Raw genomic sequence first — 49,756 nt, 5'->3', positions numbered from 1 at the left:
GCACCGGATTCCATGGCGGTTGGGACTGCATGCCGAAGCGGTGAAACCGTCGGTAGTGTCGCTGCGCGGTCTGTTCGCCTTGCTCGTCCCGTTTGCGCAGATGTGCGCGGTGGGCACGTTATGGGCGTATCTCGATCCGCTGGGGCAGGCGGCAGGTTTGACGGCCAGCAATGCGCAGACGCTGGTTTCTCTGGTGCTGCTGATGCAACTGGTTGGCGGTAGCTTTGCGTCGGCAGCGGTGCGCTGGTGGCGGGCCCCGACCACGCTGGCGATCGGTGTGTTGCTGTTCGTTGCGATTGGCCTGGCCATGCATGGCCTGCCGGTCGGACAGTTAGCCGCCTTTGCGGTGATTTGTGGCCTGTTCGGTTTTGGATGGCTATTCCTGATGCCGTTCCACGTGCGCCTCGCGTTCGACGTGGACCCGCTGGGCAGGGTGGCCTTGCTGGTGCCGGCGGCCCAGCTCCTGGGCAGCGCGTTCGGCCCGCTCACCGCGTCTTTCAGCGTCAACGGTGACCAGGTGACGCAGGTGCCTTTGGTGGCCAGCGGGTTTGCCGTGCTGGTGGGGCTGTCGCTGCTTGCGTTGCGCGTTCGCGTGCCGTCCGTCGCGCTGAGGTCTGGTGGGGCAAACCCGGAGTGATGGCTTCCGCACCAGCCATGGAAGGGTTGCGCAATCAGTGGCGCTGAGGCGCTATCTATCGTGCGTCATCCCCGCGAAAGCGCCTCCTGCCTTCGCAGGAAAGACGCGCCATGGGAGCCAGCCCCCTTTGAGGATGTGCCGCAGACACTTCGAGCAGCCATCTCTCAATAGAGCACGCGGCTGCGCAGCGTGCCGGGGATCGCGGCAAGCCGGTCTCTTAGCTGGGCGGACTGCTTTTCGTCGGCGGACACGTCGATCACCACATAACCCACTTCGCTGTCGGTTTGCAGGAACTGCGCATCGATGTTGATGTTGCCGGCCGAGAACAATTCATTGATGCGCGACAGCACACCTGGCACGTTGCGATGGATGTGCAGCAGGCGGCGGCTGCGCGGATGCTCGGGCAGCGAAACCTCGGGGAAGTTCACCGCCGACAGCGTGGAACCGTTGTCGCTGTAACGCACCAGCTTGCTTGCCACTTCGATGCCGATGTTGTCCTGCGCTTCCAGCGTGCTGCCACCGATGTGCGGGGTAAGGATCACGTTGTCCATGCCGACCAGCGGCGAGACGAAGGCGTCTTCGTTGCCCTTCGGCTCCACCGGGAACACATCCACGGCGGCACCGGACAGGTGGTCGCTGCGCAGCGATGCGGCCAATGCGTCGATGTCGACCACGGTGCCTCGCGAGGCATTGATGAGCACCGAACCCTTGCGCATGCGCGACAGTTCCCGCTCGCCGATCATCAGCTTCGTCGAAGGCGTTTCCGGCACGTGCAGCGTCACCACGTCGGCGCGCTCGAGCAGATCATCGAGGTCGGCGGCCGCGCGGGCGTTGCCCAGCGACAGCTTGGATTCGATGTCGTGGAAGATCACGCGCATGCCTAGGCTCTCGGCCAGCACGCCAACCTGGGTGCCGATGTGGCCGTAGCCCACGATGCCCAGCACCTTGTCGCGCGCCTCGAAACTGCCGCTCGCCGACTTGGTCCAGCCGCCGCGATGGCACAGCGCGTTCTTCTGCGGGATGCCGCGCAGCAGCATGATGGTTTCAGCGATAACCAATTCGGCCACGCTGCGGGTGTTGGAATAGGGCGCGTTGAACACCGGGACGCCTTGGAGGCGGGCGGCGGCCAGGTCCACCTGGTTGGTGCCGATGCAGAAGCAGCCGACGGCAATTAGCCGTTTAGCCTGCTGAAGCACGTCGTCGGAGAGGTGGGTGCGCGAGCGGATGCCCACGATATGGGCGTCGGCGATGCGTGCCTTCAACTGGGCTTCCGGCAACGCTTTCTCGTGGAATTCGATCTGGCTGTAGCCGGCGCGGTGGAAGCTTTCCACGGCGCTGCGGCTGACGCCTTCCAGCAGCAGCACCTTGATGTCTTGTTTCGGGAACGAAGTCTTCATGGCCATGGCAAGAGGATGAACCTCGCCACTATGCCAGACCTTGGGGCGGATTTGCGGCGTCGCAACACTGGACGTTGCGCTTCGGCGCTGGCAGGCTGGCGTTGATCCCAAGGACCTGTCCATGACCGACGCCCGTCTGGCCGAGCTGGCCGACCGCCTGCCCACGCTTCGCCTGCTTACCGACCCGGCCGACCTGGAGCATTACGGTCGTGATTGGACGCGTCGTTGGACGCCCAGACCGTTGGCCGTTGCCTTGCCAGCCTCGGTGGACGAAGTACAAGCCATCGTGCGGTGGGCCAATGCCTATGGCGTGGCCATTGTGCCTTCGGGTGGCCGTACAGGGCTGTCGGGCGGCGCCGTAGCGGCCAGTGGCGAGCTGGTGCTGAGCCTGGAGCGCATGAACCGCGTGATGGCATTTGACGCGGTGGATCGCACGCTCAGCGTGCAGGCAGGTGCAACCTTGCACGCGGTGCACGACGCCGCACGCGAACATGGGTTGCTCTATCCGGTGGATTTCGCGGCGCGCGGTTCCTGCTCCATCGGCGGCAACATCGCCACCAATGCCGGCGGCATCCGAGTGATCCGTTACGGCAATACGCGTGAATGGATCGCCGGGCTCACCGTGGTGGCCGGCAATGGCGAGCTGCTCCAGCTCAACCGCGGACTGATCAAGAACTCCAGCGGCTATGACGTGCGGCAGCTCATGATCGGTTCGGAAGGCACGCTCGGCGTGGTGGTCGAAGCAACCTTGCGGCTCACCGACCCGCCGCCGCCTTCGCAGGTCATGTTGCTGGCGTTGCCATCAATGGACGCATTGATGGCAGTGTTTGCCCTGTTTCGCTCGCGGCTTTCGTTGCAGGCCTTTGAGTTCTTTACGGATGTCGCGCTTAAGCATGTTTTGGTGCATGGCGCCCAGCGCGCGGTCGATGGTGATCATCCCTATTACGTCGTTACCGAGTTCGATGCAGACGAGGCGGCGCAGGATGCCGCGCTCGCGGCGTTCGAGCAGGGCATGGCGCGCGGCTGGATCATCGATGGTGTGATGGCGCAGAGCGAGGCGCAGGCGGCGGCGCTGTGGCAGCTGCGCGAAGGCATTACCGAAAGCCTGGCGCCGCATCGCCCCTACAAGAACGACATCTCGCTGCGCATCAGCGCGCTGCCGTTGTTCCTGCATGAAATCCAGGCGCTGCTGGGACGCGAGTACCCGCATTTCGACGTGGTGTGGTTCGGCCACATCGGCGATGGCAACCTGCACATCAATGTGCTGCGTCCCGACGGTCTCTCCGATGCGGATTTCATTTCCCAGTGCGAGCACGTCACCAAGCTGCTGGCCGATACGTTGCAGCGCCACGGCGGCAGCATCTCGGCCGAACACGGCATCGGCCTGGTGAAGCTCGCGTATCTCGGCAGTACGCGCAGCGAAGCCGAAATCGCACTGATGCGTGGCATCCGCCAGGTGTTCGATCCCAAGGGCATCCTCAATCCGGGCAAGCTGTTCACCTGAGCCTGCTCACCGCGACGCGTGCGAAGCCCGCAGTGTCTTGATGCGCTGCGCGGCCAGCGGAACCCGGGCATCGAGCTGGATCGCATGCTGGTAATGCGAGACCGCCTGCTCCGGTAGATCGGCCAGTTCGTCGATCATGCCGAGACGCAGCCATGCTTCGGCATCGTGCGGAAACAGCGCGACGTGCAGCTTGGCCACCGACAGTGCCAGCGGCACATTGCCGTCATCCATCAGCGTGCTTTCCCATGCCGACAGCTGAGGTTCGCCGAGGGTCAGGCCGCGGCGGTGGAAGTCCGCATAGATCTGTACGCTGTCATCGCCAGGATGCGCGGCCAGTGCGGTGGCGAAACGTTCCGGCGTTGCCGCCGGTTTGCCGGCATGCCTTGACGAAATGGAGAGCAACGCAGGCGGAACGCCGTTCCGCGCAGGCGACTGGTCGAGGAACTGACGGGCGGCGGTATCGGACTTCAACGTGGCGTCCAGGAACGCCAACGTGTATCGCGCCATCCAGCCGTAGCCCTCATGCACCTGCGCCAGCGTGACGCCGCGATGATCCGCCATGCTGCCAAGCCGCAGGTTGTCGCTGGCGAAATCATCGTGCGAAAGCGTATGCATGGTCACTTCGTAGACATCGGCCTGGTGCAGGCGCTGGACCAGGCTGTCGGGCAGCGCATCCTTGCCGGGAGCCATCGGGTCCTCGCGATCGGCGAAATAGAGCATCGGGACGGCGATACGTTCCGGCGTGACATATCCGGCCTGGCGCAATAGCGCGGGCTGGTAGCGCACGGAACCTTCCAGTTCAACCAGTGCGTGGATGCGGCTGTCGCGCGCGGCGGCGAACACGGCGGACACGCCGCCCCAGCTGTAGGACAGCAGTCCCAGGTGTGCCGTGTCTGCATTCGACAGCGTCTGCGCATAGCCGATGAGGAAGCCGATATCCGCGGCCTGCGCCTCGGTGTTCTCCAGGTTGTCCGCGTCGCGGCCGTCCGTCATGTAGCGCGTGCGCGCACCGAAGGAAGGGCTGGCGATCACCACGTAGCCGTGGCTGGCAAGGTACTCGCACAGGCGCTCGTTCTCCGCGGCTGCGGAGCTGTCACTGGCGGCATAGATGACGACCGGGAAGCGTTGCGCGGCCGGCGTTGCCTCGCGTCTTGCGCTGACCGTGGTCTGCACGGCCTGTGATAGCTGCCGCGGCGAGGCGCCAAGCAACGTGTATTCGCGCAGCAACGTGTTCGATGCAGCGACTGCAGAGGCGGGCGCATCGTCGAAATGATCGGCGCGGTGGGCCAGCTGCAGATAGTCGTCATAGACCATTGCCGTGCCATCGGCCTTGGCCGGATACCAGGTCAGGGTCTGGATGGGACGGCCCTGGGGCGTGGCGCCCGCATCGCCATAGCTGCGCGATGTGTCGTACTGCTCGACGACGCGAAAGCCCACGGGCCAAGGGCCATCGGCAGGTGCAAAAGGCAACGTATCGTCGGCGTGGGCAACGCCGGCCACCAGGCAGCACAGCACACAAAGCCAACGACGCATGAGATCCCTTCGCGGTTGCCGGACTACCGCCAGTGTATCGGCCGGATACCCGCAAGGATGGCGCTAAGGTGGATCTAAGATCCTGCGTTCATGCTGCGGTGAATCTGCCATCCATGAGCCGCGATCATGTCCTTCGCCCTGCGCCGCCTCTTGAGCCTCGCCCTGTTTGCCTGTCTTGCGCCCTGCGTGGGCGCCTCGCCAGCGCCCAGTGACTATCGCGTGACGGCGCACCTCGCGCTGGGTGGCGAGGGAGGCTGGGATTACCTCAGCTTCGATGCGGCCCGTCGCCATCTGTTCGTGAGCCGGGGTGATCGCGTCGAGGTCGTGGACGTGGACCGGGGCAAGCGCATCGCCACCATACCCGGCACGCAGGGCGTGCACGGCATCGCGCTGGATGAAGCGTTGCATCGTGGATACACCAGTAACGGCCAGGATGCGTCAGTGACGGTGTTCGACCTCGATTCGCTGAAGGTGCTCGACACCCTTCACGGCACTGGCGAGAAGCCGGATGCGATCGTCTACGATCCCGCTTCGACGCATGTGCTTACCTTCAACGGCAAAGGTCATTCGTTCAGCGTCCTGGATACGCAGAGCAACGCTGTCGTGGCCACGGTGCCGTTGCCCGGCAAGCCGGAATTCGCGGTTAGCGATGGTGCGGGTTCGGTCTACGTCAATCTGGAGGACACGGCGAAGCTGGCGAAGATCGACGTGCACACCAACGCGGTCGTGGCGACGTGGTCGCTGGGCTCGTGCGAATCGCCCAGTGGCCTGGCGATCGACGAGAAGCATCATCGGCTGTTCTCGGTCTGCGACAACCGGCTGATGGCGATCACCGATGCGACGAGCGGCAAGCAGGTTGCCAGCGTGCCCATCGGCGAAGGTCCGGACGCTGTCGTGTTCGATGAGGGTGCGTCGATGGTGTTCAGCTCCAATGGCGAGAGCGGCGACATCACGGCGGTACAGCAGGAGGATGCGGACCACTACCGCGTCGAGGCGACCATCGCCACCCAGCCGAGCGCACGTACGCTGGCGCTGGACCCGAAACTGCATCGCCTGTATCTCTCTGCCGCGCAGTGGGGCGCCGCGACGGCACCGGGCAAGCGGCCCTCCGTGGTGCCCGGAAGTTTCACGGTGCTTACGGTGGGTAGGCCCTGAACCTGAGGCCGTCCGCTCAGGCATCGTGCTAGCCTTTGCGGTCGTCCCCCTTTGGTTCTGGAGTCCGAGCATGTCACAGCCACGCACGCTGTATCCCGAGATCGAGCCTTACGATAGCGGCATGCTCCAGGTGTCGGACCTGCACACGCTGTACTACGAGCAGAGCGGCAATCCGCACGGCAAGCCCGTGGTGTTCCTGCACGGCGGTCCTGGCGGCGGCACCAACCCGAAGTGCCGTCGGTTCTTCGATCCGGCGGTCTATCGCATCGTGCTGTTCGACCAGCGCGGTTGCGGCAAATCCACGCCGCACGCGGAGCTGAAAGACAACACCACCTGGCATCTCGTCAACGACATCGAACGTGTCCGCACGCACCTGGGCATCGATCGCTGGCAAGTGTTCGGTGGCTCGTGGGGCTCGACGCTGGCGCTTGCGTATGCGCAGACGCATCCGGAGCAGGTCACCGAGCTGGTGCTGCGCGGCATCTTCATGCTGCGCCGCTGGGAACTGGAATGGTTCTACCAGAACGGTTGCGATGCGTTGTATCCGGATGCGTGGGAGCCGTACCTGCACGCCATTCCGGAAGCAGAGCGCGGCGACCTGATAAGCGCCTATTACCGTCGCCTCACCAGCAGCGACGCGCAGGTACGCGTGAACGCGGCGCGTGCGTGGTCGGTGTGGGAAGGCGCCACCAGCTACCTGTGGCAGGATCCCGGCCATATCGAGTCCAGCGGCGAGGACGAATTCGCGCTCGCGTTCGCGCGCATCGAATGCCATTACTTCGTGCACGGCGGTTTCTTCGAGCACGATGACCAGCTGCTGCGCAACGTGGAGCGCATCCGCCATATCCCCGCCGTGATCGTGCAGGGGCGCTACGACGTGGTGTGTCCGATGCGCAGTGCGTGGGACTTGCACCGCGCATGGCCCGAGGCGGATCTGCGCATCGTGCAGGATGCCGGCCACTCGGCGTTCGAGCCGGGCAATATTTCGGAGCTGGTGCAGGCCACCGATCGATTTCGCGGCTGATCTTGCGTCACGCGTCGGCGGCGGTTGCACGCGCGAGCACGTGCACGCCGACACCGATGCGTTTCGCATGCCGCTTGGCGCGCGCGGCCAGCTTGGTGATCGGCTGGGCGCGCAGGGGCAGCGGTGGTGACAATGCCACGGCACCCATCACCACGGTGGTGAACGGATAGAACTGCGGGGCGCCGCGCCGATCCTGGCCGCGCAGGCCGCCACGGGCGATGTCGGCGGGATCGAACAAGTGCGGCGATCGCAGGTTGAACGCAGCCACGGCGCGTTCGCAACGCGCTTCCCAGTCCGGGCTCTGGAACAGCACGATGAAATCGTCGCCGCCGATATGGCCGACGAAATCGAGCGCCGGATCCACGTGCTCGCTGAGCAGGCTCGACAGCAGGCGGATCATCTCGTCGCCGCGCGCATAGCCATAGTGGTCGTTGAACGGCTTGAAGTCGGTCAGATCCACATGCACGACGGCAAAGCGCTCACAGCCGCCGAGCAGGCGCTCCAGATGTTCCGTGGTGGGAATGTTGCCGGGCAGGAAGGTGAGCGGATTGGCGTGCCGAGCGGCATCGATGCGCAACTCGCTCACGCGGCGCACCAGGGCTTCGCCGGTGCCCAATCCGCGGTAGCGTCCGCCACTGGTGACGATGAAACCGTCGGCAAGGTAGCGCTGGTCCTCGCCTCGCAGCACGTCAGCAAGGCTTTCGAGGCTGCGCTGTTCGTCGCATACCAGGGGCGCGGCATTCATCAGCGCCGTGCACGATTTGCGCGCCAGCAGTTCGCGTGCAAACGGCTGGGCCATGCGTTCGTTGGCAAGGCGCCGGTTGATCAGCCCGATCGGATGGCCGTCGTTCACCACCGCCACAGCGTGCAGTTCGGGATGATCGACGAACAGCGCCATCACCTCCTCGTTGGTCTGGCGCGAATGCACGGCGGGCGCCTCCATCAGCAGATGGCCGACCTGTGTGGGTCGCTGCGTCACCGGGCCGCGCGGGCGAGGCAAGACGGGCACCGACGGCGTGCGAAGCAACTGCTTGGCTTCCGCGCTGGCCTCCGATACTACGCCCGGCGCGGGGCGACCGATCAGGAAACCCTGCGCAAACGGGACGCCCAGGTCGCGCAGCACGCGCAGGTCGGCAAGGTCTTCCACGCCTTCGCCTACCAGGTCGGTGCCCAGTGTTTCTGCCACCTGGCAAAGCGAACGCACGATCGCCAGTCGCCCCGCGCTGCGCGAGATGCCGTGGATGAGATAACGATCGATCTTCACCACGTCGGGATGGATCTCGTTCCACATCTCGAAATTCGAGTGGCCGTTGCCGAAATCGTCCAGCGCGATGCGCACGCCATGCGCGCGCAGATAACCCAATGCATGGGCCAGGCGGGCGGGATCTTCCACCACGTCACGTTCGGTGACCTCGATGGTGACGCGTGCCGGGTCCAGGCCGCTGGCAGTGAGTGCAAACAACACCTCGTCAGGCCGCATGGCATCCTGCAGGATGGCGTGCGCGCTGAGGTTCACCAATAGTCGCCCGCTGTCCATCTGCGCGGCAAACGCATGACAGATGGTACGCGCCGCGTGCAGCTCCACATCGGCCAGTCGGCCTTCCATGCGCGCCAGGTCCAGCAAGTCGAGGATGGTGATGTCTGCCGGCATGAACGCGCACCGGCTCAACCCCTCATGGGCCACGACCTCCAGCGTGTCGACGCGCACGACCGGCTGGAAGACCGGCAACAGGCTTCCGGCGGCGAGTGCGCGCTCAAGCATGGCTTTGCGGGAATGATCGTGGACGAGGATGGCGGACATGCTTTGCGTGTGATCAGGCGGCCTTGGCCGCCCGAGGCTCGGGCATCAGTGCGGGCGAAGGCCGGGCGTCCTGCGCAGGCCTGGAAAGATCGTCGGTGGCGGACGGAAGACGAAAGAAATCCACCTGGCGCATCAGCGCCCTGGCATCGAGGGTCAGTGCGCGGCCGGTGACATTGATGTCATCCACCAGGCCGGCATTGGCCTGGGTGAGCGCGTCCATGTCCGTCATGGTGCGATTGACCTCGCCGATGCGGCCCACCTGTACCTGGCCGGCATCGGAGATGTGCGAAACCAGCGTCGACACGCGATTCATGCTCTGCACGATGCCTTCAAACGCGGCGCCCGAGCGGGCCACGCGTTCGCGCGCCAGTTCCACGGCATCGGAGCTGCGCGTGATGAGCCGGCGAATATCCTGGCCTGCTTCCACGCAGCGCTTTGCCAGTTGGCGAACCTCGCCGGCGACGACCGCGAAACCGCGCCCGCGCTCGCCCGCGTGCGCCGCCTCGATGGCGGCATTGAGCGAGAGCAGGTTGGTCTGGAAGGCAATGCTGTCGACGAGGTCGACGATATCGGCAATGCCGCGGCTGGCCTGCTGTATCGCCTCCATGGAATCGAGCGCCTCGCTGGCGACGTGGTGCCCTTGTTCCACATGATGGAGCGCATCGCGCGATGCACCGGCGGCGCCCTGGGCGTGGCAGGCGCCATCGTTCGCCGACGATGACATCTGCGCCATGGAAGCGGTGGTCTGCTCAAGGCCGGCTGCCTGCATCTGCGTGCGCTGGCTCAGCGCATCGTTGTCATGGGCCAGTCGGCGCGCGCGATCATCCACCGAGGCGGCGCTAGCGCGCACCTGCAGCAGCACGCGCGTGAGCTGCCCGTCCATGGCGGCGAGCGACTGGAGCAGCTTGCCAAGTTCGTCGTTGGAGCCGGCATCGATGGGCTCGCCCAGCGAACCGCTCGCGATGCGCTCAGCCACCTGCGTTGCCAGGCGCAGGCGACGCATCAGCGAGCGCATCAACGCGGCATCCAGCAGGATGGTGATGAGCAGGGCGGCCGCCAGCAGCACCGCCAGCACGATGAGGCCCTGGCGGTCGGCCTGCCGTTGTGTCTGCACCTGCAAGTTGCCCTTGGCCAGCGCGGACTGGAACAGATTGGCGAAGTCGCTCTGCAGTGGCTCGTACGCGGGCTGTACTTCCGTGCTCAACTTGAGCGCGCCGATGTCGAATTGGCCTGCATCGAGCAGGGTGAGCGTCTCGTCGATGGTGCGGTCCGCTTCGGTGCGATGCACAGCGGTGAGCTTGAGCGTCTGCGCCTGCTCCTGCGCCAGTTCGCTGGCAAGCAAGGCCTTCCAATGACGATCGGCATCGACACGATCGGCGTGGATGCGGGTGCGCGCGTCGTCCACCGCGGAGGGCAGTTGCGAAAGCACCGCATGGACAAGCGCCTGCAGGCTGCTGTTGTAGTTGTTCTGCACGCGCCCCACGTCGGCCACCGGGCTGAGCGAGCCCTGTACGACACCCTGGATACGCGTATCGGCGCGATGCAGTTGCAGCGCTCCGGCGGCGCCCATCACGGCAAGCAAACCCAGGATCGATACCAGGCGCAGCAGCAGGCGCTGGCGCAGGGTCAGCTCGGGGATCCACTTCGATACGTTCAACATGGCGAGTCTTGGTGAGGGAACTGCAAGGGCTGTCGGCTCACCGCGCCGCAACTTTAGCGGAAAATATAAAAATAATGTATTAAATCAAATTGTTATGCTTATTTTGAGCATGCATTGAAGCGCGGAAAGCATGCCATTCGAAGATGTCGGATCGATGACTTTCGTGCTGCACATCTCACTGTGTCGGCCAACAAAAAGGCCTCGCATCGGGCGAGGCCTCCGGCTGTTGCGGGGTTTGTTGAATCAGTTCGCCGGCAGCTGCTTGGTGCCGAAGATCTTGTCGCCGGCATCGCCCAGGCCCGGCAGGATGTAGCCGTGCTCATTGAGATGATCGTCGATCGCCGCCGTATAGATTTCCACGTCCGGATGCGCGGCCTCGATGCGCTTGAGGCCTTCGGGCGCCGCCACCAGGAACAAGCCCTTGATGCGCTTGCAGCCGGCCGCCTTCAACATGTCCACCGTGGCCACCAATGTACCGGCGGTGGCGAGCATGGGGTCGACGATGATCGCGATGCGCTCGTCCATGCGTCCGGTGAGCTTTTCGTAGTAGGCGATGGGCTTGAGCGTTTCCTCGTCACGTTGCAGGCCCACCACGCTCACCTTTGCTGCGGGAATCATGTCGAGCACGCCGGGCAGCATGCCGAGTCCGGCGCGCAGGATCGGCACGATGGTGACCTTCTTGCCCTTGATCTGGTGCACCGTGAGCGGACCGGCCCAGCCATCGATGGACTTCTCGATCGTCTCCAGGTCCTTGGTGGCCTCGTAGGTGAGTAGCGAGGCGACCTCGGAGGCCAGTTCGCGGAATTCCTTGGTGCTGATGCCGGCACGGCGCATCAGGCCGAGCTTGTGCTGGATGAGCGGGTGACGGACTTCGATGATCTTCATGGGGAAACCTGGCATGGATAGCTGACGCGATTGTCGCCCAGCGGTGCCCGAGGCACAAAAGCGCCAACGGGTTGCCTTCAACTGGGTCCGCCGGATTCGGCAACAAGCCCGCGGGTGAGACGGATAGACGGCCATCGTGCAATGGCCGCGTTCCTGCAAGGAGCCTTCGTGCAGAAAAAAGGTGCCGGGATTGCCGGCACCTTGAGGCCAACGCTGGCGGGCAATCAGTGCCCGGCCGGGGCGGCGTCGCTCTTGAGGCAGGTGCTCATGAATTGCTTGCGCGCATCACCCTTGAGGCTCTTGGCCTGAGGATCGGCGTTGCAGGACTTCATCTTTTCCTGCTGGGTCATCTTCGCGGGCGCCGGGCTTTCGCCCTTCAGGCAGCTGCTCATGAACGCCTTGCGCTCATCACCGGTCTTGCCCGTCGCCTGCTTGTTGCAGTCGGTCATGCGTTGCTGTTGGGAGTTCTTGGCGGGTGCAGTGCTGGCGTCCTGGGGGCCGGCGAAGGCGGCGGACGCAGCAAAAGCCAGCGCGAGGCTGGCCACCATCAGGCTCAAACGCGAGGACATGCGGTTACCCTCCTGGAGGACCGGCAAGCGCCGGCGGCGCAAGTCTATGCCCGGCGGCCGCTCGCGGGGGAGGGCACGTCCGGTTTGCCGGGCATGCTGTTCAGCTAGACGTGCGCGCGATGTTCTCCATGGATGGCCGTGACGATCCACCGGCATGGGCTATCCGCCCGCAGAGCGCACAAACGAAAGGCCACGCCCGTTGCGGGACGTGGCCTTTGGATTTTCCGTAATGCAGGCGCTTGGCGACCTGCATTGAAAAGATCAGGCCGCTTCGGCCTTGAGCTTGCGCGGACCGTTGAGCAAGGCCTGGCGCACGTGCGACACCACGAGATCCACCTCGTCGCTGCTCACCAGGAAATGTGGCGTGAAGCGCAGCGAATTGGTACCGCCGTGGATGACGCCCACGCCGCGCTCGCGCATGTATTCCTCGATGGAGTTGGCGCCGTAGCACTTGAACTCCGGCGCGAGTTCGCAGGAGAACAGCAGGCCCGTGCCCTGCACCTTGGTGATCAGGCCGCCGAGTTCGTTCTTCAGCGCGTTGAGCTTGTCGACGAATTCCTTGCCGCGCTCGCGGATGTTGGCGCGCACTTCATCGGTGAGTTCGCCCAGCGTGGCCAGCGCCACATCCAGCGCGCGCGGGTTCGCCGTCATGGTGTTGCCGTAGATGCCCTTGCGATAGAGATCGGCCACGCGCTCGCTGACGGCGAGCACGGAAAGCGGATACTGGCCCGCGTTGAGCGCCTTGGAGAAGGTTTCCATATCCGGCGGCGCGAGCTTCTCGAAGCCAGGGTAGTCGGTCATCGAAAGCACGCCATGCGCACGCAGGCCTGCCTGGATGGAATCCACCATCAGCAGCGTGCCGTGCGCTTCGGTGAGTGCGCGCGCCTTCTGGTAGAACTCCGGCGTCACTGCGCGGCCCGGATCGCCTTCGCCCATCACCGGCTCCAGGAACATCGCCTCGATGAACCAGCCGTTCTTGTCCGCGTCAGCGAACACGGCTTCGAGCTGCGCGATGTCGTAGGGCTGTACGACCAGCAGCGTGTCTTCGTTGCGATAGCTCGCCAGATGCTGCAGATAGGTCTTGCGCGTCGAATCGGAATACAGCGCGGGGCGATCGGTGCGGCCGTGGAAAGCACCCTTTACCGCGACGCGCTTGATGAGGCGACCCGCATGGCGTGCGCCGGCATCAGTCATCAGCTTGGCGTTGACGTCGGCGATGCGGCAGGCAAGGCCCACCGCTTCGGAGCCGGAATTGAGGCACAGGTAGCGCGTATATGGGTTGCTGCCGCGATGACGCCCCAGTTCGCTGTTGAGCGCCTGCGTGAAGCGCATCTGCGAAACGCTGGGCGTCATCACGTTGGCCATCACCTGCCCACGCGCGAGCGCAGCGTCGATCGCCGGATGGTTATGGCCAAAGCCGAGCATGCCGTAGCCACCGTTGTCGTGGATCACGGCACCCTTGAAGCTCACCACCCAGGGGCCGCGCGCCGCGGCGGGCAGGTACGGATTGATGGCGTCGTCCGGATAGAAATTGACAAAGCCTTCCAGCGCCTTCGCCATCTGTTCGGCTTCGTCCAGCTTGAGGAAGTCACCCAGTTCGTCGCGCAGTTCGCGATGGCGCGCGACGGCTTCGCTGATCGCCTGAGCCAGTTCGGGGTGGCGTGCGGCAAGGCGCTCGATGGCAGCGTCATCGAGGCCGGTGGTCTGCGGTGCGCCGCCGAATTCGCGCAGTTCGCGCAGCTGATCAATCACGCCCATGGATTCCTCCTTCAGGGTCGGCTCGCGTGCCTCCCAGTGGCAGCGTGCCGACGTGTCAACGAAATGCAGGTGGAAACGCGGATATGGCTTGCGTTTCCCTGGCCTGTGGCGGCCGTGTCGCACTGCGATCCATCGCGGATGTGGCAGTGCAACGACCCACCGAGCATAGCGCGGGGCTTTCGCCGCCGGTACCCCGGGTGACGCTTGTCACCTGCGCTGGCTGACGCTGGCGACTCCCCGCAAACCCTTGGCACGCCTAGCATCGTGGCCAAAGAGGAGGAGCCATGGAACAACCTGTCGCAACGGTCGCCAGCTTGGCTGGCGCAGTCAAACGTTACGGCGCTTTAACGGCGCTGGATGGTCTGGATCTCATGTTGCACCGCGGCGAATTGCTCGCCCTGCTGGGGCCCAACGGCGCTGGCAAGAGCACCGCGATCAACCTGTTGCTCGGGCTGATACGGGCCGACGCCGGACGCGTGACCTTGTTCGGCAGGGATCCGCAGGACATCGGCGCACGCCGGCGCATCGGCGTGATGCTGCAGTCGGCCATGCTGCCCGGCACGCTCAGCGTGGCGGAGTTGCTGCGCCTGACCATGAGCTACTACCCCGCGCCACGCACTCTCGCCGAAACCGCGCAAATGGCCGGCGTTTCGGACTTGCTCACGCGTCGCTACGCGGCATTGTCCGGCGGCCAGCAACGCCGGGTGCAATTTGCGATGGCGCTGTGCGGACGCCCCGAGCTGTTGTTCCTCGACGAACCCACCGTGGGCATGGATATCGATGCGCGCCGCAAGCTGTGGGCGGCCATTCGCCAACTGGTAGCCGAAGGTTGCGCCGTGGTGCTCACCACGCACTACCTGGAAGAAGCCGAGGCGCTGGCGCAACGCGTGGTGGTGCTCGCCAAGGGCCGCGTGCTCAGCGATGGCAGCGTGCATGCCCTGCGTGCACGCGTGGCACAGTCGCGCATCCGTTGCATCAGCGACCTGGACGCAACGGCGATCACCGCGTGGCCGCACGTCGTTTCCGCCACGCGGGAAGATGGGCGCCTGGAAGTGCGCACCGAGGCGGCCGAATCCGTCGTGCGCCGTCTGCTCGATGCCGATCCGGCACTGAGTGAGCTGGAAGTGCTGCGTGCCGGCCTCGCCGAAGCATTCACTGAAATCACCCGCGATGCATCGCCCGAGCAGGAGGCTGCGTGATGGAAGCCGTTCAATCAATCGTGATGTCCGACGCGTCAGGCCGCATGCCGGCGCGGCGCGTGGTCGGTGCCTACCTGGCGGAGATGCGCAGTGAGTGTGTGCGCTACCTGCGCGCACCGGGCTTCATGCTGCCGGTGCTGTTGTTTCCCACCATGTTCTATCTCCTGTTCGGCATCGTGATGAACCGTGCGAACGGGCCTGACGCACTACGTTTCCTGTTGGCGAGCTACGGCGTGTTCGGTGTGATGAGTCCGGGCCTGTTTGGCTTCGGCGTATCGCTGGCGGCCGAGCGCGACAACGGCCTGCTTACCCTCAAGCGAGCGCTGCCAATGCCACCCGGTGCCTATCTCCTCGGCAAGATGCTGATGGCGATGCTGGCCGCGGGCGTGGTTATCGTGCTGCTGCTCGCCATCGCACTCGGGCTTGGGCACGTGCCGCTGGGCGCAGGCCAGGCCTTCCTGCTGCTGCTCACGGGCATGCTTGGCGTGTTGCCGTTCTGCGCGCTGGGCATGTTCGTCGGCACGCTGGTCAAGGGGCAGGGCGCGCCGGGCGTACTCAACCTGATCTACCTGCCGATGTCCTTCCTGTCCGGCCTGTGGGTGCCTCTTTCCATGCTGCCGGGCGCGCTGCAGAAGCTGGCGCCGCTGTGGCCAAGCAGCCACCTGCATGCCGTTGCCCTGCGGGCAGTCGGATTGAGCCAGGACCCGATCGGTGCGCACCTGCTGGTGCTGACGGCCTTCGGCGTGCTGTTTGCCATGTTGGCGGCACGACGCCTGCGTCGCGTGGGTTGAAGTACGATGCGCAGCGGATCGATGCCTGGGGAGGTGAATGCAGTGCGCAACTATCTACGTGCCTGGTTCACGCCCGCACCCGATTCGCTGGTGGCTCACAGCATCCGCAAGGGAAAATCACCCTGGGTCGATGCGGTGCACCTGCTGTGGTCGGTCTGGGTGTTCCTCACGCCGGTGTTCGACCAGTTTACGTTGCGCTGGCTGGTGCTCACCCTCATCAGCTATCCGATTTTCCTGCTGGTGTATTCGCGCTGCTGCTTTGCGCCGCGACGCATCGTGTATCGCTACAGCCTGGTACTGGTGGCCATGGCCTACCTGCTCATGCCCTGGTACCCGAGCGGCCTGACCTATTTCATGTACGGCTGCGTGATGCTGTGCAACCGGCGCTTGAGCCTACGAGCGTACATGGCGATCATCGCCGCGCTGAATGCGGTGGTCATGGTGGAGGCAACGCTGTTGCATTACCCGTGGCAGGCCGTCGTCTGGATGCCGCTGTGCAGCTTCATCATCGGCCTGGCGGTGAACGCCGAGCGCATGAGCGAGGAGAAAGAAATCGAGCTGCGCCTCTCGCACGAGGAGGTGCGTCGGCTGGCGGCCACTGCCGAGCGTGAGCGCATCGGCCGCGACCTGCACGATCTGCTTGGCCACACGCTCTCGCTGATCACCCTGAAGCTTGAGCTTTCGCGCAAGCTGTTTGATCGCGATAGCGAGGCAGCTCGCCGCGAATTGGAAGAAGCCGAACGTGTCGCGCGGCACGCGCTGGCCGAAGTGCGTGCCGCCGTCACCGGCATCCGCGCCACCGATCTGGCGGCGGAGCTGGCCTCGGCCAAGCTGCTGCTCGAATCGTCCGACGTCACACTCGACTACGGCAGCTTGCCCACCTCGCTGCCCGCCGAGCTCGAACGCAGCCTGGCGCTGGTGCTGCGCGAGGCGGTCACCAACATCGCGCGGCACGCGCGGGCCAACCGTGCGCTGGTGGCGATCGAGGTTAAAGGCGACACGCTGCAGCTGCGCGTGGACGACAACGGCCGCGGCGGCATCGGCGTGCACGGCAATGGCTTGTGCGGCATGCAGGAACGCGTGCGTGCGCTTGGCGGCCAGCTTCAGGTGGATTCACCGCTGGGGCAGGGCACACGGTTGTGCATCAGCGTGCCGCTTCGCCAACGAAGCCGCATGTTCGACCTGCCGGGCGAGTCGACCAGCCCGGCGGCGCCGTGGGTGGACAAGGAGCGTCACGCCACATGACGCGCGCACGATGTGACGCGATCGCGTCCATTCATCATCACGCACGCCTCGATGCCTTGCGTGCGGTTTCAACCATGTCAAGGAACGCTGCATGATCCGTGTGTTGCTGGCCGAAGATCAGGCCATGGTGCGAGGCGCGCTGTCCGCCTTGCTCAATCTCGAATCGGATATCGAAGTGCTGGGTTCGGCCGCTGACGGCGAAGCGGCCTGGCGCGAGCTGCAGCGGCTCAAACCCGACGTGCTGGTCACCGACATCGAAATGCCCGGGTTGACCGGCCTGGAGCTCGCGCAGCGCATCCAGCGGCACGAATTGCCGATGAAGGTCATCATCGTCACCACCTTCGCGCGCCCTGGCTTCCTGCGCCGCGCGCTCGATGCCGGTGTTTCCGGTTACCTGCTGAAGGATGCGCCGGCGGAGAATCTGGCTGAGGCCTTGCGCATGGTCCATCGCGGTGGCCGTGCCATCGATCCGCAGCTGGCGCTTGAAGCGTGGTCGGAAGCCGATCCACTCAACGATCGCGAACGCCAGGTATTGCGCCTCGCCGGCGAAGGGCAATCGGCGAGCGACATCGCCAGCCAGCTCAACCTCTCGCATGGCACGGTTCGAAACTACCTGTCAGAGGCCATCGGCAAGCTGGGTGCCACCAATCGCATCGAGGCCTATCGCCTCGCCCGCCAGAAAGGCTGGCTGTAAGCGCGCGTACTTCAGGCGCCATGACGAAGCCGTCCGCGAACGCCCCCTTGATGTCGACGATGCCCCGATGGATGCACTGGCTGGCCTGGTTGCTCACGGCCGGCCTCATCGCCGGTTGCACCCACCGGCCCGTGCCGCTGGCCAACGATGCCTACGTGTGGCAGCGCCAGTGGACTCCCGCGGTCACGCGCTCGGTGCAGGACAATGGCGGCTCCGTTCGTGCGTGGCGTGTGCTGGCCGGCGAGATGGACGGGCAGGGCCAGTGGCGCGTCTTTCTGCCTGACTGGCGCACGCTGGCGACCAGCGGCAAGCCCGTCGTGGCAGTCGTGCGCATCGAGGGACAGCTACAGCAATGGAATGAAGCCACCCTGCTTGCCGACGTGCAGGCCGTGCTGGCGCTGTGGCGCACGCGGGGCCTGACGTTCGCCGGCGTGGAGATCGACCACGATTGCGCCACCTCGCGGCTTCCCGCGTATGCGCATTTCCTGGGTGCGCTGCGGCCGACGTTGCGATCCGGCGAGCAGCTTTCAATCACCGCGCTGCCAACCTGGCTGCAGAGCACGGAGCTTGATGCGGTGCTGGTGCAGGCAGATGAAGCGGTGCTGCAGGTGCATGCCGTGCAGTCGCCGCGGGCGGGGCTGTTCAATCCCGCGAGCGCGCTCGATTGGTTGGCGGCGTTCGCGCAGCACACCCGCAAGCCCTGGCGCGTGGCCTTGCCGGCCTACGGCACGCGCGTGAGCTGGGACGAGCAGGGACGGGTGGTCACCATCGAAAGCGAACGGCCCACCCTGGTGGGCGCGCAAGCCTCCAGCGAACTCTTCGCCGACCCGCGCGCCTTGCAGCGTTTCGTGGCGACGCTGGAGGCGAAGACACCGCAGGGCCTGGCCGGTATCGTGTGGTTTCGCCTTCCGACCGCAGATGATGCGCGTGCCTGGAGCGCCGCGAGCTGGCGGGCCGTGCTCGACCGCACACCGCTGACCATGTCGCTGGCGGCAATGGCCACCTCCACGGACGATCCCCTTCGCTACGACGTGCAGTTGGTGAACGAGGGCGATGCCGACGTTCCGCTTCCCGCACTGGTGCACATCGATGGCGCATGTGCTGCGGCGGACGGCATCAACGGCTACGCCCTGCAGCGAGGCGAACACGGCGTCTATCTGCAGCGCCTGCGCGTCGGCGTGCTTCGCGCAGGCCGCCAGCTGACGGTGGGTTGGCTGCGCTGCGACAACGCGCCTGCGTTGCGCGTGGAATCCTGACGCCGTTGCCTGCGTGTCCTGCGTGGGCTTTGGGTCATACTTGCCTGGCGTGGGCGCGGAGCGCCCTTTTTCAGGTGAAACCATGTTCAAGCGCCCATGGATTGTCGCTGCATTGGCGACCGCATTCGCCGGAGCCGTCGCATGGGCTTGCGGACCGATGTTCCCCAACCAGTTGCTGGACCACCGCGACGCCACGCTCAAGGCGGTACCGCAGAACAGCTTTGCGTTCGAAGCGATGCATCTGCTTCCTGCGACGGACGCTCTCGCGACCGATCGATCGTCACCCCGTGACGACGTAGCGGTCGCGACGGGTGAAGATGCCGCGGCAGCCGCACTGGGCGTCACCGCGGCTCAACTGGCGCGCATCAACACGCTGAAAGCGCTGGATGACAGCGATGCCGCCTACGCGCAGGGCGGCGACCTGCCGGAGGATCTGCGCGCCTATACGGCGGGCGCGGTGGACATGGCCAAGGATCAGCAGGACAAGGCGGCCGCGCGTTTCGAACAGGTGCTGGCGATGCCCGCGGAGCAGGCGAAACTACGCTCGGTGTGGGCGGCGTACATGCTGGGTGTCGTTCATGCGGCACGCGTCCATGCATCGACTTCCGATGCCGACGCGTTCCAGCGCGAACGTGGCGCCGCCGCCAAGGCGTTCCAACTGGCGCGCGCACGCGCGGTGGAAGGTGCCTCCGACACGCAGGGCCTCGCCATTGCCAGCTTCGGCGAAGAGGCGAGGCTTTATCTATACGGTCATGGCAAGCAATGTAGCTGGCGTGACCTCTATGCGGTGGCGACCGATGATGCCGGTGACGGCGACAGCGATAGTCACAACCTCGGTTTTGACGGAACCTGTGGCGACGGCATTGCGTCCGCCGACTTCAAGCGCACCATCACATTGTATGCCGCCCAGGCCGGGCATCAGTCCGACAGTGGTGTCCAGTCGCTGGTCGCGATCGCCGACTTCGTCATGCGTCACCCGACGCGAGTCGATGAGCTGATTGACAGCCCGGTGCCGCAGCGCCTGCTGGTGGCCTACGCACTCGCCCGCATCGATGGCGCCTCCAGCGACAGCGCAGCGGGAACCACGACTCGCAAGGTCGATGCCCGCCTGACGGCCTTGGTGCAGGCCATCGTGAAGCGCGGCACGGACCAGGTGGCCGGTGCGGATCGTCTTGCCTCGCTTGCCTATGAGGTGGGTGATTACGCGCTTGCCGCCCAGTTGGCCGGCAAATCCTCCGGGCCGCTGGCCGAGTGGGTGCGCGCGAAGATTGCCCTGCAGAAGGGTGATCTCGCGGCGGCCCATGCGGCTTACGCGGCGGCGGCGAAAGCCTTTCCCAAGGAGGGCGACGCCCAGGCTGCCATCGAACCCTCCAACGTGCACCTGATCACCGGCGAGCAGGGCGTGCTGGCGCTGGCGCGCGGCGAGTACGTCGAGGCCATGGGTCATCTCTACGATGCCGCGCTCGCCGTGGGCGGTGACGGCAACGATGACGATGAAGACGACGCGGGCATCGGCTACGGCAATGACGCGTTCTACGTGGCCGAGCGCGTGCTGACCGTCGACGAACTGAAGCACTTCGTGGACATGCGCTCTCCCGCGTCGCCGGTTCCGGCGAAGGCCAACGAAGTGGACGGCTACGGCCGCGTGCAGTTTCCGCTGGCCGACGACCTGCGCTGGCTGCTCGCGCGCCGCCTGATGCGTACGGGCCGTTACGAGGAGGCGCAGGTCTATTTCCCGGCGGATGACGATCCGCGGGTGGCCATCGCCGACGAGGACGGCAAGTCACGGCCCGCCAACCTGCGTAGCAAGGCCAGTACCTATGCCAAGGCGCTGCATGAAAGCGAGCACGCCTGGACCGACATCGGCAAGGCGCAGGCCCTGTATGCCGCAGCGAGCATCGCGCGCGAAGACGGCATGGAAATCCTGGGGTTCGAGCAGAACCCGGATTTCCGCGACAACGGCGGCAGCTTCCAGGGCGGCAGCGGCCAGGACCGCGAGTCGATGAAGCAGGCCTTTGTCACCGAGGGCGAGCGCCAGCGCTACTCAGACAGCGAAGCAAAGCCATACAACCGCTTCCACTATCGCTATGTCGCCACCGAGGAGGCTGGTCGCGCCGCCGACCTTCTGCCGCCGCGCTCGCAGGCCTTCGCTGCAGTGCTGTGCAAGGCAGCCGGCTGGATGCTGGAAGGTCCGCCCGACTACGAGGATCACTACCAGTACTACGGCGACCCCGCGCCCAGCCAGCCGTCCGAACGCATGCGCCGCGCCACGGCGATCTACCAGCGCTACGTGAAACAAGGCCCTTACGTCGAATGGGCGGAGGACTTCGGTCGCCATTGCCAGGCGCCTGATTTCGATCGAGCCCGGGCACTCAAGCGCTCACAGCAGGTCGCCCGGCTCAAGCACGCCGTGCACCGCTATTTTCACTATGGGTTGGGTGCTTTCGTGCTGGTCCTGGCCGGGTTGGCCACGGGGCTCGTATATCGGCGCCGCCGTCCCCGCAATGGTGCGGGCGACAAGGGTTGATGACCGGAGAAGGCTCCGGATCGGCGTCGGGTTAACCGGCCTGGCTGCGCGCTTTGCGCGATAATGGCGCATTCGACGCCAGTATCTCCGCCGTGAAGAAGACCGATTTCGACTTTGAACTCCCGCCCGAACTGATCGCCCAGGCGCCGTTGGCCGAGCGTTCGGCCAGCCGTCTGCTGCTGCTCGACGTGGACGCGCAGGCGCGCCAGGACCGCATGTTCCGCGAACTGCCGGAGTTTCTGCGCGCGGGCGATCTGCTGGTGTTCAACGACACGCGCGTGCTGCCTGCTCGCCTTTATGGTCGCAAGGACACGGGTGGCCAGGTGGAAATCCTGATCGAGCGTGTGACCGGCACGCACGAAGCCACGGTGCAGTTGGGTGTCAGCAAGAAGCCCAAGGAAGGCGGGCGCATCGAACTGGCAGACGGAAGCCACGCAGTGGTGCTGGGTCGCGAGGGGGCATTCTTTCAGCTTCGCTTCGAGTCGACCGATCCGCTGGAACGGCTGCTGTTGCGCCTGGGCGAAATGCCGTTGCCGCCGTACATCACACGCCATGCCGACCAGAGCGACATGGAGCGCTACCAGACGGTGTTTGCGCGCGAGCCTGGCGCGGTGGCCGCCCCGACGGCAGGCCTGCATTTTGACGAAGCGATGCTCGCCACGTTGCGAGAGCGCGGCGTGCAGTTCGGCTATGTCACCTTGCACGTGGGCGCCGGCACGTTCCAGCCGATACGCGCCGATGACATCAAGGATCACCAGATGCATCGCGAATGGCTCAACGTCGGAGCCAGCCTGGTGGAGCAGATTCGCCGCACGCGCGCGGCCGGCGGCCGGGTGATCGCGGTGGGCACCACGGTGGTGCGCGCGCTGGAAAGTGCCGTGCGCGATGGCGAACTGCAACCGTTTGCCGGCGAGACGCAGATTTTCATCTTCCCGGGCTACAAGTTCAGCAGCATCGACGGCCTGCTGACCAACTTCCATTTGCCGCAATCGACGCTGTTGATGCTGGTTTCCGCCCTCGCGGGCAAGGATTTCATGCTGGCGTCGTACCAGCACGCGGTGGAGCAGAAGTATCGGTTCTTCTCGTATGGCGATGCGATGCTGATTCTGCCGCGAAGCTGATGCCCTTGCCCGTCATTCCTGCGCAGGCCGGAATCCAGGAGCCGTGTCGTACAGTGGTCGCGTACGCCCCCGGTGAAAGTTCTGAGCGACCACCAGGCCTGCCGCAGCTGGATTCCGGCCTGCACCGGAGTGACGCCAAAAAGCGCCAAAAGCGGAAACCGGCGATAATGTGAAAATGACTTCCCTGACTTTCGAACTCCAGGCCACCGACGGCGCGGCCCGTCGCGGCCGCCTCACGTTTGACCGCGGCACGGTGGAAACGCCGGCCTTCATGCCGGTAGGCACCTATGGCTCGGTGAAGGCGATGACCCCGCGGGACGTCCGCGAGATCGGCGCCGAAATCATCCTGGGCAATACCTTCCACCTGTTCCTTCGCCCTGGCCTCGAAGTGGTCGAGCAGTTCGGCGGCCTGCACAAGTTCATCGGCTGGGACAAGCCGATCCTCACCGACTCAGGCGGCTTCCAGGTGTTCTCGCTGGCACACAAGCGAAAGATCACGGAAGAGGGCGTGGCGTTCGCATCGCCCGTCGACGGCTCGAAGGTGTTCCTGTCGCCGGAAGAGTCGATGCGCATCCAGAAGGTGCTCGACTCGGATATCGCGATGATCTTTGACGAGTGCACGCCGTACCCGGCCACCGAGAAGGTCGCCTCCACATCGATGGAGCTGAGCCTGCGCTGGGCCGAGCGTTCGCGCCGTGCGTTCGACGACTTGAAGAATCCCAATGCGCTGTTCGGCATCGTGCAGGGCAGCGTGTACGAAAACCTGCGTCGCCGTTCGGCGGAAGGCCTGATCAATATCGGTTTCGACGGCTATGCCGTGGGTGGCCTTGCCGTGGGCGAGCCGGAGGCCGAGCGCAACCACGCGCTGGACTTCACCGTGCCGCTACTGCCGCAGGACAAGCCGCGCTACCTGATGGGCGTGGGCCGCCCCGAGGACATCGTGGAAGCCGTGCGCCGCGGCATCGACATGTTCGACTGCGTGATGCCCACCCGCAATGCGCGCAACGGCTTCCTGTTCACCGACGAAGGCACGCTGCGCATCCGCAACGCGAAGTACGCATTGGATACCCGCGTGATCGAGGAAGGCTGCGATTGCTATGCCTGCAGCAACGGCTTCAGCCGCGCCTACCTGCGCCACCTGGATCGCTGCAACGAGATCCTGGGCAGCCAGTTGGCCACCATGCACAACCTGCGGCACTACCAGCGCCTGATGGCTGGGCTGCGCGCGGCGATTGCTGCCGGGCAGCTGGATGCTTTCGTGACGGAGTTCTACGCGAAGCGGCAAGGCGGCGTGGCGGCCTGAGGCTACATTCTCCCCCTGCAAGCCTGAGGCTACATTCTCCCCTGCAAGCCTGAGGCTACATTCTCCCTCCCCTGCAAGCAGGGGAGGGTTGGGGAGGGGTAAAGCACGCTGGCGAAGCGCTTGACCCCCTCCCAACCTCCCCCTGCTTGGCAGGGGGAGGAGTACATGGCCTCCGGAACCTTTCGTCCGGTTAACGGGTCGAGTCCCTTGCAATTGGCGTGTCCCGCCGCCAGAACTGGTCGCGGGGCGGCCTTGTGGCGCATGCAGGGCCCAGGGGCGCGTGGCATAATCCACGGTTCTTTTATCAGGTGTTGGCAGAATTTCCTGCCGGCACCGCCACTTGCGAGACAAGCTGATGACTTTTCCGACGTCCTTCGTGATCGCCCAGGCCGCTCCGGCCGCCGGCGCACCGAACCCGATCATGACGTTCCTGCCGCTGATCCTGCTGTTCGTGGTCTTCTATTTCCTGATGATCCGTCCGCAGATGAAGCGCCAGAAGGAGCACCGCAACATGGTCTCCGCGCTGTCCAAGGGCGACGAAGTGGTCACCAACGGCGGCATCGCCGGCAAGGTGGAAGAAGTGGGTGAGAGCTTCATCACGGTCGAGATCGCGCCGAACGTGAAGATCAAGCTCCAGAAGGGCGCCGTGCAGCAGGTGCTGCCCAAGGGCACGCTGAAGTCGTCCTGACGACGGCTTGCCGGAGCGGAGGGGCTCCGGCTTCAACGACGCATTGCTCGCCGCGGCCTGCCTCCTGCCGCGGCTTTTGACGGATTCAAGGCATGAGTGATTTTCCACGCTGGAAATATGCGCTGGTCGCCATCGTATTGGTGTTCGGCATTGTCTATGCGCTGCCCAATGTGTTCCTGCCGGTGCCTGCCGTGCAGATCACGGCGAACCGCAATGGCACGGTCGATCAGGCGCTCGAACAGAAGGTGTCCGATGCCCTGAAGAAGGCGAACGTCGCCAGCACGGGCATCGAGATCAAGGGCGACCATCTGCTCGCCAGCTTCGCCAATGCCGACGTGCAAAAGAGCGCCGCCGATGCGATCAAGGGCGTGCTGGGCGACGACTACACGGTCGCTTTCAACCTCAAGTCCACCGTGCCGAACTGGCTCACCGCGATCGGCGCCAAGTCGATGCCGCTGGGCCTGGACCTGCAAGGCGGCGTGCACTTCCTCATGCAGGTCGATCAGAACGACGTGATCGACAAGCAGGAAACGCGCTATGCGGACGACATCCGCAGCCTGCTGCGCGAGAAGAACATCCGCTACGACTCGGTGACGCGTGCCAGCCAGCGCGGCCAGGGCGTGCTGGTGGTGCTGAAGTCCAATGAGGACCGCGCAGCGGCCGCGACCATCATCGCCACCGACTATCCCGACCTCACCGTGCAGGACGGCAACGCCACCGGCGACCGTTATCCGCTCAATGCCACGGTGCGTCCGGACAAGCTGCGCGAACTCTCGCTCAACACCATCCGCCAGAACCTGGGCACGCTGCGTAACCGCATCAATGCGCTGGGCGTGTCCGAGCCGATCATCCAGCAGCAGGGCGACAGCCGCATCGTCGTCGAGCTGGCCGGCGTGCAGGACACGGCAGAAGCCAAGAAGCTGATTGGCGCCACCGCCACGCTGGAATACCGCGCGGGCTACGGCACGCCGCAGCAGGCCATCGATGCCCAGCGCTCCGGCATCGTTCCGCCCGACGCGCGCCTGTACAAGGGGCGCGAAGGACAGCCATATCTGCTCAGCAAGAACATCATCGTCACCGGCGACCAGCTGGTGGATGCCTCGTCCACCTTCGACCAGCAGAGCGGTTCGCCGGCAGTGTCGGTGACGCTCAATTCGGCCGGTGCGAAGAAGATGCTGGACTTCACCACGGGCAGCGTCGGCAAGCCGATGGGCGTGGTGTACGTCGAGCGCGTGGTCGAGACCAAGATCGTCGACGGCAAGGAAGTGCGCACGCCCAAGATCACCGAGGAGGTGATCAACTACGCCACCATCAACGGCGTATTCGGCAAGAACTTCCAGACGACCGGCCTGCGCAGCCCGAAGGAAGCCTCCGAGCTGGCGCTGCTGCTGAAGGGCGGCTCGCTGGCCGCGCCGATCGACATCGTCGAGGAGCGCGTGATCGGTCCCAGCCTCGGCCAGGACAACATCGAGAAGGGCCTGCGCGCGGTGATGATCGGCCTCGCGCTGGTGCTGCTGGCCGCCGCGCTCTACTACAAGCTGTTCGGCCTCGTCGCCGACGTGGCGCTGTTCTTCAACCTGGTGATCCTGGTGGCGGTGATGTCGGCCGTGGGCGTCACGCTCACCATGCCGGGCATCGCCGGTATCGTGCTGACACTGGGTATGGCCATCGACGCGAACGTGCTCATCTGCGAACGCGTGCGTGAGGAACTGCGCAATGGTTCGTCGCCGCTGGCGGCCATCCGCGCCGGTTACGACAAGGCCTGGGCGACCATTCTCGACGCCAACGTGACCCACCTGATCGCCGCGCTGGCGCTGACCACGATGGGCTCGGGCCCGATCAAGGGCTTCGGCATCACGCTGCTGATCGGTATTTTGACCTCGATGTTCACTTCGGTCACCGTGACGCATGCGATCACTGCGCTGATCCACGGTCATCGCAAGCTCAAGACCTTGTCGGTCTGAGCTAGAGAGAATCCAACATGGAAATTTTCAATCACAACGCGAACGTGAACTTCCTCGGCATGAGGAAGATCAGTGTCGGCATCGCCATCCTGCTGATGGTGGTGTCCATCGGGCTTATCGCCGTCAAGGGCCTCAACTACGGCCTGGACTTCACCGGCGGCGTGTCGCTGGTGGTGGACTACGAGAACCCGGTGACCACCGCCGAGGTGCAGGAAGCGCTGGAGAAGGGCGGTATCGAGCATTCGCTGGTCGCCAGCCTGGGCGGCACGCGCGAAGTCTCGGTGCGCTTCCAGCCCACCGCGGTGATGAAGGACGAGGCCGGCAAGATCAATCTCGACAAGGTGTCCGCCGTGACGACCGGCGTGCTCAAGGCGAGCCGCCCGGACGTCAGCATCAAGAGCCGTGACTACGTGAGCTCCACGGTGGGCGATGAGCTGCGCAGCGACGGCATCCTCGCCGCGCTGGTGGTGATGCTCGGCATCGGCCTGTACCTGGGCATCCGCTTCGAGTGGCGCTTTGCCGTGGCGGCCATCGTGACCGAACTGCACGATGCGCTGATCACGGTCGGCGTGTTCGCGCTGGTGCAGCGCGAGTTCGACCTGACCGTGCTGGCCTCGGTGCTGGCGGTGATCGGTTACTCCATCAACGACAAGGTGGTGGTGTTCGACCGCGTGCGCGAACTGTTCCGCCTGGCCCGCAAGGCCGAGCCGGAAGAGATCCTCAACCGTTCGATCAACAACACGCTGTCGCGAACCATCATCACCGCGCTGTTCACCGCGATCACCATGGCCGCGCTGTACTTCTTTGGCGGCCCGGTGGTGCATGGCTTCGCCATCACCATGCTGATCGGCATCCTGGTCGGCACGCTGTCCTCGATCTTCGTGGCCAGCCCGATCCTGTTGTGGCTCGGCGTGTCCAAGCAGGATCTGATGCCCAGGACCAAGGAAAACCCCGAGCTGGCTCGCCGGCCGTAAGGAAAGCCTTCGTTCGTCTAAAACGGCCCGGTTCTCCGGGCCGTTTTTTTTTGCGATAGACGTTGGCGTACACGCGGCCGCATCTCTCCCTTGCGAACATCGCCCCTCTCGCGCAGCAGTGCTTATCGCGCTCGCCGGAGTCGGCGAGGACTCACGAATTGCAGGGCTTTTCCCTATTTTTCCGCGCCAGGAATGCGGCCTCTCGGACATTACCTTGCGTCAGTCTTAAGGTGTAATTTTTTCGTTGACGTTTCGCAAGAAATAACGCATGTTCCCGGGAAGCCCCTGTTTCAGACGTGAAACATTGCGATGACAGGAGCGTGTCTGGCGGACGTATGAGCCGCACAGAGTGAGTCCGAGTCTCCCGGGGGGAGCCTTCTGATTCAAACCTGATGTCTTTTTGGCCAACCGGTTTTGTAACCGGGCGGGCCTGGCCTTCTTTTGCCCGAATTCCGGGCGGTTTTGGGGAGAAATCGCTGATGAGTTTATACAAGTTCAACCATGGCCCGCTGTTGCGCCGTTCGACGCTGGCAGTGGCAATGACGATGGGACTGGCAGGCGTGGCGTTTGCCCAGTCCACCACCGGCACCATCTTCGGTCAGGCGGAAGCCGGCGAGACCGTGACGGTGACGGGTTCTACCGGCATCACCCGCTCGGCCACAGTCGACACCTCGGGTCGCTATCGCATCGCCAACCTGCCGCTGGGCACCTATTCGGTGGTGCTGCAGAAGGATGGCGCCGCCGTCGATACGCGCAACAACGTCGCGATCACGGTGAACGCGGGTACGGAAGTTTCCTTTGCGTCGATGTCCGCGGCTTCGTCGCTGTCGGCCGTCACGGTCTCCGCCAATGCGCTGCCGGCCATCGACGTGTCGTCGGTGGACTCGCGCACGGTGATCACCTCGCAGGACCTTGAGCGCCTGCCGCTTGGCCGCAGCGCCGAATCCATCGCGCTGCTGGCGCCGGGCGTGGTGGCTGGTAGCGGTTACTTCGGTGGCCAGACCGCCGGTTCGTCGACGGTGTCGTTCGGCGGTTCGTCGGTCAGCGAAAACGCGTACTACATCAACGGCTACAACACGACCGACCCCCTGAAGAACCTGGGCGGCATCGGCCTGCCGTACGGCGCGATCGACCAGCAGGAAATCTACACGGGCGGCTACAGCGCCATGTACGGCCGTTCCGACGGCGGCGTGATCAGCCAGGTCGGCAAGCGCGGCACCAACGACTGGCACTTCGGTGGCCAGGTGATGTGGTCGCCGAAATTCCTCGCGGAAGATCCCCGGGGCATCACCTATCCGAACGCGCAGCTGCCGAACGGCTACGGCTACACGACGCCGGCGCTGGCAGGCACCACCTATCGCACGCGCGACAACAACGTCACGTGGAACACCGTCTACAGCGCCTACCTCGGCGGTGCGCTGGTGAAGGACAAGCTGTACCTGTTCGTGTCGGCTGAGGCGGAGAAGAAGAACGGCAAGACCACGTCCACCTCGGCGGCCTCGCAGCCGTACAACAACTATTACTCGTACAGCATTCCCAAGTACTACGTGAAGCTGGACTGGAACATCAACGACACCAACATCGTTGAGCTGACCGGCATCTCCAGCAAGACCTCGTACAAGGGTGACTTCTACAAGTACGACTACAAGACCCAGACCGAGGGCGCGCTGTACGCGCACGACACCTCGACCAAGACCGGTTCGGACATCTACGTCGGCAAGTACACCAGCTACATCACCGACAACCTGACCTTCATGGCCACCTACGGCCAGAACCGCGCCGTCGACTACTCGACCGTGCCTGGCCTCAGCGCCACGCTGCCGTACCTGAGCGGCGTGACCGCGCAAGATCCGGCCATCACGGGCGGCACGCCGATCCGCAATGGTGTGTCGACGCTGTACGTGAAGGACCCGGGCGCGCACAACAAGACTCACGGCCTGCGCCTTGACCTTGAATACAAGCTCGGCGACCACACGCTGGCGGCCGGTATCGACAACATGCATTACTCCGCTGTTGACGAAGGCCAGCAGGTCGGCGGCCCGGGTTACGCCTGGTACTACAGCAAGTCGTCCAAGCCGAACGTCGCCCTCAATCCGGCGCTCGGCGTCGGGGCTCCGGGTGGCAACGGCTACTACGCGCGCCGTCTCAAGTTCGTCACCACCACCAGCATGGCGGTGGACCAGAAGGCGCAGTACATCGAGGACCGCTGGCAGGTGACCGACCGCTGGCTGCTCAGCCTGGGCCTGCGCGACGACCAGTTCACCAACTACAACAGCGCGGGCGAAGCCTACGTCGAGAACAAGAACCAGTGGGCGCCGCGCCTGAGCTTCGCCTGGGACGTGTTCGGCGATTCCACCTTCAAGGTGTTCGGTAACCTCGGCCGCTACTACCTGGCGCTGCCCAACAGCGTGGCTATCCGCGGCGCTTCGGCGTCGACGTACACGTTCGAATACTTCACCTACACCGGCATCGATGCGAAGACGGGCATTCCGACTGGCCTCAAGCCGCTCGGCCCGGGCCCGGTCTCGACCAACGACGAATACGGCATCACGCCGGATCCGAAGTCGATCGCCGCGTCCAACCTGAAGTCGCAGTACCAGGACGAAGCCATCCTTGGCTTCAGCAAGATGCTGGGCACCGACTGGGTGTACGGCGCGAAGGGCACGGTGCGCAAGCTGCAGACGGCCATCGACGACGTGTGCGATGCCGACGCGCTGGAAGCCAAGGTCATTGCCAGCGGCATCGATCCCGATTCGGTGGAAATTCCGGGCGGTTGCCTGATCTTCAATCCGGGCGAGAACAACACGTTCCTGATGAAGAACGCCAGCGGCAACGGCTACACCAAGGTCAGCATGTCCACCAAGGACTGGGGCTTCACCTCGGGCGCCAAGCGCAAGTACGTCGCGCTTGACCTGTTCCTGGAGCATCCGTTCGACGGCAAGTGGCAGGGTCGCATCGACTACACCTTCTCGCGTAGCTACGGCAACACGGAAGGCCAGGTGCTCTCGACCATCGGCCAGGACGACATCTCCAAGACGCAGGACTGGGATACCGCGCCGCTCATGGTCAACAGCAACGGCGTGCTCTCGAACGATCGCACGCACCAGCTGAAGGCCTATGGCACCTACCAGGTGGCCGACGAGTGGATGGTGTCCGGTGCGCTGCGCGTGATGTCGGGCGCTCCGGTGTCCTGCCTGGGCTACTACGGCCCGGGCGATACCAACCCGTCGGGCTACGGTTCGCGCTACCGCTGGTGCGGTGGCAAGCCGGCAACCCTCGGCACGATCGGTCGCCTGCCATGGACCAAGCTGCTGGACCTGGGCGTGACCTACCGTCCGAACTTCGCGGACAAGAAGCTGGCGTTCAACTTCAACATCTTCAACGTGTTGAACGAGCGCAAGCCGACCGTGCTGGATGCCACCTACGAGACGGCCCCGTTCACCGTCTCCAATACCTATGACACCCCGCTGTACCAGACGACCCCGCGCTACGGTCGCTTCTCGGTGACGTACGACTTCTAAGCGGCAACGCCGAAGTCAGCCGGTTTGATGCGGCACCGCCCCCAGTCGGTGCCGTACCGGACGGCCAGCAGAAGGCTCGATCCGTTCCATGGCAGTGGAGCGGGGAGGGACGAAGAAGCCAGAAGAGCCATCGGCCAGGCCGGTGGCTTTTTTGTTTTTACACTCAGCCGGCAACCCGTCTTCCGGAGGCTCATTGCCTCTCCCGAAAGCTCTCCGACGCGGTCCGTGAAGCGCGGAATTTGCGTTCGCTGGTTACATTCGCAACTTTTTCTTGCGCATCAATTGGATAGCTTGCACCAGCAGGGCGCACGAACCCGCGAAAACCCCTTTGGATTCGCAGGATCGACCGGAAAAACATTAAGTCCGTGTTGACAGTCCGTAAGAAATAGCCATATGTTCGTGACTCGCGCCGCAATCGCAAGCTTCAATTCAGCTTCGATGAGGCGCCGCGCAAGGTATTGCGCAGACGGCGTGCAGGGTGGGATCTGCGGGGGAGCCTTCGGGATTTCAGTCCATACGCTTTGGGTCGCCCATATTTGGGTGGCCTCGCTATTTTTTTGCCCATTTTCCGGGCAGTTACGGGGAGATCGAGTTAATGAGCTTTCGTATGTTGAATCGTGCCGTGGTGCTGCGTCGGTCGACGCTCGCTGCTGCTCTGACCATGGGCCTGGCGGGTGTCGCCTTCGCCCAGTCCACCACCGGTACCATTTTCGGCCAGGCCGAATCGGGGGAAACGGTCACCGTCTCGGGTTCCACCGGCATCAGCCGCTCGGCTACCGTGGATGATTCGGGCCGCTACCGCATTAGTAACCTGCCGCTGGGCACCTACACGGTGACGCTGCAGAAGGCCGGTGCAACCGTCGATACGCGCAACAACGTGGCGATCGTCGTGAATGCCGGTACCGAGGTGTCCTTCGTCGCCACCAATGCGCAAGCCCTGGCATCGGTCACGGTGACGGCCAACGCGCTGCCTGCTATCGACGTGTCGTCGGTCGACTCGCGCACGGTTATCACCTCGCAGGACCTTGATCGCCTGCCGCTGGGCCGCAGTGCCGAAGCGATCGCACTGCTCGCTCCGGGCGTGGTGCAGGGTAGCGATTATTTCAGCGGCCAGAAGGCCGGCTCGTCCGTGGTGTCGTTCGGCGGCTCCTCGGTCAGTGAGAACGCGTACTACATCAACGGCTACAACACGACCGATCCTCTGAGCAGCCTGGGTGGTGTTGGCCTGCCATACGGCGCCATCGATCAGCAGGAAATCTACACGGGCGGGTATAGCGCCATGTACGGTCGCTCCGATGGCGGCGTGATCAGCCAAGTCGGTAAGCGCGGCAGCAACGACTGGCATTTCGGTGGCCAGGTCATGTGGTCGCCCAAGTTCCTTGCGGAAGACCCCAAGAACGCCCTGTATCCGAACAACAGCCTGCCGGCCGGCTTCGGCTATACCGACGACTCGCTGCCGGGCACTCAGTATCGCAATCGCAAGGGCAACGTGAAGTGGAATACGACGTACGACGCGTACATCGGTGGTCCGCTGATCAAGGACAAGCTGTTCTTCTTCGTCGCCGCCGAGGCTGAAAAGCAGGAAGGCAAGAGCACGTCCAGCGCTGCCGTGGCACAGCCGAACAATACGTACTACACATACAACATTCCTAAGTATTACGCCAAGCTCGACTGGAACATCAACGACAGCAATATCCTTGAGCTGACCGGCATTTCCAACAAGACCTCGTATGAGGGCTCGCAGTACGTCTACGACTATCAGGACAATACCGAGGGTGAGTTCCTGGGGCACGATACGTCGACCAAGACGGGTTCAGACATCTACGTCGCCAAGTACACCAGCTACATCACCGACAGCCTGACGTTCTCGGCCACGTACGGCCAGAACCGCGCGATCGACTACTCGAACGTGCCGGGCATGGATCCGAATGCGGTGTACCTGAGCGGCGCGAGCAACCAGGATCCGTCGATCACGGGCGGTACGCCGATCCGCAATGGCAACACCATCCTGTACGTCAAGAACCCCAACGCGAAGAACAAGACGCACGGCCTGCGCCTCGACCTCGAGTACAAGCTGGGTGACCACACTCTCGCGGCTGGTATCGACAACATGCACTTCTCGGCCAGCGATGAAGGCCAGCAGGTGAGCGGACCGGGTTATGCATGGATCTACGGTCACGCGACCAATCCGGCCACGCCCCTTTCGCCGAGCCTCGGCGTTGGCGCGCCGGGTGGCGATGGTTATTACGTGCGTCGGTACGTCTTCACCACGACCACCAGCATGTCGGTGGACCAGAAGGCGCAGTACATCGAAGACCGTTGGCAGATCAACGACAAGTTCCTGCTCAGCATGGGTCTGCGCGACGACCAGTTCACCAACTACAACGCCGTGGGCAAGGCGTACGTGGACAATAAGAATCAGTGGGCGCCGCGTCTGAGCTTCAGCTGGGACGTGTTTGGTGACTCCACCTTCAAGGTGTTCGGCAACCTCGGCCGCTACTACCTCGCGCTGCCCAACAGCGTGGCCATCCGCGGCGCTTCCCCGTCGACGTTTACCTATGAGTACTTCACCTATACGGGCGTTGATGCCGGCGGTAATCCGACCGGTCTGAGCCCGATCGGCCCGGGTCCGGTGTCGACCAATGGTGAGTACGGCGTGGCTCCGGACGCCAAGACGGTGACCGCCAGCAACCTGAAGTCGCAGTACCAGGACGAAGCCATCCTCGGCTTCAACAAGATGCTGGGCACCGATTGGGTTTACGGCGCCAAGGCCACGTTGCGCAAGCTGGAAACGGCCATCGACGACGTCTGCGACATGGATCCGCTGATCAACAAGGCGATCTCGCAGGGTATTGATCCTGATGCCGTCAACCTGCCGAGCAGCTGCCTGATCTTCAATCCGGGCGAGACCAACACCTTCAATCTGGCCAGGGCTGATGGCTCGGGCTACGAGAAGATCAGCATGTCGACCAAGGACTGGGGCTTCAGCACGGGCGCCAAGCGCAAGTACTACGCGCTGGACCTCTTCCTGGAACATCCGTTCGACGGCAAGTGGCAGGCGCGCGTGGATTACACGTTCTCCCGCAGCTACGGCAACACGGAAGGCCAGGTGCTCTCCACCATCGGCCAGGACGACATCTCCAAGACGCAGGACTGGGACGCGGCTTCGCTGATGGTCAACAGCAACGGCGTGCTGTCGAATGACCGCACTCACCAGCTGAAGGCCTACGGCTCTTATCAGGTCGCACCGGAGTGGATGGTGTCGGGCGCCGTCCGCGTCATGTCGGGCGCACCCAAGGCGTGCCTGGGCTACTACGGCACCGACGAAGGTAATCCGGTTGGTTACGATTCTTCCTATCGCTTCTGCGCTGGCAAGCCGACGCCGTTGGGTAGCGTGGGTCGCCTGCCGTGGCAGGAGATCGTTGACCTGGGTGTGACTTACCGTCCGGCCTTCGGGGCCAACAAGCTCGCCTTCAGCTTGAACATCTTCAACGTGTTCAACCAGCGCAAGCCGACCGTGCAGGACTACACGTACGAAGATGCCCCGTACACCGTGTCCAACACCTATGGCGCCACGCTGTACCAGACCACGCCGCGTTATGGCCGCTTGGCAGTGTCGTACGACTTCTAAGTCCTCAAGGCCGGCCGGCAGGTCGGCCACGTCCCACTGCATCGCGTCACGATGTCGTGGGGCGATTTGAGGGCGAGGTTTTCGTCAGTAGTTTTCAGGGCCGCCGGTACTACCGGCGGCTTTTTTTGCAATTTAATTCGCTGCCTTACTCAGGCGAGAGCTTATTTTTGTTCACGTATTGAGTTGGGCGGCGTCTGCCGAGCTCATTGAGCGATGAGTTGCCGGTGCTCACACACGCATCAGTCATCGATTGCTGGCTAGAGCCAACGTGGCGAGGTTTCAACTTGTCGCCCATCAACCGTTGTTGGCCGCCTCGGCGATGTGGCTGTGTCACCGTGACCCATTCGGCAGCGCCAAAGCACATATGCGGCGGTTCGTTGGGAAAGCACGTTTTGTCGCTGGTATGGCTTTAAGCAGCTCCGTTGCGGAGCAAGTCAGCGACTCAAGGCGAGCCAGGTGAACTCTGGACTGCATCGCCAACTGTATTGGCGCCGCTGGCCACCGCTGCAGACACCGCGATCACCGAGGGTGTAGCGGGGACGATGGGCGTGACGACAGGGAGCGTTGCGGCGGTGACGCGCTCCACGACGGGGCCCGCCTCCTGCGACAGCGAAGTAGCCTCAGCCTGCTTGTTCATCACGATGATGCTGATGCGGCGGTTGATCGGATCGCCCGGGTTGGCGCGATCGAATGGCACGGATGCAGCCAATCCCACCACGCGTGCGATCTTGTCCTCGGCCAGGCCACCGGAAAGCAGGGCACGTCGTGCCGCGTTGGCGCGATCGGCGGAGAGCTCCCAGTTGCTGTATTGGTGATCGCTGGTATATGGCGCGTCGTCCGTGTGACCGGACAGGCTGATGCGGTTGGGCACGCGATTGATGAAGCCCGACAGCTCCTGCAGGATCGTCAGCGTGTAGGGACGCAACTGTGCGCTGCCCAGGTCGAACATCGGGCGGTTCTGTTTGTCCACGATCTGGATGCGCAGGCCCTCGGGCGTGATATCCAGCAGCAGCTGGTCCTTGAACGGCTCCAACGCCTGGCTGCTCTGGATCGCTGCCTGCAGTTGCTGCATCAACTCTTCGAGTCGCGCGCGTTCCTGCTTGCGCGCTTCTTTCTCGATATCCTTGGGATCGGTGCTGGCCGCTGCCGCGCCCTGGGTGTCGTGGCCCGGGCCGTGCGGCATGTCCATCGCGCCGCCGAGCTTGATCATGCTGTTGCTGGCGCCGCCCGGACCCATGCGGCCCGTGGGAGCCATGGTGGCGGTGCCCTGCGTCATGCTGGGATTCTTGAAGTATTCCGAGATGGCTGCGCGCTGTTCGCGCGTGCCCGCGCCGATCAGCCACATGACCAGGAAGAAGGCCATCATCGCCGTGACGAAGTCGGCGTAAGCGACTTTCCAGGCACCGCCATGGTGGCCGTGCGTTTTTCGCTTTACGCGGCGCACCACGATAAGCGGCGGTTCGCCTTGCTCGCTCACGTGGCGACCTTTGCGCGTGGTGCCTTGAGGTGGTCTTCCAGGTCCTGGAAGCCGGGACGCGCGCTGGTGGAAAGCGACTTGCGTGCGAACTCCACCGCCACCTTCGGGTTGTAGCCGCGCAGGTTGGCGAGCAGCGCGATTTTCACGCACTCGAATGCCTTGCCGTCTTCCTGCACACGGTTTTCCATGGCCGCACCCAGCGGGCCGATGAAGCCGTAGCAAAGCAGGATGCCAAGGAACGTGCCGACCAGCGCACCGGCGATGTGCATGCCGATGCGCGAGGTGTCGTCACCGAGCTGTCCCATGGTGGTGACGATACCCAGCACCGCCGCCACGATGCCGAAGCCTGGCAGCGCATCGGCCATCTTCGCCACCGCGTAGGCGGGCGCGACGGCTTCGTGGTGACGGGTCTCCAGCTCCACTTCCAGCAACTGTTCCAGTTCGTGCGGATTCATGCTGCCGCCCACCATCAGGCGCAGGCAGTCGGTGGTGAATTCGATCAGGTGGTGCTCGCGCACGAGGCGCGCATAGGCGGAGAACAAGGAGCTGGACTGTGGATCCTCGATGTGTTCTTCCACGCCAAGCAGGCCTTCCTTGCGCATCAGGCTGAAGAGGTCGTAGAGCATCGACAGCAGGTCCACGTAATCCTGCTTCTTGTATTTGGGCCCTTTCAGCAGCGCTGCTGCGTCACGCAATGCGCCCTTGACCACCGCGGGAGGATTGGCCGAGAGAAACGCACCTATCGCGCCGCCGGCGATGATCAGCAACTCGTACGGCTGCCACAAAGCAAGAAGCTGTCCGTGCGACATCACGAAGCCACCGAGCACGCACGCAAGAACCACGAAGGCTCCGACCAGGACCAGCATATTTGCTCCGAGATACGGAGCCAGTTACTCCGCGCTCAGGCCTTATCGGCGTACGCGGAAGAAAGTTGAGAAAACGTTTGCGCGAGCGATGCGGGTCGGGATCAAACCACATGTTTTCGCGGCGATGTGCCTTTCGTGGCGAATGGCGTATGGATCGCGGCGACCGCGTTTCACCGCGAGATCATTTCACATCGGAGGCGTCCGGAGCAGGGAAGCGTGGTGAGCACGCTGTCAGGCTGTAGTGGCGCTTTCCGGCGCGACCGGTTCATCCACCGATGGCACGGCATGCGGCGACACGGGCTGCATGATGTGATGCCCCAGGGCATGCAGGTCCAACTGCTCGACCGGAATCGGCCGGTAATCGGGGCCAAACGCCACTTCACCGAATTTCCATCCCGCCGGCCGTCTCACCGCACCCCAGAAACGCTTGGCGGCGTTCCAGTGCAGTCCGATCAGGCCGTGGTTGTTGTCGTCGTCCACCATCGGGTCGCCAACGCCGGTGGGGCGCAATGGTTCGTTGTACAGCGCGGTACCGAACAGCACATCCCACACCGACAGCACCTGCCCGAAATTGCAGTTGTGCAGTTTGGGGCGCGTGGGGTCTACCAGCATGTGGTGCAGCCGATGGAATTGCGGTGCCACGAACACGCGGTTGAACACCGGTCCGAAACCGATGCGCACGTTGGCGTGCGAGAAGTTCTGCACCAGCTCGCCGGTGAGCACGAGCCACGCAAACTGGTCGGGCTCTACGCCCATCACGATGCCCACGCTGGCCAGGATCATCGACTGGATGAATCCGTCGATGAGGCTGCCGCGATCATTCGTCCAGCAACTCATCTGGCGCGTGCTGTGGTGCATGCTGTGCAGCGCCCACCACCACGGCAACGCATGCTGCAGGCGATGCATCCAGTAATAGGTAAGGTCGTAGACGAGGTAGTAGCAGCCGAACAGCAGCCACGGGTGTGCCTTCAGCGCGGGAAACCAGTGCGTGATGGCCAGCGGTGATGCGCTCGCGTCGCCGGGGCCGGTATCCGGGCCGCCGAAATAGTTGGCGATCGGCGTGAGCACCAGATAGCTGAAGATCGGAAAGATGCCCACCAGCATCAGCAGCGTGTACTGGAAATCCACCTTGGTGAGCTTGCGATCCGTCCATTTTTCCGCCGGCACGATGCTTTCCAGTGGCCGGAAAATGAGGCCGATGATGCACAGCTGCAATGTGGCGATCAGCAGCGATTCGGCGATGTCGTTGGGATTGCCCGCCAGGTTCTCGAGGTGCAGGAACTGCAGCACCGGTTGCACGCCGTGCGTGCTGAACCAGCCGACGAGTTGGGACCACAGTTCGGACATCGCTGTCACCTTGCAGGCAAGTGGCGCTGCAGCAGTATGTCGGCGCGACGCTGCGCGGTGCGATGCGCATGGCCGGGGATCGGGCTGCAGAACCAGGCGGTTTCAGGATACGCCTGTGAGCGGCAAGTCCTCAAACCGGCAGGAATTTGCGGTGTTGATGACCGCGTCCGCCTGCCGGTGGGAGCGCACCTGTGCGCGACAGCCTGTGGGTTGGCGAGACAGTGGCGTTGCGGTTGAGCACAGGGTGCGCTCCCACAAAAAACATCTATGCCGTGCGCAGCGCCCGGAGCTTTTCATCCAGCTCGGCGAGCCGTTGCGGCGTGCCCACATCGGTCCATGCGCCACGATGATGATTGCCATGCAGTTGGCCGCGAGCCATGGCGCGTTCCAGCAGCGGCCTGAGCTTGAAACGAGGTGGCTTTTCCTGCGCGCCGGCATCGTCGACCGCGTCGCGCCAACCCTCCAGCAGTTCTCGGCGAAACACGCCGATGCCGCTGTAGGTGAGCCGGGGCAGGGCGTCGGTATCGAGCAGCGCACCTTGCGCGTCGAGTGCGAAATCACCGCGAGGGTGATGTGCGGGATTGTCGACCATCAACAGGTGGCCTGTGCCCGCGGGCTCGGCGGGCAGCGTGGCGAAATCCGCATCGGTCCAGACATCGCCGCTGATCACCAGGAACGGCTCGGGGCCGAGCAGGTCCAGCGCATTGAGCATGCCGCCACCGGTTTCCAGTGGCGTGGTTCCTTCGTAGGCGTAGCGGATGCGCAGTCCCCAGCGCGAACCGTCGCCGAGCATGTCGGGAAACTGTCCGGCGAGATGCGAGGTGTTGATGACCACGTAGCGCACGTCGATGGCCGCGAGCTTTTCCAGATGCCATTCGATCAACGGTCTGCCGCCGACAGGCAACAGCGGTTTCGGTGTGTGGTTAGTGAGCGGGCGCATGCGCTCGCCGAGGCCGGCGGCGAAGATCAATGCGTGCCTCATGCCGCTGCCACCTGCGTGAGGTCGCGGCCTGCGGCATGGCGCTCCAGCAGCGCGACGAAATCGGCAAGCTCGGGATAGTTGCGCGCAACCGACACCACGTAGTGAAAAACCACGGGTACATCGGCAAGGTAGCCCGGCTTTCCGTCGCGATACCACAGCCGGTAGAACTGGCCGAGCACGCGCACGTGGCGATGCATGCCGGTGAGATCGAACCAGCGCAGGAAGCGCGCGGGCGACACCTTTTCGTCGATCATGCCGGCAACGATCAGGCGTTGGCGATACGACTCCACCCAGCCTTCCACGCGCTCGCGCGGCCACACGATGTACGCATCACGCAGCAACGAGGCGAGGTCATAGGTGATGGGCCCGGCCAGTGCGCCCTGGAAATCGATGACACCCGGGTTGTTCTCATCGACGACGAGCAGGTTGCGGCTGTGATAGTCGCGATGCACGAAACTGCGCGGCTGTTCCTGCGCGTTGCGGATGATCACGTCGAACGCGGCTTCCAGTACGTCCCATTCCTCGCAACTCGGCGTGTGGCCGAGATGGCGGGTGAGGAACCATTCCGGCATCACTTCCAGTCCGGTCACCAGCACCTGATGGCTGAAGGGCGGCAAGTCGCGATAGTCCATGCGCGTCTGCATCCGCAGCAGGGCATCCATCGCATCGCCATACAGCGCATCGGCCGACAGATCGTTCAGTTCGGACAGATAAAGGCGATTGCCGAGATCTTCGATCAGCAGGAAACCTTGCTCCAGATCTTTCGCGTGCACGGCAGGCACATGCAGGCCCGCGGCGGCCAGTCGTTCACCCATGGCCAGCCACGGGCGGGGATCTTCTTTGTCCGGCGGCGAATCCATCACGATCCAGCTGCGACCGTGATGGTGCGTGCGCCAGTAGCTGCGGAAGCTCGCGTCGGCGGAGGCGGGTTCGAGGGTCAGCGTCGCGTCGTCTAGGGCGGAACGGGTCCAGGCCAGGCGGGCGGCGGCGCGATCGAGGGCGATGGTCATGGCGTGCAGCAGGTAGTGGTGCGAGCAGCTTAGCGGGTGAGGCCCTTCAACTGTAGGAGCGCACCCAGTGCGCGATAGGCGCGCCGATGCGCTGCGATCGCGCACTGGGTGCGCTCCTACAACGATCCGGCGTGTTGCAAGGCTCGCCCCTCACCACCGTAGAGGCATTGCCATCACCGTGAAGGTGGCAATGCCTCTACGGTGGTGGCAATGCCGCCTTAAAGGTGGCATTGCCCCAGCCCTCCCCCAATGGGGAGCGGGCGAAGTGAAGTCTCACGACAGGTTATAAGCCTTCTCTTCATGCATCGCGATGTCGAGGCCGATCTGCTCTTGCTCGTCATCCACGCGCAGACCCAGCGTCCAATCGATGAGCTTGAGAATGACCAGGCTCAGCACGGCGCTCCATATCACGGTGAAGCCGACGCCCTTGGCCTGGATCCACAGCTGGCCCCATAGCGATTCCACCGCGCCGAAACCACCCAGCTTGGGCGAAGCCAGTGGACCGGTGAGCAGCGCACCGACGATGCCGGCGATCGCGTGCACGCCGAACACATCCAGCGAATCGTCGTAACCCAGCTTGTGCTTGAGCCGCGTGGCGCTGAAGAAGCAGGTCACGCCGGCGATCAGCCCGAGCACCAGCGCACCTCCCGGGCCGGCCGTGCCTGCGGCGGGCGTCACGGCCACGAGGCCGGCGACGGCGCCGGACACGATGCCGAGCACGCTCGGACGTCCATGCACCATCCACTCGACCGCGAGCCAGCCCAGCGCGGCGGCGGCAGTAGCAACCTGCGTCACCAGCATCGCCATGCCCGCGCTGCCATTGGCGGCGACGGCCGAGCCTGCGTTGAAGCCGAACCAGCCCAGCCACAGCAGGCTCGCGCCCACCACCGTATAGCCGAGGTTGTGCGGCGGCATCGGCACGTTGGGATAGCCGCGACGCTTGCCGATAACGAGGCAGGCGATAAGGCCGGCTATGCCGGCATTGATGTGCACCACGGTGCCGCCAGCGAAATCGAGCACGCCAAGGTCACCCAGGAACGAGCCCGGTCCACTCCACACCATGTGCGCCACCGGCAGGTAGACGATGGTGAGCCACAGGCCGCTGAACCACAGCAGGGCGCTGAACTTCATGCGCTCGGCAAAGGCGCCGATGATCAGCGCCGGCGTAATGATCGCGAAGGTCAGCTGGAACATCACGAACACGCTTTCCGGCACTGTCTGGTAGCGCGAATCAGGCTTGAGCCCGGCCAGCATCACGCGATCCAGTCCGCCGATGAAGGAATGCAGGTTGGTCACGCCCGCCTGCATGCCTTCGGTACTGAAGGCCAGCGAGAACCCGTAGAACAACCACAGCACCGTCACCAGCGCGGTGATGGCAAAACACTGCATGAGGACCGACAGCAGGTTCTTGGCGCGGACCATGCCGCCGTAGAACAGCGCCAGGCCGGGGATGGTCATCAGCAGCACGAACGCCGTGGCGGTGAGCATCCAGGCGGTATCGCCGCTATCTATATGTGTAGGGGCCGCCGCAGCCTGGGCCCAGGCGGAAGAGGTGGCCAGCAAGCCGGACAAGGCGAGCGCGGGGCGGGCGAGCTTTCGGTCAAAGCGCATCGACATCGACCTCCTGCGTGCGGATGCGGATGGCTTGCTCCAGCTCGCTCACGAAGATCTTGCCGTCGCCGATCTTGCCGGTACGCGCCGCCCCCATGATGGCCTCGATCGCCTGATCGAGCTGCTCATCGGCGATGGCTACCTCAAGTTTCAGTTTGGGCAGGAAATCCACCACGTACTCGGCGCCGCGATACAGCTCGGTATGCCCGTGCTGGCGACCAAACCCCTTCACCTCCGTAACGGTCATTCCCGTCACCCCCACCTCGGTCAGCGCCTGCCGGACGTCGTCCAGCGTGAATGGCTTGATGATCGCCGTGATCCATTTCATCCCCGAACGCTCCCCGCCTCATGGATATGTCGCGGTGCAGCAGGATGCGTGCCATGCGACTTCCGCCACATGCACTTGGCCCCTCACCGTCATTCCCATGAAAGCGGGAATCCAGTTATTTCAATGGGTTGGAAGGAGAGCAAAGTCGCGGCATCCCTGCTTTAGCCGGGGTGACGGTGAGGAACAGCTGGAGATACGGTGGGTTGGGTGCCCTGTGATTGCCCGGGAAAAGGGCGTCTCGTTTGCCTGAATCCCCTTTTTGGTGCACCGCTACGGTTTGACCCATCAGGCATTAATCAGTACCATTTTGGTACCGATTCCCCTGGTACCGCCGGCCGCTCCCATGCTCCGCGTCAGCCGCCTCACCGACTACGCCACGGTGGTGATGACCTGCATCGCCGCCCATCCTGACGACGTGCTCAGCACGGCGCAGATCGCCGATGAGACGCATCTGGAGTTGCCCACCGTGAGCAAGCTGCTCAAGTCGCTGGGCCATGCCGGGCTGGTGGAGTCCTTCCGCGGCGTCAACGGCGGCTACCGCCTGGCGCGCCCGGCCGTGGAGATCACGCTGGCGCAGATCGTCGAAGCGCTGGAAGGCCCCATCGGCATGACCGAATGCAGCCTCGCCGAAGGCCAGTGCGATCGCGAGTCGCAATGCGGCGTGCGATCCAACTGGCAGCGCGTCAACAGCGTGGTGGACAACGCCCTGCGCGCCGTCAGCCTGTCCGACATGCTCAAACCACCCAGTCGTCGCATCGACGCGACCCTGATCGGATGACCGCCGATCTCCTGTGACCGACCAGACGACGACACGAAGACCATCATGACTACCGAAACCACCGAACGCAGCGACCTCACCGCCACGACGCTTCGCGACAACGCCGAAGTCGCCGCTGCGCTGGGCCGTCGCTACGAAGCCGGCTTCGTCACGGACATCGAAACCGACTATCTGCCGGCGGGCCTGTCCGAAGACATCGTGCGCCAGCTCTCCGCGCTCAAGAAAGAACCGGAGTGGATGACCGAGTGGCGCCTGAAGGCCTATCGTCACTGGCTCACCATGCCCACGCCCGACTGGGCCAAGCTCAAGCTCGCGCCGATCGACTACCAGTCGATCAGCTACTACGCCGCGCCCAAGTCCGGCCCCAAATCGCTTGACGAAGTCGATCCCAAGCTGCTGGAAACCTACGACAAGCTCGGCGTGCCGCTGCATGAGCGGGCGAAGCTGGCCGGCGTGGCGGTGGATGCGGTGTTCGACTCGGTCTCGGTGGGCACCACCTTCCGCAAGGAGCTGGCCGAAGCGGGCGTGATCTTCTGTTCGATGAGCGAGGCCATCCGCGAACATCCCGAACTGGTGCAGAAGTACCTGGGCAGCGTGGTGCCGACCGGCGACAACTTCTTCGCCGCGCTCAACTCGGCGGTGTTCTCCGACGGCTCGTTCGTGTTCATCCCCAAGGGTGTGCGTTGCCCGATGGAGTTGTCCACCTATTTCCGCATCAACGCGATCAACACCGGGCAGTTCGAGCGCACGCTGATCGTGTGCGAAGACGACGCCTACGTCTCCTACCTCGAAGGCTGCACCGCGCCGATGCGTGACGAAAACCAGCTGCATGCCGCGGTGGTGGAGCTGGTGGCGCTGGAGCGCGCGCAGATCAAATATTCCACGGTGCAGAACTGGTACCCCGGCGACGAGAACGGCGTCGGCGGCATCTACAACTTCGTGACCAAGCGCGGCGACTGCCGCGGCAACGACTCGAAGATTTCGTGGACGCAGGTGGAAACCGGTTCGGCCATCACCTGGAAGTATCCCAGCTGCGTATTGCGCGGCGATCGTTCGGTGGGCGAGTTCTACTCGGTGGCGCTCACCCATCATCGCCAGCAGGCCGACACCGGCACCAAGATGATCCATATCGGCAAGGGCACCAAGTCCAAGATCGTGTCCAAGGGCATCAGCGCCGGCCGCAGCAACAACAGCTATCGCGGCCTGGTGAAGGTGGAGAAGGGTGCCGAAGGCGCGCGCAACTACACCCAGTGCGACAGCCTGCTGATCGGCAAGAAGTGCGGCGCGCACACTTTCCCCTATATGGAAGTGAAGAACCCCACGGCCATCGTCGAGCATGAGGCCACCACCTCGAAGATCTCCGACGACCAGCTGTTCTACTGCCGCAGCCGCGGCATCGGCGAGGAAGACGCCGTGTCGATGATCGTCGACGGCTTCTGCAAGCAGGTCTTCCGCGAGCTGCCGATGGAATTCGCGGTGGAAGCGAAGAAGCTGCTGGAAGTGTCGCTGGAAGGCGCGGTGGGTTGATGCTTGTTCCTTCTCCCTTGGGGAGAGGGTGCCCAAAAAGCGGATGAGGGTGCGGCGCGTGCAAACACTGCAGCGATGCCGAACCCTCACCCCGTCCCCTCTCCCGGTGGAAGAGGGGCTTAAAGACCAGGAACGAATATGCTGAAGATCGAAAACCTGCATGCCCGCGTCGAGGGCAAGGACATCCTCAAGGGCCTCACGCTCACCGTGAACGCGGGCGAGGTGCACGCGATCATGGGGCCCAACGGCGCTGGTAAGTCCACGCTGGGCAACGTGCTGGCTGGCCGTGATGGCTACGAAGTGACCGAGGGTTCGGTCACCTTCAACGGTGTCGATCTGCTGGCGCTGGAGCCGGAGGCGCGTGCCGCCGCTGGTGTGTTCCTGGCCTTCCAGTACCCGGTGGAAATTCCTGGCGTCAACAACACGTACTTCCTGCGTGCCGCACTCAATGCGCAGCGCAAGCAGCGCGGCGAGAAGGAACTGGACTCCATGCAGTTCCTCAAGCTGGTGCGCGAAAAGCTGAAGGTCATGCAGATCTCCGACGAGCTGCTGCACCGCGCGGTGAACGAAGGTTTCTCCGGCGGCGAAAAGAAGCGCAACGAAATCTTCCAGATGGCCGTGCTGGAGCCGAAGCTGGCGATCCTCGATGAAACCGACTCGGGCCTGGATATCGATGCGCTCAAGCAGGTAGCGCAGGGCGTGAACGCGCTGCGCTCGTCGGAGCGTGGCTTCCTGGTGATCACGCATTACCAGCGCCTGCTAGATTACATCGAGCCCGATTTCGTGCACGTGCTGGCCGATGGCCGCATCGTGGAAAGCGGCGACAAGACACTGGCGCTGAAGCTGGAAGAGCAGGGCTACGCCTGGGTGGCGGACAAGGATCCGGCGCTCAGCGGAGCGTCGGCATGAGCGAAGCGCAACGCACGCCGTTCGTCGAATCGCTGCTGGAAGCTGCCGCGCAGGCGCAGTTGCCGGGCAGCGGCATCGGCTGGCTGGATGCGGCACGCCGCGAGAATCTCGATGCCTTCGCCGCGGCCGGTTTGCCGGACACGCGCATGGAGGCATGGAAGTACACGGCGCTGCGCGCGTTAGGCCAGCGCCGCTTTGCACCGGGTGATGTCCAGGCGGCGACGCGTGCGGTGGATGAAGCCGCTTGTGCGCTGCCTGGCGTGGATGGTCCGGCGCTCGTCTTCGTCAACGGCGTGTTCCGCGCCGATCTCTCCCGCCTCGACAACTTGCCGGCAGGCCTGGGCTTGTTGCCGCTGTCGCTGGCGCTTCAAGGTGACGCCGAACCCTTGCGTTTTGCGCTGTCTCGCCATTATCGCGAGGGCGGTGATGCGTTTGCGCGCCTCAACGCTGCACTTGCTGGCGATGGTCTGGTGCTGCGCCTGGCTGCCCATACCAAGGTGACCGAGCCGGTACATCTGGTGATGATCGGTGCCGCCGCCGACGGCGCGCTGGCCTGGCACGTGCGCCACATCATCGAACTGGGTGAGGGCTCGGCGCTTTCGCTGGTGGAGCACCACGTGGCCAGTGGCGAGCAGCAGCATCTGGGCACGCAGGTGGCGGATGTCGTGTTGCGCAAGGGCGCTCAACTGCGGCACGTGACGCTGCAGAACGCCTCATCCGGCAGCACCCTGGTGCGTCATGGCAGCGTGCAGCTGGATGAAGACGCGCAGGCCACGCTCTACGTGCTGGAGCTCGGTGGTGCGCTGGTACGCCACGATCTGCATGCCACGCTGGCAGGTGACCGTGCGCGCATGGAAACGCGTGGCGTGTTCGTGCTCCACGATCGCCAGCATGTCGATACACAGATGGCCCTTCGCCACCAGGCGCTCAATACCGCATCGGAGTCCATCTGGCGCGGCGTGGCCGATCAGCGTTCGCGCGGCGTGTTTCGCGGCGCCATCGTGGTGGCCGAAGGCGCCGATGGCAGCGATGCCAGCCTCAGCAGCAAGAACCTGCTGCTGTCCGGCCAGGCCGAGATCGATACCAAGCCCGAACTGGAAATCTACGCGGACGAAGTGAAGGCCGCCCACGGCGCCACCGTGGGCCAACTCGACGAACGTTCGCTGTTCTACCTGCGCTCGCGCGGCATCCCGCTTGCCGAGGCGCGCGCGATGCTGACGGCAGCGTTCTGCCGCGCGGTGTTCGAATCGCTGGACAACGACGCGTTGCGTGAACACCTCGACCAGCAGTTGATGGCGCACCTGCCTTCCGCGTGAAGGCAGCGCACCGGCCACAAGGCGAATGAACCGATGAATGCACAGACCAAGCCGAGTCCCACCGTGTTCGACGTGCAGCGCATCCGCGCGGACTTTCCCTTGCTGTCGCGCACCGTGCACGACAAGCCGCTGATCTATTTTGACAACGCCAACACCAGCCAGAAGCCGGCGAGCGTGATCGAGGCGGTGGACAATCATTACCGCCGCCACAACGCCAATGTCTCGCGCGCCGTGCACCAGCTCGGTGAAGAAGCCACGGCAGCGTACGAGGGCGCGCGCGACAAGCTGGCACGCTTCATCAATGCCACGTCGCGCAACGAACTGGTGCTCACTTCAGGCACCACGCAGTCGATCAATCTCGTCGCCTACAGCTACGCCATGCCACGCCTGAAGGAAGGCGATGCCGTCCTCACCACGGTGATGGAGCATCACGCCAACATCGTGCCATGGCAGTTGATGGCCGCGCGCACCGGCGCCACCGTGAAAGCGGCGCCGATCGACGATGGCGGCGAGCTGATCGTCGAGAAGTACATCGAGATGCTGACGCCGGAAGTGAAGCTGGCCTGCGTCACGCATGTGTCCAACGTGTTGGGCACGGTAAACCCGGTGCGCGAGATCGCCCGGGAGTGCCGCAAGCGCGGTATTCCGCTGCTGGTGGACGGTTCGCAGGCGGTGCCGCATCGTCCGGTCGACGTGCAGGCGCTGGGCTGCGATTTCTACGCGTTCACCGGTCACAAGATGCTGTCGCCTACCGGCACGGGTGCGCTGTGGGCACGGAAGGAACACTTGGAGGCGATGCCGCCGTTCTTCGGTGGCGGCGAGATGATTCGCGAAGTTCGCTTCGATGGCACCACGTTCGCCGAGCCGCCGCACAAGTTCGAGGCAGGCACGCCCAATATCGCGGGTTTCGTGGGTCTGGGCGCCGCCATCGACTACTACCACTCGGTCGGCTTCGACGCGATCCACTCGTGGGAGCAGCAGCTGCTCGCCTATGCGACCGAGCGCCTGCGCGAAGTGCCGGGCCTGCGCATCGTTGGCGAGGCGAAAGAGAAGGAGCCGGTGATCTCGTTCCTGATCGAGGGCGCGCAGGCGACCGACCTTGCCACCTTGCTCGACCTGCAGGGCGTGGCCGTTCGTTCCGGCCACCATTGTGCGCATCCGTTGATGCACCACTTCAAGGTGCCCGCCACGCTGCGCGCCTCGCTGGCGTTCTACAACACGCGCGAAGAGATCGACGCTTTCATCACCGCGCTGCTGAAGGTGCGCAAGCTGCTGATGTGATGCCGGGCACGCGGCCGATGGATCAATGCTGCTTCTTTCTCAGGTCCTGGATGTAGCCGATCTCCGCCAGTGATTTCGGCTCGTCGGGCGTCACCTTCAGGCAGGCGCGGTACTTCGCTTCGGCTTCGTCGAGCTTGTGTTGCTCCACCAGCACATAGCCTTGGCCGCGCAGTGCGACGCACTTTACGTTGGGGCTGTCGGGTGCCGTGATGTCCGCAAACGCCTCGCCGTTTTCATAGTGCGCCAGGGCCTGCGGCCAGTCGCGTTTCTGCATGTACACGAAGGCGAGCTCGTTGTTGTACTGGGCATCAAAGGGCGCGAGCGCGAGGGCCTTTTCCAGCTCGCGGCGTTCGTCGTCATAACGCGCCATCTCGCCATACGCATAACCCCTGGCCCAGTACGCCATGGCCCAGGCGGGGCCGATGACCTCGACCTCCCCGTGGCTGCCGCCGAGATTCCCGGCGGCATACAGCAGGGCGTCGCCAGTCCCGCGCGCGCTGTAGATCGTGGCCTTGCTATGAGCGTATTGGGCCTCGAACTTGTTCACCACATCGGTGAGCGGGTCATCGACGGCGGCCATGATCTGTCCCGCCTCGATCATTTCGAGGCCTTTCCTCACCTGCATTTCTTCCGGGCTGGGCGCGGGATGTTCCGAGGGGTCCAGGTGGATGGTGGCCTGAGGCTGGGATGCGCACGCGGCAAGCAGGCATGCGGCCAGTACTCCGAAAGCGATTCGGTGCATCGGTTTCCCCCCGGAAGATTTCGGCCAGCTTAGTCGACATCCTTCGATCTGGGGAAGGCATGGTCGGCGGCCTATTGAGAGTGCCGCCGTCAGCCCCAAAGCTTGGCTCATCCCGTCCGGAGGCACACCGATGGCTCGATGGCAGCTGGCTCAGATGAACGTGGGAACCTTGCTTGGCGACATGGGCGACCCCGCCGTGCAGCCGTTCTTTGATGCACTGGCCGAAGTCAACGCCCTGGCCGAAGCCAGCGGGGGCTTCGTCTGGCGATTGAAGGACGATGCGTCGGACAACGCCACCAGCATTGCCGTGGCCAGCGATCCGCGCTTCCTGGTGAACATGTCCGTATGGGAAAACGCGGAGGCATTGTTCGATTTCGTCTACCGCAGCGCGCATACGGCGATCATGGCGCAGCGCCGGCAGTTCTTTGCCAAGCCGCCGGAAGGGCGCGCCTATCAGGTGTTGTGGTGGGTGCCCGCCGGCACCGAGCCGACCATCAATGACGGGCTCGCCAAGTTGTGGCACCTGGATCGCTTCGGCCCGACGTCGCTGGCCTTTACGTTCAAGCAGCGTTTCCCGGCGCCGGACATCGCAGAGCCGGCCTACGCCTCCTTGTAGGAGCGCACCCCGTGCGCGATCGCGGCATCAGTGCTTGGCAGGAGGTCGGCTGGCGCGTTGCATGGAAGGTGATCGCGACGACCACGGACCGAGTTGCATGGTGGGGTTGCGGTCGCGCACGGGGTGCGC

The 49,756-nt window shown here is 64.2% G+C and carries 37 protein-coding genes and 1 pseudogene; 23 read left to right on the top strand and 15 right to left on the bottom strand.

Annotated elements, in window-relative coordinates; all coding sequences use genetic code 11:
• A pseudogene (locus VFG49_RS12240) lies at window positions 1–637 on the top strand (hypothetical protein); the annotation flags it as partial.
• Window positions 638–801: 164 nt separating this feature from the next.
• On the opposite strand, the gene serA reads toward VFG49_RS12240, so the two are convergent.
• Complete coding sequence (gene serA / locus VFG49_RS12235) at window positions 802–2,034, bottom strand: phosphoglycerate dehydrogenase (protein ID WP_324860869.1); 1,233 nt, start codon at window positions 2,032–2,034, stop codon at window positions 802–804.
• Window positions 2,035–2,155: 121 nt separating this feature from the next.
• Between serA and VFG49_RS12230 the strand changes: the two genes are divergently transcribed.
• On the top strand, window positions 2,156–3,538 hold the full coding sequence (locus tag VFG49_RS12230) for an FAD-binding oxidoreductase (protein ID WP_324860863.1): 1,383 nt from the start codon (window positions 2,156–2,158) through the stop codon (window positions 3,536–3,538).
• A gap of 6 nt (window positions 3,539–3,544) precedes the next feature.
• Here VFG49_RS12230 and VFG49_RS12225 read toward each other — a convergent pair whose 3' ends face one another.
• On the bottom strand, window positions 3,545–5,071 hold the full coding sequence (locus VFG49_RS12225) for a dienelactone hydrolase family protein (RefSeq protein WP_324860861.1): 1,527 nt from the start codon (window positions 5,069–5,071) through the stop codon (window positions 3,545–3,547).
• Between the two features lie 126 nt (window positions 5,072–5,197).
• On the opposite strand from VFG49_RS12225, the gene VFG49_RS12220 reads away from it, so the two are divergent.
• Both VFG49_RS12220 and pip read left to right on the top strand, forming a co-directional pair.
• Window positions 5,198–6,226, top strand: a complete 1,029-nt coding sequence (locus tag VFG49_RS12220; RefSeq protein ID WP_324860859.1) for a YncE family protein — start codon at window positions 5,198–5,200, stop codon at window positions 6,224–6,226.
• A 70-nt stretch (window positions 6,227–6,296) separates the two neighbouring features.
• Window positions 6,297–7,250 (top strand): prolyl aminopeptidase, encoded by a 954-nt coding sequence (gene pip, locus VFG49_RS12215; protein WP_324860857.1) that lies wholly within the window; start codon window positions 6,297–6,299, stop codon window positions 7,248–7,250.
• A gap of 7 nt (window positions 7,251–7,257) precedes the next feature.
• On the opposite strand, the gene VFG49_RS12210 is transcribed toward pip, so the two are convergent.
• From VFG49_RS12210 to VFG49_RS12190, 5 genes are all read right to left on the bottom strand, one after another.
• Window positions 7,258–9,051 carry an EAL domain-containing protein gene (locus tag VFG49_RS12210; RefSeq protein ID WP_324860855.1) on the bottom strand — a complete coding sequence of 598 codons (1,794 nt, stop codon included), beginning with the start codon at window positions 9,049–9,051 and terminating at the stop codon, window positions 7,258–7,260.
• 13 nt (window positions 9,052–9,064) lie between these two features.
• A complete protein-coding gene (locus VFG49_RS12205; RefSeq protein WP_324860853.1) occupies window positions 9,065–10,711 on the bottom strand; it encodes a methyl-accepting chemotaxis protein in 1,647 nt (548 codons plus the stop codon).
• A gap of 243 nt (window positions 10,712–10,954) precedes the next feature.
• The gene (upp, locus tag VFG49_RS12200; RefSeq protein WP_324860851.1) at window positions 10,955–11,596 is read right to left on the bottom strand and encodes a uracil phosphoribosyltransferase; all 642 of its coding nucleotides are present in this window, start codon (window positions 11,594–11,596) and stop codon (window positions 10,955–10,957) included.
• Between the two features lie 224 nt (window positions 11,597–11,820).
• A complete protein-coding gene (locus tag VFG49_RS12195; RefSeq protein WP_343215350.1) occupies window positions 11,821–12,165 on the bottom strand; it encodes a PsiF family protein in 345 nt (114 codons plus the stop codon).
• Window positions 12,166–12,426: 261 nt separating this feature from the next.
• On the bottom strand, window positions 12,427–13,923 hold the full coding sequence (locus VFG49_RS12190) for an aminotransferase class III-fold pyridoxal phosphate-dependent enzyme (protein WP_324860849.1): 1,497 nt from the start codon (window positions 13,921–13,923) through the stop codon (window positions 12,427–12,429).
• A 284-nt stretch (window positions 13,924–14,207) separates the two neighbouring features.
• Here VFG49_RS12190 and VFG49_RS12185 point away from each other — a divergent pair, with 284 nt between their 5' ends.
• From VFG49_RS12185 to VFG49_RS12125, 13 genes are all read left to right on the top strand, one after another.
• A complete protein-coding gene (locus tag VFG49_RS12185; protein ID WP_324860847.1) occupies window positions 14,208–15,122 on the top strand; it encodes an ABC transporter ATP-binding protein in 915 nt (304 codons plus the stop codon).
• On the top strand, window positions 15,122–15,913 hold the full coding sequence (locus VFG49_RS12180) for an ABC transporter permease (RefSeq protein WP_324860845.1): 792 nt from the start codon (window positions 15,122–15,124) through the stop codon (window positions 15,911–15,913). Before VFG49_RS12185 ends, VFG49_RS12180 begins: the two co-directional genes overlap by 1 nt.
• 21 nt (window positions 15,914–15,934) lie before the next feature.
• Window positions 15,935–17,158, top strand: a complete 1,224-nt coding sequence (locus VFG49_RS12175) for a sensor histidine kinase (RefSeq protein WP_414649124.1) — start codon at window positions 15,935–15,937, stop codon at window positions 17,156–17,158.
• A gap of 91 nt (window positions 17,159–17,249) precedes the next feature.
• Window positions 17,250–17,852, top strand: a complete 603-nt coding sequence (locus VFG49_RS12170; protein WP_324860841.1) for a response regulator transcription factor — start codon at window positions 17,250–17,252, stop codon at window positions 17,850–17,852.
• 50 nt (window positions 17,853–17,902) lie between these two features.
• Window positions 17,903–19,108, top strand: a complete 1,206-nt coding sequence (locus VFG49_RS12165; RefSeq protein WP_324860839.1) for a DUF3142 domain-containing protein — start codon at window positions 17,903–17,905, stop codon at window positions 19,106–19,108.
• An 82-nt stretch (window positions 19,109–19,190) separates the two neighbouring features.
• A complete protein-coding gene (locus VFG49_RS12160) occupies window positions 19,191–21,635 on the top strand; it encodes a hypothetical protein (protein WP_324860837.1) in 2,445 nt (814 codons plus the stop codon).
• Between the two features lie 92 nt (window positions 21,636–21,727).
• Complete coding sequence (queA, locus tag VFG49_RS12155; RefSeq protein WP_324860835.1) at window positions 21,728–22,756, top strand: tRNA preQ1(34) S-adenosylmethionine ribosyltransferase-isomerase QueA; 1,029 nt, start codon at window positions 21,728–21,730, stop codon at window positions 22,754–22,756.
• Between the two features lie 175 nt (window positions 22,757–22,931).
• Entirely contained in the window at window positions 22,932–24,059 is a 1,128-nt protein-coding gene (gene tgt, locus VFG49_RS12150) for a tRNA guanosine(34) transglycosylase Tgt (RefSeq protein WP_324860833.1), read from the top strand.
• Between the two features lie 355 nt (window positions 24,060–24,414).
• Window positions 24,415–24,747, top strand: a complete 333-nt coding sequence (gene yajC, locus VFG49_RS12145; RefSeq protein WP_414649122.1) for a preprotein translocase subunit YajC — start codon at window positions 24,415–24,417, stop codon at window positions 24,745–24,747.
• 92 nt (window positions 24,748–24,839) lie between these two features.
• The gene (gene secD, locus VFG49_RS12140; RefSeq protein ID WP_324860831.1) at window positions 24,840–26,711 is read left to right on the top strand and encodes a protein translocase subunit SecD; all 1,872 of its coding nucleotides are present in this window, start codon (window positions 24,840–24,842) and stop codon (window positions 26,709–26,711) included.
• 17 nt (window positions 26,712–26,728) lie between these two features.
• Entirely contained in the window at window positions 26,729–27,685 is a 957-nt protein-coding gene (gene secF, locus VFG49_RS12135) for a protein translocase subunit SecF (RefSeq protein WP_324860829.1), read from the top strand.
• Window positions 27,686–28,164: 479 nt separating this feature from the next.
• The gene (locus VFG49_RS12130; RefSeq protein WP_324860827.1) at window positions 28,165–31,206 is read left to right on the top strand and encodes a TonB-dependent receptor; all 3,042 of its coding nucleotides are present in this window, start codon (window positions 28,165–28,167) and stop codon (window positions 31,204–31,206) included.
• Window positions 31,207–31,801: 595 nt separating this feature from the next.
• Window positions 31,802–34,837, top strand: a complete 3,036-nt coding sequence (locus VFG49_RS12125; RefSeq protein WP_324860825.1) for a TonB-dependent receptor plug domain-containing protein — start codon at window positions 31,802–31,804, stop codon at window positions 34,835–34,837.
• A 442-nt stretch (window positions 34,838–35,279) separates the two neighbouring features.
• Here VFG49_RS12125 and motB read toward each other — a convergent pair whose 3' ends face one another.
• From motB to VFG49_RS12090, 7 genes are all read right to left on the bottom strand, one after another.
• Window positions 35,280–36,314 carry a flagellar motor protein MotB gene (gene motB, locus VFG49_RS12120; RefSeq protein WP_324860823.1) on the bottom strand — a complete coding sequence of 345 codons (1,035 nt, stop codon included), beginning with the start codon at window positions 36,312–36,314 and terminating at the stop codon, window positions 35,280–35,282.
• Window positions 36,311–37,180: a flagellar motor stator protein MotA gene (gene motA, locus VFG49_RS12115; RefSeq protein ID WP_324860821.1), complete on the bottom strand. Its 870-nt coding sequence runs from the start codon at window positions 37,178–37,180 to the stop codon at window positions 36,311–36,313. The genes motB and motA overlap by 4 nt, the downstream gene beginning before the upstream one ends.
• 231 nt (window positions 37,181–37,411) lie before the next feature.
• Window positions 37,412–38,527, bottom strand: a complete 1,116-nt coding sequence (locus VFG49_RS12110; protein WP_324860819.1) for a sterol desaturase family protein — start codon at window positions 38,525–38,527, stop codon at window positions 37,412–37,414.
• Window positions 38,528–38,792: 265 nt separating this feature from the next.
• The gene (gene murU, locus VFG49_RS12105; RefSeq protein ID WP_324860817.1) at window positions 38,793–39,509 is read right to left on the bottom strand and encodes an N-acetylmuramate alpha-1-phosphate uridylyltransferase MurU; all 717 of its coding nucleotides are present in this window, start codon (window positions 39,507–39,509) and stop codon (window positions 38,793–38,795) included.
• Window positions 39,506–40,519 carry an aminoglycoside phosphotransferase family protein gene (locus tag VFG49_RS12100; RefSeq protein WP_324860815.1) on the bottom strand — a complete coding sequence of 338 codons (1,014 nt, stop codon included), beginning with the start codon at window positions 40,517–40,519 and terminating at the stop codon, window positions 39,506–39,508. Before VFG49_RS12100 ends, murU begins: the two co-directional genes overlap by 4 nt.
• Window positions 40,520–40,792: 273 nt before the next feature.
• Window positions 40,793–42,130, bottom strand: coding sequence for an ammonium transporter (locus VFG49_RS12095; RefSeq protein WP_324860813.1), 1,338 nt, complete (start codon window positions 42,128–42,130; stop codon window positions 40,793–40,795).
• Window positions 42,120–42,458 carry a P-II family nitrogen regulator gene (locus tag VFG49_RS12090; RefSeq protein ID WP_324860810.1) on the bottom strand — a complete coding sequence of 113 codons (339 nt, stop codon included), beginning with the start codon at window positions 42,456–42,458 and terminating at the stop codon, window positions 42,120–42,122. The genes VFG49_RS12095 and VFG49_RS12090 overlap by 11 nt, the downstream gene beginning before the upstream one ends.
• Before the next feature lie 343 nt (window positions 42,459–42,801).
• Between VFG49_RS12090 and VFG49_RS12085 the strand changes: the two genes are divergently transcribed.
• From VFG49_RS12085 to VFG49_RS12065, 5 genes are all read left to right on the top strand, one after another.
• Complete coding sequence (locus VFG49_RS12085) at window positions 42,802–43,236, top strand: SUF system Fe-S cluster assembly regulator (protein WP_324860809.1); 435 nt, start codon at window positions 42,802–42,804, stop codon at window positions 43,234–43,236.
• A 45-nt stretch (window positions 43,237–43,281) separates the two neighbouring features.
• Window positions 43,282–44,763, top strand: a complete 1,482-nt coding sequence (gene sufB / locus VFG49_RS12080; RefSeq protein WP_324860807.1) for a Fe-S cluster assembly protein SufB — start codon at window positions 43,282–43,284, stop codon at window positions 44,761–44,763.
• A gap of 138 nt (window positions 44,764–44,901) precedes the next feature.
• A complete protein-coding gene (gene sufC / locus VFG49_RS12075; RefSeq protein WP_324860805.1) occupies window positions 44,902–45,672 on the top strand; it encodes a Fe-S cluster assembly ATPase SufC in 771 nt (256 codons plus the stop codon).
• Window positions 45,669–46,988: a Fe-S cluster assembly protein SufD gene (gene sufD, locus VFG49_RS12070; protein ID WP_324860803.1), complete on the top strand. Its 1,320-nt coding sequence runs from the start codon at window positions 45,669–45,671 to the stop codon at window positions 46,986–46,988. The genes sufC and sufD overlap by 4 nt, the downstream gene beginning before the upstream one ends.
• Before the next feature lie 33 nt (window positions 46,989–47,021).
• Window positions 47,022–48,269: a cysteine desulfurase gene (locus VFG49_RS12065; RefSeq protein WP_324860801.1), complete on the top strand. Its 1,248-nt coding sequence runs from the start codon at window positions 47,022–47,024 to the stop codon at window positions 48,267–48,269.
• Between the two features lie 22 nt (window positions 48,270–48,291).
• Here VFG49_RS12065 and VFG49_RS12060 read toward each other — a convergent pair whose 3' ends face one another.
• Complete coding sequence (locus VFG49_RS12060) at window positions 48,292–49,011, bottom strand: hypothetical protein (RefSeq protein WP_324860798.1); 720 nt, start codon at window positions 49,009–49,011, stop codon at window positions 48,292–48,294.
• A gap of 130 nt (window positions 49,012–49,141) precedes the next feature.
• Here VFG49_RS12060 and VFG49_RS12055 point away from each other — a divergent pair, with 130 nt between their 5' ends.
• On the top strand, window positions 49,142–49,627 hold the full coding sequence (locus VFG49_RS12055) for a DUF3291 domain-containing protein (RefSeq protein ID WP_324860796.1): 486 nt from the start codon (window positions 49,142–49,144) through the stop codon (window positions 49,625–49,627).
• The last annotated feature ends 129 nt before the right edge of the window (window positions 49,628–49,756 follow it).

Source organism: Dyella sp. (assembly GCF_035685885.1).
GTDB lineage: Bacteria > Pseudomonadota > Gammaproteobacteria > Xanthomonadales > Rhodanobacteraceae > Dyella.
Note: the sequence above shows the minus strand (reverse complement) of the source record. Positions and strands in the feature narration are given on the sequence as shown.

Excerpts from the sequence above, each read along its gene's own strand:
- serA (WP_324860869.1), bottom strand. The coding sequence starts at position 2,034 with ATGAAGACTTCGTTCCCGAAACAAGACATCAAGGTGCTGCTGCTGGAA.
- VFG49_RS12230 (WP_324860863.1), top strand. The coding sequence starts at position 2,156 with ATGACCGACGCCCGTCTGGCCGAGCTGGCCGACCGCCTGCCCACGCTT.
- VFG49_RS12225 (WP_324860861.1), bottom strand. The coding sequence starts at position 5,071 with ATGCGTCGTTGGCTTTGTGTGCTGTGCTGCCTGGTGGCCGGCGTTGCC.
- VFG49_RS12220 (WP_324860859.1), top strand. The coding sequence starts at position 5,198 with ATGTCCTTCGCCCTGCGCCGCCTCTTGAGCCTCGCCCTGTTTGCCTGT.
- pip (WP_324860857.1), top strand. The coding sequence starts at position 6,297 with ATGTCACAGCCACGCACGCTGTATCCCGAGATCGAGCCTTACGATAGC.
- VFG49_RS12210 (WP_324860855.1), bottom strand. The coding sequence starts at position 9,051 with ATGTCCGCCATCCTCGTCCACGATCATTCCCGCAAAGCCATGCTTGAG.
- VFG49_RS12205 (WP_324860853.1), bottom strand. The coding sequence starts at position 10,711 with ATGTTGAACGTATCGAAGTGGATCCCCGAGCTGACCCTGCGCCAGCGC.
- upp (WP_324860851.1), bottom strand. The coding sequence starts at position 11,596 with ATGAAGATCATCGAAGTCCGTCACCCGCTCATCCAGCACAAGCTCGGC.
- VFG49_RS12195 (WP_343215350.1), bottom strand. The coding sequence starts at position 12,165 with ATGTCCTCGCGTTTGAGCCTGATGGTGGCCAGCCTCGCGCTGGCTTTT.
- VFG49_RS12190 (WP_324860849.1), bottom strand. The coding sequence starts at position 13,923 with ATGGGCGTGATTGATCAGCTGCGCGAACTGCGCGAATTCGGCGGCGCA.
- VFG49_RS12185 (WP_324860847.1), top strand. The coding sequence starts at position 14,208 with ATGGAACAACCTGTCGCAACGGTCGCCAGCTTGGCTGGCGCAGTCAAA.
- VFG49_RS12180 (WP_324860845.1), top strand. The coding sequence starts at position 15,122 with ATGGAAGCCGTTCAATCAATCGTGATGTCCGACGCGTCAGGCCGCATG.
- VFG49_RS12175 (WP_414649124.1), top strand. The coding sequence starts at position 15,935 with ATGCCTGGGGAGGTGAATGCAGTGCGCAACTATCTACGTGCCTGGTTC.
- VFG49_RS12170 (WP_324860841.1), top strand. The coding sequence starts at position 17,250 with ATGATCCGTGTGTTGCTGGCCGAAGATCAGGCCATGGTGCGAGGCGCG.
- VFG49_RS12165 (WP_324860839.1), top strand. The coding sequence starts at position 17,903 with ATGTCGACGATGCCCCGATGGATGCACTGGCTGGCCTGGTTGCTCACG.
- VFG49_RS12160 (WP_324860837.1), top strand. The coding sequence starts at position 19,191 with ATGTTCAAGCGCCCATGGATTGTCGCTGCATTGGCGACCGCATTCGCC.
- tgt (WP_324860833.1), top strand. The coding sequence starts at position 22,932 with ATGACTTCCCTGACTTTCGAACTCCAGGCCACCGACGGCGCGGCCCGT.
- yajC (WP_414649122.1), top strand. The coding sequence starts at position 24,415 with ATGACTTTTCCGACGTCCTTCGTGATCGCCCAGGCCGCTCCGGCCGCC.
- secD (WP_324860831.1), top strand. The coding sequence starts at position 24,840 with ATGAGTGATTTTCCACGCTGGAAATATGCGCTGGTCGCCATCGTATTG.
- secF (WP_324860829.1), top strand. The coding sequence starts at position 26,729 with ATGGAAATTTTCAATCACAACGCGAACGTGAACTTCCTCGGCATGAGG.
- VFG49_RS12130 (WP_324860827.1), top strand. The coding sequence starts at position 28,165 with ATGAGTTTATACAAGTTCAACCATGGCCCGCTGTTGCGCCGTTCGACG.
- VFG49_RS12125 (WP_324860825.1), top strand. The coding sequence starts at position 31,802 with ATGAGCTTTCGTATGTTGAATCGTGCCGTGGTGCTGCGTCGGTCGACG.
- motA (WP_324860821.1), bottom strand. The coding sequence starts at position 37,180 with ATGCTGGTCCTGGTCGGAGCCTTCGTGGTTCTTGCGTGCGTGCTCGGT.
- VFG49_RS12110 (WP_324860819.1), bottom strand. The coding sequence starts at position 38,527 with ATGTCCGAACTGTGGTCCCAACTCGTCGGCTGGTTCAGCACGCACGGC.
- murU (WP_324860817.1), bottom strand. The coding sequence starts at position 39,509 with ATGAGGCACGCATTGATCTTCGCCGCCGGCCTCGGCGAGCGCATGCGC.
- VFG49_RS12100 (WP_324860815.1), bottom strand. The coding sequence starts at position 40,519 with ATGACCATCGCCCTCGATCGCGCCGCCGCCCGCCTGGCCTGGACCCGT.
- VFG49_RS12095 (WP_324860813.1), bottom strand. The coding sequence starts at position 42,130 with ATGCGCTTTGACCGAAAGCTCGCCCGCCCCGCGCTCGCCTTGTCCGGC.
- VFG49_RS12090 (WP_324860810.1), bottom strand. The coding sequence starts at position 42,458 with ATGAAATGGATCACGGCGATCATCAAGCCATTCACGCTGGACGACGTC.
- VFG49_RS12085 (WP_324860809.1), top strand. The coding sequence starts at position 42,802 with ATGCTCCGCGTCAGCCGCCTCACCGACTACGCCACGGTGGTGATGACC.
- sufB (WP_324860807.1), top strand. The coding sequence starts at position 43,282 with ATGACTACCGAAACCACCGAACGCAGCGACCTCACCGCCACGACGCTT.
- sufC (WP_324860805.1), top strand. The coding sequence starts at position 44,902 with ATGCTGAAGATCGAAAACCTGCATGCCCGCGTCGAGGGCAAGGACATC.
- sufD (WP_324860803.1), top strand. The coding sequence starts at position 45,669 with ATGAGCGAAGCGCAACGCACGCCGTTCGTCGAATCGCTGCTGGAAGCT.
- VFG49_RS12065 (WP_324860801.1), top strand. The coding sequence starts at position 47,022 with ATGAATGCACAGACCAAGCCGAGTCCCACCGTGTTCGACGTGCAGCGC.
- VFG49_RS12060 (WP_324860798.1), bottom strand. The coding sequence starts at position 49,011 with ATGCACCGAATCGCTTTCGGAGTACTGGCCGCATGCCTGCTTGCCGCG.
- VFG49_RS12055 (WP_324860796.1), top strand. The coding sequence starts at position 49,142 with ATGGCTCGATGGCAGCTGGCTCAGATGAACGTGGGAACCTTGCTTGGC.